The 57,671-nt window shown below is 41.5% G+C and carries 44 protein-coding genes and 1 pseudogene (2 of these 45 running past the window's edge); 33 read left to right on the top strand and 12 right to left on the bottom strand.

Going from position 1 to position 57,671, the window contains the following annotated elements; translation table 11 throughout:
• The 7 genes and pseudogenes from A5868_RS09165 to ilvA all read left to right on the top strand — a co-directional run.
• A protein-coding gene (locus A5868_RS09165; protein ID WP_010780585.1) for an ABC transporter ATP-binding protein crosses the window boundary here: on the top strand, nt 1–1,607 show its 3' portion. 136 nt of this gene lie to the left of the window's left edge; only the last 1,607 of its 1,743 coding nucleotides appear in the window; its start codon lies beyond the left edge, outside the window; it ends in the stop codon at nt 1,605–1,607.
• The gene (locus tag A5868_RS09160; protein WP_010780586.1) at nt 1,588–3,393 is read left to right on the top strand and encodes an ABC transporter ATP-binding protein; all 1,806 of its coding nucleotides are present in this window, start codon (nt 1,588–1,590) and stop codon (nt 3,391–3,393) included. Before A5868_RS09165 ends, A5868_RS09160 begins: the two co-directional genes overlap by 20 nt.
• Nucleotides 3,394–3,807: 414 nt before the next feature.
• Nucleotides 3,808–5,490: a dihydroxy-acid dehydratase gene (gene ilvD, locus A5868_RS09155; protein ID WP_010780587.1), complete on the top strand. Its 1,683-nt coding sequence runs from the start codon at nt 3,808–3,810 to the stop codon at nt 5,488–5,490.
• A 10-nt stretch (nt 5,491–5,500) separates the two neighbouring features.
• Nucleotides 5,501–7,198: pseudogene (gene ilvB, locus A5868_RS09150) on the top strand (biosynthetic-type acetolactate synthase large subunit); the annotation flags it as partial.
• A 10-nt stretch (nt 7,199–7,208) separates the two neighbouring features.
• Nucleotides 7,209–7,685 carry an acetolactate synthase small subunit gene (gene ilvN, locus A5868_RS09145; protein ID WP_010780589.1) on the top strand — a complete coding sequence of 159 codons (477 nt, stop codon included), beginning with the start codon at nt 7,209–7,211 and terminating at the stop codon, nt 7,683–7,685.
• Between the two features lie 59 nt (nt 7,686–7,744).
• On the top strand, nt 7,745–8,740 hold the full coding sequence (gene ilvC / locus A5868_RS09140; RefSeq protein WP_086303683.1) for a ketol-acid reductoisomerase: 996 nt from the start codon (nt 7,745–7,747) through the stop codon (nt 8,738–8,740).
• Nucleotides 8,741–8,754: 14 nt separating this feature from the next.
• Nucleotides 8,755–10,011 (top strand): threonine ammonia-lyase IlvA, encoded by a 1,257-nt coding sequence (gene ilvA / locus A5868_RS09135; protein ID WP_010780591.1) that lies wholly within the window; start codon nt 8,755–8,757, stop codon nt 10,009–10,011.
• A gap of 49 nt (nt 10,012–10,060) precedes the next feature.
• Here ilvA and A5868_RS09130 read toward each other — a convergent pair whose 3' ends face one another.
• From A5868_RS09130 to A5868_RS09120, 3 genes are read right to left on the bottom strand one after another with little or no spacing between them, the layout of a single operon-like run.
• The gene (locus tag A5868_RS09130) at nt 10,061–10,822 is read right to left on the bottom strand and encodes an ABC transporter permease (RefSeq protein ID WP_086303684.1); all 762 of its coding nucleotides are present in this window, start codon (nt 10,820–10,822) and stop codon (nt 10,061–10,063) included.
• A complete protein-coding gene (locus A5868_RS09125; protein WP_086303685.1) occupies nt 10,819–11,457 on the bottom strand; it encodes an ABC transporter ATP-binding protein in 639 nt (212 codons plus the stop codon). The genes A5868_RS09130 and A5868_RS09125 overlap by 4 nt, the downstream gene beginning before the upstream one ends.
• Before the next feature lie 4 nt (nt 11,458–11,461).
• Nucleotides 11,462–11,734: a hypothetical protein gene (locus A5868_RS09120; RefSeq protein WP_010780595.1), complete on the bottom strand. Its 273-nt coding sequence runs from the start codon at nt 11,732–11,734 to the stop codon at nt 11,462–11,464.
• A gap of 331 nt (nt 11,735–12,065) precedes the next feature.
• Here A5868_RS09120 and tuf point away from each other — a divergent pair, with 331 nt between their 5' ends.
• Together tuf and A5868_RS09110 are read left to right on the top strand one after the other, a co-directional pair.
• Complete coding sequence (tuf, locus tag A5868_RS09115; RefSeq protein WP_086303686.1) at nt 12,066–13,253, top strand: elongation factor Tu; 1,188 nt, start codon at nt 12,066–12,068, stop codon at nt 13,251–13,253.
• 114 nt (nt 13,254–13,367) lie between these two features.
• The gene (locus A5868_RS09110) at nt 13,368–14,411 is read left to right on the top strand and encodes a glycerol dehydrogenase (protein ID WP_086303687.1); all 1,044 of its coding nucleotides are present in this window, start codon (nt 13,368–13,370) and stop codon (nt 14,409–14,411) included.
• 20 nt (nt 14,412–14,431) lie between these two features.
• On the opposite strand, the gene A5868_RS09105 is transcribed toward A5868_RS09110, so the two are convergent.
• Together A5868_RS09105 and A5868_RS09100 are read right to left on the bottom strand one after the other, a co-directional pair.
• Nucleotides 14,432–15,181 (bottom strand): amino acid ABC transporter ATP-binding protein, encoded by a 750-nt coding sequence (locus tag A5868_RS09105; protein ID WP_010780598.1) that lies wholly within the window; start codon nt 15,179–15,181, stop codon nt 14,432–14,434.
• A complete protein-coding gene (locus A5868_RS09100; RefSeq protein WP_010780599.1) occupies nt 15,182–17,344 on the bottom strand; it encodes an amino acid ABC transporter substrate-binding protein/permease in 2,163 nt (720 codons plus the stop codon).
• A gap of 244 nt (nt 17,345–17,588) precedes the next feature.
• Here A5868_RS09100 and uvrB point away from each other — a divergent pair, with 244 nt between their 5' ends.
• From uvrB to whiA, 7 genes are all read left to right on the top strand, one after another.
• Complete coding sequence (uvrB, locus tag A5868_RS09095; protein ID WP_086303688.1) at nt 17,589–19,580, top strand: excinuclease ABC subunit UvrB; 1,992 nt, start codon at nt 17,589–17,591, stop codon at nt 19,578–19,580.
• 149 nt (nt 19,581–19,729) lie between these two features.
• Complete coding sequence (gene uvrA / locus A5868_RS09090; protein ID WP_086303689.1) at nt 19,730–22,555, top strand: excinuclease ABC subunit UvrA; 2,826 nt, start codon at nt 19,730–19,732, stop codon at nt 22,553–22,555.
• A gap of 97 nt (nt 22,556–22,652) precedes the next feature.
• Nucleotides 22,653–23,909 carry a carboxylate--amine ligase gene (locus A5868_RS09085; protein WP_086303690.1) on the top strand — a complete coding sequence of 419 codons (1,257 nt, stop codon included), beginning with the start codon at nt 22,653–22,655 and terminating at the stop codon, nt 23,907–23,909.
• 2 nt (nt 23,910–23,911) lie between these two features.
• The gene (locus A5868_RS09080; RefSeq protein ID WP_086303691.1) at nt 23,912–24,625 is read left to right on the top strand and encodes an amino acid racemase; all 714 of its coding nucleotides are present in this window, start codon (nt 23,912–23,914) and stop codon (nt 24,623–24,625) included.
• Nucleotides 24,626–24,849: 224 nt separating this feature from the next.
• Nucleotides 24,850–25,737 (top strand): RNase adapter RapZ, encoded by an 888-nt coding sequence (gene rapZ, locus A5868_RS09075; RefSeq protein WP_010780604.1) that lies wholly within the window; start codon nt 24,850–24,852, stop codon nt 25,735–25,737.
• Nucleotides 25,734–26,732: a gluconeogenesis factor YvcK family protein gene (locus A5868_RS09070; protein WP_010780605.1), complete on the top strand. Its 999-nt coding sequence runs from the start codon at nt 25,734–25,736 to the stop codon at nt 26,730–26,732. The genes rapZ and A5868_RS09070 overlap by 4 nt, the downstream gene beginning before the upstream one ends.
• Nucleotides 26,733–26,760: 28 nt before the next feature.
• Nucleotides 26,761–27,696 (top strand): DNA-binding protein WhiA, encoded by a 936-nt coding sequence (gene whiA / locus A5868_RS09065; RefSeq protein WP_010780606.1) that lies wholly within the window; start codon nt 26,761–26,763, stop codon nt 27,694–27,696.
• A 22-nt stretch (nt 27,697–27,718) separates the two neighbouring features.
• Here the strand turns inward: whiA and A5868_RS09060 are convergent, their stop codons facing one another.
• Nucleotides 27,719–28,234, bottom strand: coding sequence for a thioredoxin domain-containing protein (locus A5868_RS09060; RefSeq protein ID WP_086303692.1), 516 nt, complete (start codon nt 28,232–28,234; stop codon nt 27,719–27,721).
• Between the two features lie 228 nt (nt 28,235–28,462).
• Between A5868_RS09060 and nifJ the strand changes: the two genes are divergently transcribed.
• From nifJ to glmM, 4 genes are all read left to right on the top strand, one after another.
• Nucleotides 28,463–32,134 carry a pyruvate:ferredoxin (flavodoxin) oxidoreductase gene (gene nifJ, locus A5868_RS09055; RefSeq protein WP_086303693.1) on the top strand — a complete coding sequence of 1,224 codons (3,672 nt, stop codon included), beginning with the start codon at nt 28,463–28,465 and terminating at the stop codon, nt 32,132–32,134.
• Between the two features lie 110 nt (nt 32,135–32,244).
• Nucleotides 32,245–33,129, top strand: coding sequence for a diadenylate cyclase CdaA (gene cdaA, locus A5868_RS09050; RefSeq protein WP_086303694.1), 885 nt, complete (start codon nt 32,245–32,247; stop codon nt 33,127–33,129).
• Entirely contained in the window at nt 33,126–34,235 is a 1,110-nt protein-coding gene (locus tag A5868_RS09045) for a CdaR family protein (protein ID WP_086303695.1), read from the top strand. The genes cdaA and A5868_RS09045 overlap by 4 nt, the downstream gene beginning before the upstream one ends.
• A gap of 23 nt (nt 34,236–34,258) precedes the next feature.
• Nucleotides 34,259–35,614 (top strand): phosphoglucosamine mutase, encoded by a 1,356-nt coding sequence (glmM, locus tag A5868_RS09040; protein WP_086303696.1) that lies wholly within the window; start codon nt 34,259–34,261, stop codon nt 35,612–35,614.
• 91 nt (nt 35,615–35,705) lie between these two features.
• Here glmM and glmS read toward each other — a convergent pair whose 3' ends face one another.
• Nucleotides 35,706–37,514 (bottom strand): glutamine--fructose-6-phosphate transaminase (isomerizing), encoded by a 1,809-nt coding sequence (glmS, locus tag A5868_RS09035; protein ID WP_086303697.1) that lies wholly within the window; start codon nt 37,512–37,514, stop codon nt 35,706–35,708.
• Between the two features lie 510 nt (nt 37,515–38,024).
• On the opposite strand from glmS, the gene A5868_RS09030 reads away from it, so the two are divergent.
• From A5868_RS09030 to yihA, 8 genes are all read left to right on the top strand, one after another.
• A complete protein-coding gene (locus A5868_RS09030) occupies nt 38,025–38,312 on the top strand; it encodes a hypothetical protein (RefSeq protein ID WP_086303698.1) in 288 nt (95 codons plus the stop codon).
• A gap of 79 nt (nt 38,313–38,391) precedes the next feature.
• Nucleotides 38,392–39,420, top strand: a complete 1,029-nt coding sequence (gene sppA / locus A5868_RS09025) for a signal peptide peptidase SppA (RefSeq protein WP_086303699.1) — start codon at nt 38,392–38,394, stop codon at nt 39,418–39,420.
• A gap of 2 nt (nt 39,421–39,422) precedes the next feature.
• Nucleotides 39,423–39,962, top strand: coding sequence for an RDD family protein (locus tag A5868_RS09020; RefSeq protein WP_086303700.1), 540 nt, complete (start codon nt 39,423–39,425; stop codon nt 39,960–39,962).
• Nucleotides 39,963–39,964: 2 nt separating this feature from the next.
• Nucleotides 39,965–40,888 (top strand): tetratricopeptide repeat protein, encoded by a 924-nt coding sequence (locus A5868_RS09015; RefSeq protein WP_086303701.1) that lies wholly within the window; start codon nt 39,965–39,967, stop codon nt 40,886–40,888.
• A 103-nt stretch (nt 40,889–40,991) separates the two neighbouring features.
• On the top strand, nt 40,992–42,275 hold the full coding sequence (tig, locus tag A5868_RS09010; protein WP_010780619.1) for a trigger factor: 1,284 nt from the start codon (nt 40,992–40,994) through the stop codon (nt 42,273–42,275).
• Between the two features lie 239 nt (nt 42,276–42,514).
• Nucleotides 42,515–43,900, top strand: coding sequence for a GH25 family lysozyme (locus tag A5868_RS09005; protein WP_086303702.1), 1,386 nt, complete (start codon nt 42,515–42,517; stop codon nt 43,898–43,900).
• Between the two features lie 152 nt (nt 43,901–44,052).
• Nucleotides 44,053–45,300, top strand: coding sequence for an ATP-dependent Clp protease ATP-binding subunit ClpX (clpX, locus tag A5868_RS09000; protein WP_010780621.1), 1,248 nt, complete (start codon nt 44,053–44,055; stop codon nt 45,298–45,300).
• Between the two features lie 53 nt (nt 45,301–45,353).
• On the top strand, nt 45,354–45,950 hold the full coding sequence (gene yihA, locus A5868_RS08995; RefSeq protein WP_086303703.1) for a ribosome biogenesis GTP-binding protein YihA/YsxC: 597 nt from the start codon (nt 45,354–45,356) through the stop codon (nt 45,948–45,950).
• On the opposite strand, the gene A5868_RS19005 is transcribed toward yihA, so the two are convergent.
• Complete coding sequence (locus A5868_RS19005) at nt 45,947–46,099, bottom strand: SPJ_0845 family protein (protein ID WP_010780623.1); 153 nt, start codon at nt 46,097–46,099, stop codon at nt 45,947–45,949. The two genes, yihA and A5868_RS19005, sit on opposite strands and share 4 nt — an antisense overlap.
• A 133-nt stretch (nt 46,100–46,232) precedes the next feature.
• On the opposite strand from A5868_RS19005, the gene A5868_RS08985 reads away from it, so the two are divergent.
• Together A5868_RS08985 and A5868_RS08980 are read left to right on the top strand one after the other, a co-directional pair.
• The gene (locus A5868_RS08985; protein WP_086303704.1) at nt 46,233–47,561 is read left to right on the top strand and encodes a hypothetical protein; all 1,329 of its coding nucleotides are present in this window, start codon (nt 46,233–46,235) and stop codon (nt 47,559–47,561) included.
• A 101-nt stretch (nt 47,562–47,662) separates the two neighbouring features.
• Entirely contained in the window at nt 47,663–47,848 is a 186-nt protein-coding gene (locus A5868_RS08980) for a hypothetical protein (protein WP_010780625.1), read from the top strand.
• Between the two features lie 50 nt (nt 47,849–47,898).
• Here A5868_RS08980 and A5868_RS08975 read toward each other — a convergent pair whose 3' ends face one another.
• From A5868_RS08975 to A5868_RS08965, 3 genes are read right to left on the bottom strand one after another with little or no spacing between them, the layout of a single operon-like run.
• Complete coding sequence (locus A5868_RS08975; RefSeq protein ID WP_086303705.1) at nt 47,899–49,824, bottom strand: PTS fructose transporter subunit IIABC; 1,926 nt, start codon at nt 49,822–49,824, stop codon at nt 47,899–47,901.
• A gap of 56 nt (nt 49,825–49,880) precedes the next feature.
• The gene (gene pfkB, locus A5868_RS08970; RefSeq protein ID WP_086303706.1) at nt 49,881–50,795 is read right to left on the bottom strand and encodes a 1-phosphofructokinase; all 915 of its coding nucleotides are present in this window, start codon (nt 50,793–50,795) and stop codon (nt 49,881–49,883) included.
• The gene (locus A5868_RS08965) at nt 50,792–51,544 is read right to left on the bottom strand and encodes a DeoR/GlpR family DNA-binding transcription regulator (RefSeq protein ID WP_086303707.1); all 753 of its coding nucleotides are present in this window, start codon (nt 51,542–51,544) and stop codon (nt 50,792–50,794) included. The genes pfkB and A5868_RS08965 overlap by 4 nt, the downstream gene beginning before the upstream one ends.
• A gap of 156 nt (nt 51,545–51,700) precedes the next feature.
• Between A5868_RS08965 and A5868_RS08960 the strand changes: the two genes are divergently transcribed.
• Complete coding sequence (locus tag A5868_RS08960) at nt 51,701–53,161, top strand: alpha-amylase (RefSeq protein ID WP_086303708.1); 1,461 nt, start codon at nt 51,701–51,703, stop codon at nt 53,159–53,161.
• 133 nt (nt 53,162–53,294) lie between these two features.
• Here the strand turns inward: A5868_RS08960 and A5868_RS08955 are convergent, their stop codons facing one another.
• Nucleotides 53,295–54,869: a ClC family H(+)/Cl(-) exchange transporter gene (locus A5868_RS08955; RefSeq protein ID WP_086303709.1), complete on the bottom strand. Its 1,575-nt coding sequence runs from the start codon at nt 54,867–54,869 to the stop codon at nt 53,295–53,297.
• A 198-nt stretch (nt 54,870–55,067) separates the two neighbouring features.
• On the opposite strand from A5868_RS08955, the gene pcrA reads away from it, so the two are divergent.
• Both pcrA and ligA read left to right on the top strand, forming a co-directional pair.
• Nucleotides 55,068–57,323 (top strand): DNA helicase PcrA, encoded by a 2,256-nt coding sequence (gene pcrA, locus A5868_RS08950; RefSeq protein WP_086303710.1) that lies wholly within the window; start codon nt 55,068–55,070, stop codon nt 57,321–57,323.
• A gap of 39 nt (nt 57,324–57,362) precedes the next feature.
• Nucleotides 57,363–57,671: the 5' portion of an NAD-dependent DNA ligase LigA gene (ligA, locus tag A5868_RS08945; protein WP_086304428.1), read on the top strand. 1,710 nt of this gene lie beyond the right edge of the window; the window shows 309 of its 2,019 coding nt (coding positions 1–309); its start codon is at nt 57,363–57,365; the stop codon falls past the right edge of the window.

The following is a 57,671-nucleotide window of genomic DNA, read 5'->3' as shown; positions in this document are numbered from 1 at the left end:
CGCAAGATCAAGGAGCGATTTGGCGAAATGGCGGATTGATGCTGGGGATCGCTGTGTTGACGGGGATCGTGTCGATTATCGCAAGTTATTATTCAGCGATTTTGGCTGGACGCTTCGGCTATTTTCTGCGGAAGCAGCTAGTCAGCAAAACACAGCAGTTGTCCATGGCTGAAATGGATGAATTCGGGACCCCCACGTTACTTGCTCGAACAACCAGTGACATTACAAATATTCAACAAATTTTAATGATGGTCTTCCAAATGATTATTCCTGCGCCGTTGATCTGCTTGGCGTCGATTGTTTTGACAGGAATGATCTCGTGGCGCTTTGTCTGGATACCGATCGCATCGATCGTTTTATTTTCGATCGTTTCGTTTATCGTTATCAAGAAGGCTGTTCCTCTTGCAGATGTGATGCAGCAGCGGATGGACAAGATGATGCAGATTCTAAGAGAATTTTATACAGGTGTGCGAGTGATTCGCGCATTCAATAAAACGGATTTTGAAAAAGAACGTACAGACAAAACATTCTTTAACTATTCTGATGTTATGATCCGTGTCAATAAATTATTTGCTGTTTTGAATCCGACAGTGAACTTAGTCATGGGCTTAGGAATGACTGCTGTCTTAGCATTTGGCGGATTATTAGTTGTTCAAGGAAATGTACCGATCGGCAGTCTGACTGCGATCAGTGAGTATACGATCTTGAGCTTATGGTTCTTGACGATGGCAGCGATGGTGATCGTAATGATCCCGAAGGCGTTGGCTTCTTTGGAGCGTATCGGTGAAGTTTTGGATAAAGAAGAAGAAATCGTCGATGGTCCGAAGACCTCGTTTGCTAGAGTAACGGATACGCCGATTGCTGTTTTCGATCACGTTGATTTCACGTATAGCGGTGCGGAAGAAGCCGTCTTATCCGACATCACGTTTGACATTCCAAAAGGGGTGACGGCGATTGTCGGGGGAACAGGATCAGGTAAAAGTACGATTGCAAAAGCCCTTTTACGTCTACGAGATACGACCAAGGGTGAGATTCGTTTCTTGGATGAACCGATTCAAGGGGTGACACAAGAAGCCCTCAGAGATCGAATCAGCTATGTCCCGCAGAAAGCATTTTTATTTAGCGGCACGGTCAGGGACAATTTCCTCTTTGGAAATCCTGAGGCAACTGAAAAAGAAATGCAGGCGGCTGCAAAAGCTGCTCAGGCAGAAGACTTTATTCATCAGTTAGATGGACAATATGATGCGTTTGTCGCTCAAAAGGGGAATAATTTCTCTGGGGGACAAAAGCAACGGTTGAGTATTGCCAGAGCCTTGATCAAGCCAGCAGATCTTTATTTCTTTGACGATAGTTTCTCAGCACTGGATTATCAAACAGACGCGAAATTACGGAAGGCCTTGAAAACGTATTTGTCCGAGGCGGCGATCGTGATCGTTGCGCAGCGTCTTTCAACGATTAAAGATGCGGATCAGATCATTGTTTTAGAAGAAGGACGAATCGTGGGGAAAGGCACCCATGAAGAGCTGCTGACAACCTGCGGCGTGTATCAAGAATTTGCCAAATCTCAAGGAATGGAGGAGAAAAAGCATGAGCATCAAGCAAGTTGAGGAAAAAGAAGTGGTAACTGAAACACCAAAAGAGCTTAAAAAGACCAGCATTCGTCTGTTGAAGCTCTTGATGGAACAAAAAGGTCGATTTGTCATAATTGTTTCTTCGGCAGTTTTTTTCGCGGCTTTGATGGCGATCACTCCGCTGATTTTAGGTCAGGGATTGGATGCGATCATCTCCTTGATCCAAACAGGTCAGGTAACAGTCGAGAGCTTATTTAATGCACTGGTCCGTCCAGTGGCACTGCTCTTTTTGTCATGGCTAGGCGTCTCCTTGTTTTCATTGCTGCAAGAATACACTATGGCAAGTGTGGCTGAAACGTTAACACTGCGACTGAGAAAGCTGTTAACGGAAAAGCTTAACCGCTTGCCGATGAATTTCTTTGATCAGTATAAAACGGGGGATGTGTTGACACGAGCGACACTTGATTTAGACAAAGTATCTGAGGTTCTGCAAGTAGGGTTGATGCAAATGATCTCCGCTGTCCTGTCGATCGTGATTGGTTTAGGCTTGATGATTTATTTAAGCCCGCTGCTTACCTTGGGGATAGTGATCATTCTACTGATCAGTCTCTTTTTGACAAACCGTCTGGCTCATAAAAACCAAGAATATTTTTCAGAGAATCAAGTTGCTTTAGGAGCGGTGGGAACGAAAGCCGAAGAGGATTACTCAGGAAACTTGCTGATCAAGTCTTACAATCGACAAAAAGAAACGATGGAAGATTTGGATGCATTGAACGAAGCGCAATTCCAAGCCTTCAAAAAAGCACAGTTCGTCAGCTTCGCGATCAATCCTTTGATTCGGCTGATCAACCAGCTAGGCTTTGTGACGAGTGCGGTCGTTGGCGGTATCATGGTGATCAACGGCCAATTATCGATTGGTTTGGTCCAGGCCTATTTACAATACGTCAATCAGGTCTCAGAACCAATCACGCAGGTTTCTTATGTGATCAACAGTTTGCAAAGTGCATTTGCTGCACTGGAGCGAATCTTTGAGATTTTAGATCAAGAGGAAGAAAAGGAAGACGCGATCCACATTCCTGTTCCAGAAACGCTGCGGGGTGAAGTAAACTTCAAGCATGTTTCCTTTGGGTATTCTTCGGACCGTTTGCTCATGGAAGATGTGAATTTCAAAGTGAAGCCGAAGCAGATGGTCGCTATCGTAGGACCGACCGGCGCTGGAAAAACAACGATGATCAACTTGTTGATGCGTTTTTACGAATTAACCGGCGGTCAGATCGAAGTTGATGGAAAAGACGTCAGTCATTTTTCACGAGCGGCCATTCGACAAAAATTCGGAATGGTGCTGCAGGATACTTGGCTGTTTGAAGGAACTGTGGCAAATAATATTGCATACGGCAATCCTGATGCCACCAGACAAGAGGTGGTCCAGGCGGCGAAAGATGCTCAATGCCACCATTTTATTCGTACGTTGCCTAACGGGTATGACACCATCATTTCTTCAGACGGCAGTCAGATTTCCCAAGGACAGCAACAGCTGCTGACGATTGCACGGGCCATTTTAGCCGATCCGCAATTACTGATTCTGGACGAAGCGACATCAAGTGTCGATACACGGACAGAAGGGATGATTCAGCAGGCTATGGATCAGTTAACGGCAGAGCGAACAAGCTTCGTCATTGCCCACCGTTTATCGACCATCAAAAACGCGGATTTGATTTTAGTCATGAAAGACGGGGCGATCATTGAACAAGGCAGTCATCGCAGTTTAATGGAAAAAGGCGATTTTTATGCCGCTCTTTATGATAGTCAATTCGCCGCTTAAGCTCGACACCTCGTGTCGGGCTTTTCGTTTGTAAAGTCAAAGGAACAATGACTTTTCATTTGTAAACTTTAAATGGGTTTGGCTTTACAAATGAAAAGTATCCAGGTTAAAACCCTAAAACAATTTAATTAGAAAATATTCTGAAAATTCATTGACTTTTAATCTTATGAACTGTATAGTATAAAAAAATGATTAAGATATTATTAGAAAAACGAGGAGCCGATTTTTATGCGCAAGAGTAAATACAATAATTTCGATGGCATCGTCTTATTAATTATTGAGTTGAGGACTTAGAACGCGGGAGAGTATGAACCGTTCGTTTGAGTCCTGTTTGCGTTACAAATGGGATTCTTGCAAGAGCATCCCATTTTATTGATGGGATGCTCTTTTTTTGATGGCAGGGGAGATGTGACTATGAGAAGTGATCAGATTAAAAAAGGAATTGATGCAGCACCGGCTAGAAGCTTATTGTATGCGACTGGCCAAGTAAAGAATATTCACGATATGGATAAACCGTTTATTGCGATTTGTAATTCATACATCGATATCGTTCCTGGACATGTTCACCTGCGCGAACTGGCAGATGTGGCAAAAGAAGCGATTCGTGAAGCCGGCGGGATTCCCTTCGAATTCAATACGATCGGTGTCGATGACGGCATCGCGATGGGACATATTGGGATGCGTTACTCCCTACCGAGTCGCGAATTGATCGCTGATGCAGCAGAGACAGTGATCAATGCTCATTGGTTTGACGGCGTGTTTTATATTCCGAATTGTGACAAGATTACGCCGGGAATGATTATGGCCGCTGTCCGGACGGACGTCCCTTCGATCTTTTGTTCTGGCGGGCCAATGAAGGCGGGAATCGATCCATTGGGACACCAAACAACGTTATCCTCGATGTTTGAAGCGGTAGGAACGTTCAAAGAAGGTAAAATGACCAAAGAGGATTTCCTATTCATGGAACAAAATGCCTGCCCGACCTGCGGTTCCTGTGCTGGGATGTTTACGGCGAACTCCATGAACTGTCTATTGGAAATATTGGGTCTTGCATTACCTGGAAATGGTACGATCTTGGCGGTTTCAGATGAACGCCGGGAGCTGGTAAGAGAATCTGCCAAGCACTTGATGAATCTTGTGAAGAAACAGATTAAGCCAAGAGACATCGTCACGAAAGAAGCGATTGACGACGCCTTCGCATTGGATATGGCGATGGGCGGTTCAACGAATACTGTTCTTCATACCTTAGCTATCGCCAATGAAGCCGAGATTGATTACGATCAGTCTGATATTAATGAGATTGCCAAAAGAGTTCCTTATCTTTCAAAAATTGCGCCGTCCTCCAGCTATTCGATGCACGACGTTCATGAAGCCGGCGGGGTTCCAGCGATCATCAACGAACTGGTCTCTATCGACGGAGCGATCCATTCAGACAGGATCACCGTTACCGGCAAAACGTTACGTGAGAATGTCGCTTCAGCGAAAATCAAGAACGAAGAAGTGATTCATCCGAAGACGGCACCTTATAGTGCGGTTGGCGGCCTGTCGATCTTATACGGGAATATCGCACCTGAAGGCAGCGTGATCAAAGTGGGCGGGGTAGACCCGAGTATCACTGTCTTTAAAGGAACAGCGATCTGCTTTAGTTCTCATGATGAAGCAGTGGCTGCCATCGATGATCACACTGTCACAAAAGGACATGTCGTTGTTATCCGATACGAAGGACCAAAAGGCGGTCCGGGAATGCCCGAAATGTTGGCACCAACATCTAGTATCGTCGGCCGCGGATTAGGAAAAGACGTTGCGCTGATCACAGACGGACGTTTTTCTGGAGCAACGCGGGGCATCGCTGTCGGACATATTTCACCAGAGGCAGCAGCCGGCGGACCCATCGCTCTGGTTCAAGATGGAGATGAGATTACGATTGATTTGACAGATCGTACATTGAACGTCGCTGTTTCAGAAGAAGAATTAGCAAAACGAAGAGAGCAATTAGTAAAATTCCAACCAAAAGTCAAAAAAGGCTGGTTGGCTCGTTACTCAGCGATGGTGACTTCCGCGCACACTGGCGGAGTCATGAAACTACCAGAGGAATAGGGGGATCGTGATGGAAGAAATGAAGCAAAAAGCAGACGCGGAAGAGCTGTATAGCGGCGCAGATCTATTGATCAAGTGTTTGGAAAATCAAGGAGTCGAATTGATTTTCGGGTATCCTGGCGGGTCCGTTTTACCGCTGTATGACTCCCTTTATGATGAATCGATTCCGAATATTCTTACACGGCACGAGCAAGGTGCCGTGCACGCCGCAGAGGGGTACGCGAAGGCGACAGGCAAACCTGGAGTAGTTATTGTAACCAGCGGACCTGGTGCGACCAATGTAGTCACGGGGATCGCAGACGCGATGATCGATTCGGTTCCTTTGGTCGTTATTACAGGTCAAGTAACCACACCCGGCATTGGAAAGGATGCCTTCCAAGAAGCGGATATGTTGGGGATCACCGTTCCCATTACCAAAAATAATTATCAGGTTCGAGACATTGAAGAGCTTCCCCGGATCATCAATGAAGCCTTTCATATTGCGACGACAGGAAGAAAAGGACCAGTGCTGATTGATTTGCCGAAAGACATTACGACATTGAAAGCCAATCCAGCCATTAATAAGGTCGTTCATTTAGAGAGTTACCAGCCGACGACAACACCCTCTATTTTACAAATCGAACGGCTGATGACGTTATTGAAACGAGCAAAAAAACCGCTGCTTCTTGTTGGGGGAGGTGTCGTTGCGGCAGATGGCGGCAACGAATTGCGACAATTGGTAGAAAAATACCGGCTGCCGACAGTAAGCACCTTGTTAGGGCTAGGCCTACTGCCGCATGATCATCCTAATTTTCTAGGTATGGGCGGCATGCATGGAACATATGCCGCAAATATGGCTATGATGGAATGCGATTTACTGATCAACATTGGCAGCCGGTTTGACGATCGTCTGGCCTGTTCATCTGAAGCATTCGCGCCTCATGCCAAAATTGCCCATATAGATGTTGATCCAGTAGAAATCGGAAAGATCATCAAAACAGATATCCCGATCGTCGGTGATGCAAAGATCGCGCTAAGTCAAATGCTGTCGACAGAGAGTGACGCGCCAGAATGCGAAGAGTGGCGGATGCTGTGTAAGGCACGGCAAGAAAAATACCCATTGAAATACACCTGGGATGAGAAAGTCATCAAGCCGCAAGAAGTCATCGAGATTGTTGGACGGATCACCGAAGGGCAAGCTTATGTGGCGACTGATGTAGGTCAGCATCAAATGTGGGTAGCGCAATTTTATCCATTCAAGTTTCCAAAACAATTAATCACCAGTGGCGGGTTAGGGACCATGGGGTATGGAATCCCAGCTGGCATTGGGACGAAATTTGGCAAACCAGAGGAATCAGTGGTCGTCTTTGTCGGAGATGGCGGCTTTCAAATGACCAATCAGGAATTCGCCATTTTGAATCAAAATAACTTGGATATTAAATTCATTTTGATGAACAACCAATCCCTAGGAATGGTTCGTCAGTGGCAAGAAAAATTCTTTAATGAACGCCGTTCGCAATCTGTTTTTCAAGAGCAACCGGATTTCATGAAGATGGCGGAAGCCTACGGGATAGGCAGTAAAAAAATTACTGATCCACATACGTTGGAAAAAGAATTGCAAGCAGCGTTTGCGACACCTGGCCCTATGCTGATCGAGGTGATGATTTGCACGAAAGAGCACGTATTGCCTATGATTCCGGCGGGTATGCCAAATGATCAGATGTTGGGGGGTAGATTAGATGAGACGAATGATCACAGCGATGGTTCACGATCAGGCGGGAGTACTGAGTCGCATCACCAGCGTGCTAAACCGCAGACAGGTAAATATGGATAGTGTCTCTGTCGGTCGAACGGAAAGAGACGGAGAGTCGCGCATGACGATCATTATCCAAGCGGACACTTTAGCAGACGTGGAACAAGTAACGAAGCAGCTAAATAAGCAAATCGATGTTGTGAAAGTCTCTGATGTAACGGATGAGCCTCATTTAGAAAGAGAATTGGCATTGGTCAAAGTCAGTGCGCCGGCTGCGATCCGTTCAGAGATTCAAGCGATGATCGATCCGTTTCGCGCAGATGTCGTGGATGTAGGATTAAAAACGATTGTCGTACAGGTCGCAGGCTCGACGGAAAAGGTCAATGCCTGTATCGATGTACTTCGACCGTATGGTATCAAGCAGTTAGCCCGAACAGGAGTAACTGGATTTAGCAGAGGTTAAACGCAAAATAAATTTCTTGTTTTGCTATTAATATAGTTTAATAAATTGGAGGAAAAATGATGGTTAAAGTTTATTATGATGATGCAGTAGCGAAGGATGCTTTAGAAGGAAAAACAATTGCTGTAGTGGGTTATGGGTCACAAGGACACGCTCATGCACAAAATCTACGTGACACGGGTCACCAAGTCGTGATCGGTGTGCGAGAAGGAAAATCCGCTGAGGCTGCTCGTGAAGATGGGTTTGATGTATTGTCAGTAGCTGACGCAGCTAAAAAAGCCGAAGTAGTCATGATTTTAGCTCCAGATGAGATCCAAGGTGCGCTCTATGAGAATGAAATCGCACCAAACTTAGAAGAAGGCGACGCGTTAGTTTTCGCCCATGGATTCAATATTCATTTTGATGTAATCAATCCGCCGAAAAACGTGGATGTCTTCTTAGTGGCACCTAAAGGCCCTGGGCATTTAGTTCGTCGGACGTTTACCGAAGGATTTGCCGTACCTGCCTTATTCGCGGTTTATCAAGACGCAACAGGAACTGCTCAAGAATTAGCGCTGTCTTATGCTAAAGGAATCGGTGCGACACGAGTAGGTGTCTTGGAAACAACCTTTAAAGAAGAAACTGAAACCGATCTGTTTGGTGAACAAGCCGTGTTATGTGGCGGGTTAACCAGTATGATCGAAGCAGGATTTGAAACCTTAGTAGAAGCGGGCTATCACCCTGAATTGGCATACTTCGAAGTCTGTCACGAAATGAAGCTAATCGTTGATTTGATCTATGAAGGCGGCTTTGGAAAAATGCGGAATTCTATCTCCAATACTGCGGAATACGGGGATTATGTTTCAGGACCTCGCGTTATTACGGATCAAGCAAAAGCAGGAATGAAGGAAGTCCTAACAGATATCCAAAATGGAAAATTTGCGCAAGGCTTTATTGATGATAACAAAAACGGCTTCCCAGAGTTTAAGAAGATGCGTAAAGAAAGTGCGGGTCATCAAATTGAAGAAGTAGGTGGCGAATTACGAAAAATGATGCCATTTGTCAGCCGTAAAGATTAGTGGGAGGTGCAGTGATGGATTTGATCAAAGACACCGAGGTTCGCAGTGCTTATCAATTACTGAAAAATTCGGTCAATCATACACCATTGCAATACGATCGTTACTTATCTGAAAAGTATCAGGCAACCGTTTTACTCAAGCGAGAAGATCTGCAAAAAGTTCGTTCGTTTAAATTACGCGGGGCCTATTACGCCATAAAAAAACTTCCAGAAGCGGAACTAAAAAAGGGTGTTGTTTGTGCAAGCGCGGGGAATCACGCACAGGGAGTGGCGTATACATGCCATGAATTAAGAACGAAAGCCGCGATTTTTATGCCGACTACGACACCACAGCAAAAAGTCTCGCAAGTAAATTTTTTTGGTGGCGAATTCGCAGATATTCATTTAGTTGGAGATACCTTTGATGCTTCTGCTTCTGCAGCAAGAGCGTATTGCGAAGAAAATGGCATGACCTTCATTGATCCCTTCAACGACAGGAACATCATTGCCGGTCAAGGAACACTGGCTTTAGAGATGATGACCGATGCAGAAAGTGAAGGCTATAAACCAGATTATGTCATTGCAGCAATCGGCGGCGGCGGCTTGATCAGCGGCGTATCATCGTATGTGAAAAATACATCTCCGATGACAAAAGTAATTGGTGTGGAGCCAAAAGGGGCTGCATCGATGCAGGCAGCTTTTGAAAAAGAGCAACCAGTGAAATTGGCAGAGATTGACAAATTCGTTGACGGTGCAGCCGTTCAATGTGTAGGTGAAATAACGTACCTCCACAGCAAAGAATATGTAGATGAGCTGATGTCGGTGGATGAGGGATTGATTTGCTCTACGATTCTTGATCTGTACGGCAAGCAGGCCATTGTAGTTGAACCCGCGGGTGCGTTGAGTGTTGCTGCTTTGGATTTAATGAAAGAAAAAATCAAAGGAAAAACAGTGATCTGTGTCATCAGCGGTGGAAACAACGACATTAATCGAATGGCAGAGATCGAGGAACGTTCGCTGATTTATCAGGGATTAAAACATTACTTTGTCGTGAATTTTCCGCAACGTCCGGGCGCACTCAAGGAGTTTGTGTCCGAGGTATTGGGTGAAGGAGACGACATCACTCGATTTGAATACACGAAAAAAAGCAATCGCGGGACCGGCCCAGTAGTGATCGGCGTGTTGTTGAAGAAGCCTGAGACACTGCCAAGCTTATTGAAGCGATTAAATGAATTTGATTCTACCTATATCGAGTTAAGTCAAAACAAAACACTGTACAATTTGCTCGTATAGATAAATGACCTCCAGAAGATCCCTTTTGGAGGTCGTTTTGTGTTCATTTTTAGGAAATCAACTGGTAATCGTCATTAAAGTAATCTTTATAAGCAAAATACCCGGCAATGATCGCTCCCAAACTTGTAGCAGAGAGCAGCATGAAGGTCACCATGATCTGATATTTGATGGCAAGGACGGGATCAAGGCCCGCAAATATCAAACCGGACATCATTCCCGGCAGACTCACAAGTCCTACCGTTTTAGCAGAATCGATCGTCGGCTGCATGGCCGTTTTGATACTTTGCTGCAAAATAGGCTTAGAGGCCAAGTTGATTGAAGCGCCTAAAGCTAATTTTTCTAATGTTTGTTGCCTCAAATCATGGAATTGGGTATTCAACGTGCGGTAACACAGACCAATCGCTACCATGGAATTGCTCGCAATCATTCCTGTAATAGGCACAATCTGCGAGGGAACAAATTTGATCGCTCCAGAAAAAATCAAGACACCCAGCGTCACATAGGTACTGATAAAAATAGCGGCAAAAGAATGGCGGTATTTCTTACGTGAACCAGGATTTCTCTTATGCGCATTCCAAGCCGCATTAAACACGATAAACAGGCTCATCGCCACTGTTAAGAAACCATTGTTTACTTGGAAAATGTATTTTAGCAAATAGCCTACTAGGATCAACTGAAGGATCGCCCGTATAATACTAAGAAAAATATCTTTAGATAGATGAAGCTTTTCTTTTGAGCTAATAAAGACAGCAATCAAAACCAAGGCAAAAGCGAGTACGAAGGAGAGGTCATTCACAGCTAAAGAATTCATTTTTTTAATCTCCCTTCTTGGAGGATCAGCAGTTCTTTTGCTGCCTGAATTTCGGATTCATCATGCGTCACCTGCATAATGGAGCAGCCTTGTTGCTGCAATTGCTGGACGAGTCGATGGATGATCCCTTTTGTCGATTCATCTAAACCGGTCGTCACTTCGTCGAGCAATAAAATTTTTGGTAAAAATAAAATGTTCCGAATCATCGCGACACGTTGGCGTTCACCGCCAGATAATTCAGTGATCTTTTTTGAGATATAGTTTGAGGGGAGATCAACTAAATTGAGGGTAGTTGCCATCTTCTCCTTATCTGGAAAAAGAGATCGGACGAAATAAGGGAAAGCTAAATTGTCTTCAACAGTATCACCGAACAAAGCAGGCTGTTGGAAGCAATAAGAAACTTGTTGACGATAGTCAGTATAGTCATAGGAACGTTGCTGCTTACCGCTGAAGAGCAGCTCCCCGTTCGTTGGCGATACTAACGAAGCGATCACGCGTAATAGGGTGCTCTTGCCACTTCCAGAGGGACCAGTGATCGTCAAAAAAGCACCTTCTTCTAAATTGAAGGAAAGGTGATCCAAAATGGTATTCTGTCCCGCTTGATAACTGACATCATGTAACTCTAAAAGTGCCATCTGATTATTGTTCCTCTCCAGCAGTATAAGGAATCACGACAAAAAGATCCGGCCGTTCATCGACTACTAATTGCTTCAAGGCGAATGCTGGGTGCCTAATGATCTGGCTCTCTTGATCAAACCGTTCAATAAAATAGTCTTTAATTTGATCATCGGTCCATTGTCTGGCAGGAAAGTGCCAATAGTGATCCTTCTCCTTAACAAACACAAAACCAACACTCCAAGCTTCCTTTACTTCATCTGGAATTTGAGCCAACAACGCTTGAAAATTTTCCATAACTTCTTACCTCCATAGTGACTTATCAGGATTCTTTTGTAAATGTACTCTATTATTAAACCAATAATCCATTTTTCTGTACACTCTTTGGTTTTTATTATAGCCTATAATCTCTCATCTAAAGCAAAGTATTTAGCAACAGAAACGATGAGAAGACCGAGTTATTCCTGTCCTCTTCATGACGAGAAACATATCATTTGGAGTTTGACCAATTCTGATGTATTATACTCTCGGATGGTTACTTACAAAAAGTAAAAGTGTAAATCTTTTTCATTTCATTCAAAATGATTTACACTGTATCCGTAAGAATTTTTTAGGAGGTTTGTTTATTATGGCAAAAGAACATTATGATAGAAGTAAACCACACGTTAATATTGGTACCATTGGTCACGTCGACCACGGTAAAACAACATTAACTGCAGCAATCACAACGGTATTAGGTAAGAAAGGTCTCGCAAACCCTCAAGACTACGCTAGTATCGATGCTGCACCCGAAGAACGTGAACGCGGAATCACTATCAATACCGCTCACGTAGAATACGAAACTGAAAAACGCCACTATGCCCATATCGACGCTCCAGGACACGCGGACTATGTTAAAAACATGATCACCGGTGCTGCTCAAATGGACGGTGCGATCTTAGTAGTATCAGCTACTGATGGCCCTATGCCTCAAACACGCGAACACATTCTATTATCACGTCAAGTAGGTGTAAAATACTTGATCGTCTTCTTGAACAAAGTAGACTTGGTTGATGACGACGAATTGATCGATTTAGTAGAGATGGAAGTTCGGGAATTGCTTACAGAATATGGTTTCCCAGGCGACGATATTCCTGTTCTTAAAGGTTCTGCTTTGAAAGCATTAGAAGGCGATCCTGAACAAGAACAAGTCATCCTTGACTTAATGGATACTGTTGACGAATATATTCCAACACCAGAACGTGATACTGACAAACCATTCTTGTTACCAGTCGAAGATGTGTTCTCAATCACAGGACGCGGAACTGTAGCTTCTGGTCGTATCGACCGTGGTGAAGTCAAAGTCGGTGATGAAATTGAAATCATCGGGATCAAACCTGAAGTTCAAAAAGCAATCGTAACAGGTCTTGAAATGTTCCGTAAAACATTGGATTACGGGGAAGCCGGCGATAACGTTGGTGTGCTTTTACGTGGGATTACTCGTGATGAAATCGAACGTGGTCAAGTGTTAGCTAAACCAGGTTCAATTACACCGCATACAAAATTCAGCGCAGAAGTATATGTATTGTCGAAAGAAGAAGGCGGACGTCATACACCATTCTTCAACAACTACCGTCCTCAATTCTACTTCCGTACGACGGACGTTACAGGTAATATCATGTTGCCAGAAGGCACTGAAATGGTTATGCCTGGCGATAACGTAACAATCGACGTTGATTTGATCCACCCAATCGCTGTAGAAAAAGGAACAACTTTCTCTATTCGTGAAGGCGGACGTACTGTTGGTTCAGGTATCGTTACTGAAATCGAAAAATAATTTAGACTTACTAAGCACGCAGCGTAAAAAGCTGCGTGCTTTTTTTATCATGCTGGGAAGTTTTCTTGCACCGATTTCAGCAAGTTGCTATGATAAATCAAAAAGGAGACCGCTATGGAAAAATTTTTTGCGAGTCCGATGGCTTATCGACAGGGAAAGAATGTTCTTTGGGCCCATATAGAGGATATTTTGTCTTTTGGAGAAAGAGGATTACTAGTAACGGATGCGTTTGTCTATCAAATGGTCGGAGAAGGGCTGATGAAGGAGCTGGTAAAGCAAGGGGGACAACTCACTGTCTGGTTAGTAGAAGAGGAACAGCCGACTCTGAGTTTTGATTATGTCATCGCTTTGGGTGGCGGAAGAGCGATCGATTTAGGAAAAGCATTGGCTTTTAATACGAAGAGCCGCTGCATTGTTGTCCCCACCTCAGCAGCAACCGATGCCCCTACTTCTCGAATTTCGGTGGAGTATCGAGAGGGATATTTTGAAAACTATGCCTATTATACTAAAAGCCCCGATTTGGTCCTGGTTGATACGGAGATCTTGATCCACAGTCCGGTCCACTTTTTAGCCGCGGGAATCGCAGACGGATTGTCAACGTCAATTGAAGCAAGAACAGTACGAGAAAATAATGGGAAGAATACCTTAGGAGCGGCACCTACCTTAGCAGCAGGAGCCATTGCGGAGAAGTGTCGCGAAGTGTTGTTGGAGCATGGGGAGGCAGCGTTAGAGGCCAATAAAAGACAAGAAATCACTCAATCCTTTGAAGCAGTAGTCGAGGCAAATATATTATTAAGCGGTATTGGGTTTGAATCAGGCGGATTGAGTATCGCCCATGCCTTGCACAATGCGATGGTCAGTTTGTGGGGGAGAGCGATAAAAGGCAGCCACGGACAAATCATCGCGTTGACAACGTTGCAGCAATTGCGAATCGAGGGACGCGAAGAGGAGCTTGCGCAATATCAAGCGTTATTCGAAAAGCTCGGGTTGCCGATCACCTATGAAGTGTTGGGCATTTTTCCCTCCGCGAATGAACTGAAAACAATCACCGATCTTGCATTTTCGCCAGAGGACGGGATTGTTCGCAGCGGATCACAAGCAACAAAAGAGGAAGTATATAGAGCGCTAATGATATTTAGAAAAACCCGTGAAATCTAACATGATTTCACGGGCCTTTTTTAAATATTCAAGACTTTGTTCAAGAAGTCTTGTGTTCTTGGGTTGTGGGGATTATTGAAGACTTGTTCTGGTGTCCCATCTTCTAAGATTTTTCCACCATCGGTAAAGATGACACGGTCAGCCACTTCTTTAGCAAAACCCATTTCATGGGTTACGATGACCATGGTCATACCTTGCAGTGCCAAGTCCTTCATAACCTTCAAAACATCGCCAACCATTTCTGGGTCAAGAGCGGAAGTCGGTTCATCAAACAGCATCACATCAGGATTCATCGCCAACGCACGAGCAATAGCCACACGTTGCTTTTGACCACCCGAAAGGCTATCTGGATAATCATCTTTCTTCTCAGCTAAACCTACTTGCTTCAGCAATTCAACACCGCGTTTTTGTGCTGCGTCTTTTGATTCACCCTTTAGATCAAGGGGAGCCAACGTAATGTTTTCCAAAACAGTCAGGTGAGGGAACAAGTTGAAATGCTGGAATACCATACCGATATGCTGACGCACCAAGTTGATATCTGTATGTTTGTCCGTCAGGTCTTGTCCGTCAATGATGATCTCGCCAGATGTCGGTTCTTCCAAATGGTTCATACAGCGTAAAAAGGTACTTTTCCCGGAACCAGATGGACCGATGATACATACGACTTCACCTTCACTGATAGTGATATTTAAGTCATTTAAAACAGTGTTGTCGCCGAATTTTTTAACTAAATGATTTACAACGATTTTATTGCCTGCATTCTTTTCCATCTATTTCACCTTCTTATCTAAACGATTCGCTAACTTAGTCAAGATCGTGATCAAGATTAAGTACATGATTGCAATGATCAAGTAAACGTAAGAGCTTTGTGTTGTACGTGCAACGATGATCTTACCGGTTTGCAGCAATTCTACCACGCCGATTGCTGAAATGATCGTCGTATCTTTCAAACTGATAACAAACTGATTGATGAAAGAAGGGATCATGATTTTTACAGCTTGCGGTAAAATAATTTTTTGCATTGTCCGATTGTACGACAAACCTAAACTACGTGAAGCTTCCATTTGACCGACCGGAACGGCATTGATACCGCCACGTACGATTTCCGCGATATATGCACTAGCATTTAAGGTTAAGGTGATGATCCCGGCTGCGAAGTCAGGAATTTTGATTCCTGTGATCCCTGGTAAGCCGAAGAAAATAAAGAAGGCCAGTACCATCATTGGAATACCACGGATAATATCGATATAAACACCCGCTAGCAAACGCAACCCACGTACAGGGGATACACGGAACAACCCAAAGATCACTCCTAAAACTAAGGCTAAAGCAAACGATACTAATGCTAATACGATTGTTTTCCATAAACCTTCTAACAACGATTTATAATTGTTTTTCAACAATCCGGTAATCGTGGATTCGTCCACCGCGTCTTTCTTTTCTTCCTGACCGGAGCCGATGTATTTATTGACGATTTCATCGTATTCACCGGTACGTTTCATTTCTTTCAATGCTTCAGTAAACATTTCGCGAAGTTCAGGATTTTCACCTTTCTTCACGGCAAAGCCATATTCTCCGCCGACTTCACGTTTAATTGGTGTTTTTAACGCTTGGCCTTGCTTCACAGCGTAGCCGATTACTGGATAATCGTCCATCATGGCGTCGATTGATCCAACTTTCAAAGCATCATACAACTGATCAGCGGCATCGAAGCTCTTGATCGTGTAGCCATACTCATCCTTATGTGCTTCTAAGAAATCAGCACTCTCAGTGCCCACTTTTGCGCCTACAGTTTTTCCTTTTAGATCTTTGTAGGCTTTAATATCGTTATCGTCTTTCGCAACGGCTAATTGAATGCCGCTTTGGAAGTAGGGGTCAGAAAAATCATAATTGGCTTTTCGTTCGTCCGTAATAGTCATTCCAGCGATCATACCATCTGCTTGACCAGATTCTAAGGCTTGCATCGCAGAAGAGAAGCCAATGAATTTCATATCTAATTTGAAGCCTTGAAGATCTGCGGCACGTTTCAACAAGTCGACATCGATTCCCTTGTACTCACCATCGCTGTCCTTATATTCAAAAGGAGCAAAGGCGGAATCACTGGCAATAACATAAACATCCTTTTTAGGTTCGATTTTCTTCATGTCACCAGATGCGGCTTTATCACCTGAACCGGTAGAGATGTATTTGCTGACGATTTTATCGTACTCGCCATTCGCTTTTAAGTCTTTTAAGCCTTTATTGAATTTTTCCAACAATTCTTTATTTTCACCTTTTTTAACGGCGAAACCGTAGGAACTGCCTTTTTCTGGATCACCAATTAATTTAAAGGGCTGGCCATTCGTTACAGCGTAGCCGAGAACAGGGTAGTCATCGAAGATAGCTTCCACATTCCCGTTAGTCAATGCATTATACATAGCGTCTGCGGCTTCGTACTGCTTGACCTCATAACCGTATTTATCTTTATTGTTATTTAAAAATGTGGCACTTTCTGTCCCAATTTTCGCAGCAACTGTTTTTCCTTTTAAGTCATCGTACCCTTTGATATCTTTGTTATCGTTTTTAACAGCCATTTGAATACCGCTGTCGAAATAAGGATCTGAAAAATCAAATGTTTTTTTGCGCTCATCCGTGATGCTCATTCCGGCAATCATACCGTCCAATTGATCAGACTGTACTCCTTGGATTGAACTGTCGAAGCCCAATGGACGCAGATCCACTTTAAAATTTTGATCTTTCGCAATTTGATTCAGTAAATCAACGTCGATCCCCACGTATTCACCATCTGAGTTTTGAAATTCAAACGGGGCGAAGGTTAAATCCGTCCCGATTTTATATGTTTTTTCCGCAGCATGTGTCTTGCTGGCAAAGCCAAGTGTGAATAGACTTGCCATTAAGAAAACAACAAATGGAATTAATTTGGTTTTTCTCATAATTATCCTCCTAATTACTTATCGTTTGTTTATTATATGTTAGTTTAAGGATAAAATACAAGTAGGTTCATTGTGAGATAGAAAAAAAGCGAAATATTCATAACATGGTATGTTAAAAAAGCTAACATGATGCTTTTTAAGAACTTCTTATGGTAAGAACAATAAATGGCGAAAATATGTTCGGTATGCTATAATTTTTGATGGAAAATAATTGCTTATTTAAATCAAAAAAGGGGGATTTTGTATGATTGAAAGAATGATGGACAATACGTTCGACCTTCATTCAAAATATCAGCCTGCTGGCGATCAGCCTGAGGCCATTTCACAATTAGCTGAAGGAGTCGTTGGCGGTAAAAAGGCACAAATCCTTTTAGGTGCTACCGGTACAGGGAAGACGTATACGATATCGAATGTTATAAAGGATGTAAATAAGCCCACTTTGATAATTGCCCACAATAAAACATTGGCTGGACAATTATACGGGGAATTTAAAGAATTCTTTCCTAACAACGCGGTGGAGTATTTCGTGAGTTACTATGATTATTATCAACCCGAGGCTTACGTGCCTTCTAGTGATACGTATATAGAAAAGGATTCAAGTATTAATGATGAGATCGATAAGCTGCGACATTCGGCAACAAGTTCATTGCTTGAAAGAAATGATGTCATCGTCGTCGCTTCCGTCTCATGTATCTTTGGTTTAGGTTCACCGAAGGAATACTTAGAGCAAGTAGTTTCATTACGCGTGGGGATGGAAATGGACCGAAATCAATTGCTGCGCAATTTGATTGATATTCAATTCGAGAGAAATGATATTGATTTTCAACGTGGTCGCTTTCGTGTTCGTGGGGATGTCGTGGAGATCTTCCCAGCATCACGTGACGAGCGCGCTTTACGTGTCGAATTTTTTGGAGACGAAATTGAGCGAATTCGAGAAGTTGACGCTTTGACGGGGGAAATCACAGGCGAAACAGAACATGTCGCCATTTTCCCCGCGACCCACTTTTTAACCAATGAAGGTCACATGGAAGTGGCAATCAGCAATATTCAAAAAGAGCTAGCTGAACGTTTAGAGGTTCTTCGCAACGAGAATAAACTGTTGGAAGCACAACGCTTGGAACAACGCACTAATTATGACATTGAGATGTTGCGGGAAATGGGGTATACCTCAGGGATCGAAAACTACTCACGTCATATGGATGGGCGTAAAGAAGGCGAGCCGCCCTATACCTTGATCGACTTCTTTCCAGAAGACTTCCTATTAGTAGTCGATGAATCCCATGTTACGATGCCTCAGGTCCGTGGAATGTACAACGGAGACCGTGCGCGTAAGCAGATGCTTGTAGATTATGGGTTTCGATTGCCTTCAGCCTTGGACAACCGTCCATTGCGCTTAGAGGAATTTGAAGAACGGGTGAACCAGATCGTTTATGTTTCAGCCACTCCAGGGCCTTATGAACACGAGCAGACGGATACAGTAGTAGAACAAATCATTCGTCCAACAGGTTTATTAGACCCAGTCATTGAAGTAAGACCGATCATGGGTCAAATTGATGACTTAGTTGGAGAAATCAACGAACGTTCAGAACGGAATGAACGAGTCTTTGTTACGACTTTGACAAAGAAAATGTCTGAAGATTTGACAGACTACTTCAAAGAGTTGGGGATTAAAGTCAAATACCTTCACAGCGATATAAAGACTTTGGAACGGACTGAAATTATACGGGACCTTCGTTTAGGAAAATTCGATGTGCTTGTCGGTATCAATCTTTTACGTGAAGGGCTTGATGTTCCTGAAGTTTCATTGGTTGCGATATTAGATGCCGACAAAGAAGGCTTCTTACGTAGTGAGCGGTCATTAGTACAAACGATCGGACGTGCTGCCCGTAATTCAGAAGGCAGAGTAATTATGTATGCCGATAAGATCACGGATTCAATGCAGCGGGCGATGGATGAGACATCCCGTCGTCGTGGAATTCAGCAGCAATATAACGAGGAACACGACATTGAGCCGAAGACGATCATTAAAGAGATTCGTGATTTGATCTCAATTAGTAAAGTCGCTGAGGAAACGGAAAAATACGATGCGACATCCTTTGAGGAACTATCAAAATCGGAACGTAAAGAACTGATTGCGAAGATGGAAGATGAAATGCGTGAAGCCGCCAAAACACTTGATTTTGAAACGGCTGCGACTTTACGTGATACGATTTTAGAACTCAAAGCAGCAGAATAGACAAAATTGATTCGTAAGAGTATTCTAATTCCACTTTTTGCACCGGTATTCAAGCGGTCGTAAAAAGTGGAATAGTAATATTAATAAATGAGAACATCCTCTTTTTGTTCAGAAGAAGTGGATGCAGTAAATTGAAATAGGAGAAATAAATGGCGAATGATAAGATAGTAATTCATGGAGCGCGTGCTCATAATTTAAAAAATGTTGATGTGACGATTCCTCGTGACAAAATGGTGGTTGTTACTGGTTTGTCTGGTTCTGGAAAAAGCTCACTGGCCTTTGATACGTTATACGCAGAAGGTCAGCGTCGCTATGTAGAAAGCTTATCTGCTTATGCACGTCAATTTTTGGGTCAAATGGATAAGCCTGATGTTGACAGCATTGACGGTCTAAGTCCCGCAATCTCTATTGACCAAAAAACCACAAGTAAAAATCCGCGGTCAACTGTTGGTACAGTAACTGAGATCAATGATTATCTACGTCTGCTTTATGCACGTGTGGGTCATCCTATTTGTCCAAATGATCATATTGAGATTACTTCACAATCCGTTGAACAAATGGTAGACAAGGTTTTAGAATTGCCGGAACGTACGAAAATTCAAATTTTAGCACCTGTTGTCGCTAAGAAAAAAGGGCAGCATAAAAAAGTATTTGAAATGATTCAACGGGAAGGGTACGTTCGGATGCGTGTCGATGGTGAGTTGTATGATGTTTCCGATGCACCCGAATTAACGAAAAATAAAAAGCATGACATTGAAATCATTATCGACCGAATCGTTGTCAAGGAAGGCATTCGCTCACGCTTGTTTGATTCCTTTGAAGCCGCTTTGCGGTTAGCAGAAGGCTACGCTGTGGTTGATGTTATTGGTGAAAAGGAAATGCTCTTCAGTGAACATTATGCTTGTCCTTATTGTGGCTTTACGGTTGGCGAACTTGAACCTCGACTGTTCTCATTTAACGCGCCATTTGGGGCTTGTCCTGATTGTGACGGACTAGGTGTGAAACTAGAAGTGGATATGGATCTTGTTATTCCAGATCCAAGCAAGACCTTGCGAGAAGGGGCGTTGATTCCGTGGAACCCAATCAGCTCACAGTACTATCCTCAAATGCTAGAGCAAGCTTGCCTAAGCTTCGGGATTGATATGGATACTGCCTTTGAAGATTTGCCCAAAGAGCACCAAGAGATTATTTTGAATGGTTCAAATGGCGAGAACTTTCATTTTCATTATGAAAATGATTTCGGCGGTGTACGGGATGTTGAAGTTCCTTTTGAAGGTATCATCAATAACATCAATCGTCGTTACGCGGAGACAAATAGTGATTTCACTCGTGATCAAATGCGTTTATATATGACAGAATTGACTTGCCAGACGTGTCACGGGTATCGTTTGAACCCTCAAGCTTTGTCTGTGCAAATCAATGGCGAGAATATCGGTCAAGTGAGCGAAGACTCGATCAATGGCGCACTGGACTTTTTTGAAACAGTTGCTTTAAGCGAACAAGAAAAGGTAATCGCTAAACCAATTTTAAAAGAAATCGGAGATCGTCTGAGCTTCCTGCGAAATGTGGGTCTGGATTATCTGACATTAAGTCGGGCTTCTGGGACTTTATCTGGTGGTGAAGCACAACGTATCCGTTTAGCTACTCAAATTGGTTCAAATTTATCTGGCGTTCTTTACATTTTAGATGAACCTTCCATCGGCCTGCATCAACGAGACAATGATCGATTGATTGATTCGCTGAAGAAGATGCGTGATCTAGGAAACACGTTGATCGTAGTCGAGCATGACGAAGATACGATGCGTGCAGCTGATTATCTAATTGATGTCGGTCCGGGCGCTGGCGATCAAGGTGGTGAAATTGTCGCTGCTGGTACTCCTCAAGAAGTTGAGAACAATCCAAACTCTTTGACGGGACAGTATTTATCTGGAAAACGGGAAATCGCTGTTCCAAAAGAACGACGTAAGGGCAACGGCAAAAAGATCAAGGTCACCGGAGCGACAGAGAATAATTTGAAGAACATCGATGTAGAGTTCCCACTAGGAAAATTTGTTGCAGTGACAGGGGTTTCCGGTTCAGGAAAATCAACGTTAGTCAACCAAATTCTCAAAAAGGCACTTGCTCAAAAATTGAATCGCAACTCTAATAAACCAGGAAAATACAAGAAAATCACTGGCTATAAAACGATTGAGAAGTTGGTAGATATTGATCAAAGCCCGATTGGACGAACGCCACGGAGTAATCCAGCGACCTATACAAGTGTATTTGATGATATTCGCGATTTGTTTGCACAAACAAATGAAGCGAAAATCCGCGGCTACAAAAAAGGACGTTTCAGCTTTAATGTCAAAGGCGGACGCTGTGAAGCTTGTCGTGGCGATGGGATCATCAAAATTGAAATGCACTTTTTACCAGACGTTTACGTGCCATGTGAAGTTTGTCATGGGAAACGCTATAACTCTGAAACGTTAGAAGTACATTATAAAGGAAAGAACATTGCCGATATCTTAGAAATGACGGTAGAAGATGCAGTCGAATTCTTTAAACATATTCCTAAAATCCATCGCAAACTACAAACAATCGTCGATGTTGGTTTGGGTTATGTCACTATGGGGCAACCGGCAACCACATTATCTGGCGGGGAAGCGCAACGGATGAAACTAGCTAGTGAGTTGCATAAGAATTCTAACGGGAAAAATTTCTATATTTTAGATGAACCCACAACTGGATTGCACACAGATGATATTGCACGTCTGTTAAAAGTTTTGGAACGATTTGTAGATGCTGGAAATACCGTTCTTGTTATTGAACATAACTTGGATGTGATCAAGTCAGCGGATTATGTGATCGATCTTGGGCCAGAAGGCGGCGATGGCGGAGGGACTGTTTTAGCTACAGGAACTCCAGAAGAAATCGCGGAAGTAGAAGAAAGTTATACCGGATATTACTTAAAGCGCGTCTTAAAAAATAAATAACTGATAAAGCGTGATGCAAGCAAAGGATTCTCCTTTGCTTGCATTTTTCTTTATGGTATGATTATCGTTGATTTAGAATGAGAAGGTGTAAGAGAATATGAATGAAAAACAAAAATTTGTTCCAATTTTGTTAGGAAGCGACATCAACGTTTATGGTATGTCACGTTCTTTTCATGAAGCCTATGGAATTGTTTCTGAGGCTTATGCCGGCTTGCAACTGGCGCCGACAAAATATAGTAAAATTGTAAATGTACACGTTGTACCAGGATTTGATAAAGATCCTGTATTTATTGAACGAATGCGTGAGTTAGGGAAAAATACGTATAACGACCCAAATACGAAATATTTACTGATTGCTTGTGGTGATGGGTATGCAGAGTTAGTTTCACAGCATAAAGAAGAACTTTCTGAGTGGTTTATCTGCCCTTATATTGATTTCGATTTGTTGCAACGTTTAATCAGTAAAGTGAGCTTTTATGAAATCTGCGAAAAATACGAGTTGCCTTATCCAAACACATTTATAATCACTGGAGATATGCTTGAGGCTGGAAAATTAAAACAAGATTTGCCGTTTGACTTTCCTGTCGCATTGAAGCCTGCGAATAGTGTGGAATGGCTGTCTGTGGACTTCGAAGGTCGTAAAAAAGCGTTTATTTTAGACACTCGAGATGAGTTTGATACTATCATAGAGCGTATTTATGAGGCGGGTTATACTAGTGAAATGATTGCTCAAGACTTTATTCCGGGTGATGACAGTCATATGCGTGTGTTAAATGCCTATGTTGATAAAGATCATCAAGTGCGCATGATGTGTTTAGGGCACCCTCTTTTAGAAGACCCTTCACCGGAAGCAATTGGGAATTATGTAGCAATCATGCCTGAATATAATGAAAAAATTTATCAGACGATTAAAGAGTTTTTAGAAAAAATCAATTACACTGGTTTTGCGAATTTCGATATGAAGTATGACCCGCGTGATGGCGATTACAAATTATTTGAAATTAATTTGCGTCAAGGACGCAGCAGTTTCTTTGTGACACTAAACGGATTTAATTTGGCGCAATATGTCACAGAGGATCGCGTATTTGAGAAACCATTTAATGAGACGATTTATGGTAAAGCTGATCCAGCAACTTCTATGTTATGGATGGGTGTACCAAAAGGTGTATTTGAAAAGTTTGCAAGGAATAATGCAGATAAAGAAAAGGCCTTAGAACTAATCAAAAAAGATCAATGGGGGACGACCGTCTTTTACAAAAAGGATATGTCTTTGATGCGATGGATTTTAATGAAGTATATGTTCAGTAAATATAAAGGACGGTTTGATTTATTCTTTAAAGAGAAAGAAGGATAAAGATGGAAAATTTTTTCAGTATTCTTGGCGGCATGGGAACAATGGCGACAGAAAGTTTTATTCGGATTTTAAATCAAAGGACTCAAGCCCACAATGACCAAGAGTATTTAAATTATGTGATGTTCAATCATGCGACCGTTCCGGATCGAACAGCGTATATTTTGGATCATAAGCAAGACAATCCTTTGCCATATTTATTAGACGATATAAAGAAGCAGAATGTATTAAAGCCTGACTTCATAGTTCTGACATGTAATACCGCCCATTATTTCTTTGATGAGCTGCAGGGAGCAACAGAAATTCCATTATTGCACATGCCCCGTGAAGCAGTAACAGAGGTGGAAAAGCATCATCAACCTGGTGAAAAGATTGCTGTTCTAGCCACCGAAGGAACTATAACGGCGAAGGTATATCAGAATGAGCTAGAAGCGAAGGGGTTTGAAGTTCTCGTTCCTGATAAAGAACTTCAAGGAAAAGTGAATCACTTGATTTATCAAGATGTGAAAGAAAATGATTTTATCAACAGTGAGCTTTACTTGGAAATTCTTTCAGATGTGTTTGAAAAATATGGTTGTCAAAATGCAGTCTTAGGGTGTACGGAACTTTCTTTAGTTCAAGAGCTGACAGAAGATGTCCCTTATTCCGTGATTGATGCACAATCGATATTAGCAGACCGAACAATTGAATTAGCATTAAAAAACAGATCTTCTATCTAGAAGATCTGTTTTTTTATCATGTTCAACTCTCTTATGAAAAGGTAAAGAATGACAAATAAGTAGCAAAGACACGCCTGGAATGTTATAATTTTTAAGAGGCAAAAGAGAATTGCCTTTTTTTAACGCTTAAATCAAACTTCGAAGTATTCAGTTTTTGTAAGAAGAAACGAGGGACTAAAAATTTTTATACAAGTATCTTAATTAGTGAGAGAGGAGTGACACAAATGACTGAAAGCTTACATTTGGTTGTCATTACAGGGATGAGTGGCGCAGGGAAAACAGTTGCCATTCAAAGTTTTGAGGATATGGGGTATTTCTGCGTGGATAATATGCCGCCAGGTTTGATCCCCAAATTCTGGGAGTTGATTCGAGAATCTGGAAAAGTTACAAAAATTGCTTTGGTAGTCGATTTAAGATCGCGCTCATTTTTCGAAGATATTCAAAATATGCTGATAGAAATTGAAAATACTGGATTCATTGATACAAGTATCTTGTTCTTGGATTGCTCAGATGAGGAGCTTGTTTCTCGCTATAAAGAAACACGACGTGCGCATCCTCTTGCGATGGATGGAATGGTTTCGGAAGGCATTCGTAAAGAAAGAGCCATCTTGGAGGACTTAAAGACGCGAGCGACGTTAATGATCGATACGACCGATTTGACTCCAAGACAATTACGAGAAAAAATCAATCAATCGTTTAAGCAGCAGGACGACGTTGGGTTTCACGTTGAAGTGGTTTCTTTTGGATTCAAATACGGACTGCCGATTGATGCCGATATAGTTATGGATGTTCGCTTTTTGCCGAATCCGCATTATATACCTGAGTTGCGTCCGCAAACAGGATTGGATAAGCCCGTTTATGACTATGTAATGTCCTTTCCTGAAACAGAGAGTTTTTACACAAACTTTGTCCGATTGGTCATGGATATCTTGCCAGGGTATATTAAAGAAGGAAAAAGTTCGTTAACAATTGCGATTGGGTGCACAGGTGGTCAGCATCGCTCCGTTGCATTGACAGAACGTGTTGGTAAAGCCATCAAGGATGCGAATTATAAGGTGAACATTACGCATCGCGACAAGGACAAGCGGAAAGAGACGGTGAATCGTTCATGAAAATGAAAACGTACCGTATCCGTAAACCAAAAATTGTTGTGATTGGCGGAGGCACAGGTCTTCCCGTTATTTTAAAAAGTTTGCGCAACCAAAGCGCGGACATTACAGCTGTAGTAACGGTTGCGGATGATGGAGGCAGCAGCGGTGAATTGCGCGACTCGATCGACATGGCTCCTCCAGGAGATTTAAGAAATGTATTGGCGGCGTTATCGGATATGCCGAAATTGTATGAAGACCTGTTTCAATATCGGTTTCATGAAGATGACAAATTTTTAGCAAACCATACAATTGGAAATCTATTGATCGCTGCTTTATCTGAAATGCGAAATAGTACCTATGAAGCAATCCAGTTACTTTCCATGATGATGCACGTGGATGGGCATATTTATCCCTCATCTGAAACGCCATTGGTCTTGCATGCTGATTTTGATGACGGGACGAGTGCAGTTGGGGAATCTAAAATTGCTCTTGACCGAAAGACGATCGAAAAAGTATACGTGACTGAAAAAAATGGTGAAAAGGCTGTTCATGCCGCACGCAAAGTTGTCCACGCGATCCATGAAGCCGATATGGTGGTCTTAGGTCCAGGTTCACTATTCACAAGCATCTTGCCCAATCTTGTCATTGAGGAGTTAGGTGAGGCTGTACGTACGACAAAAGCCGAGGTTGTTTATATCTGTAATATTATGACTCAAAAAGGCGAGACGGAACATTTTAGTGATGCAGATCATATTCGCGTACTGCATAAGCATCTCCAAAGTAACTTTATCAATACCGTTTTAGTCAATACTGAAAAGGTTCCTGAAGATTACATGGACCCTGAGATTTATGATGAATATTTAGTACAAGTTACTCATGATTTCAACGGCTTAAGAGAAGAAGGCTGTCGTGTTGTTTCCACTGACTTTTTGAAATTAAGAGACGGCGGTGTGTTCCACGACGGAGATAAAGTAGTGGATGAATTGTTCCGAATCGTTTTCGGAGCAAAGATTTAAAATAGAAAAGAAATAAGGAGGGCTCGTCATGTCTTTTGCAGCTGATGTAAAAAAAGAATTAACGAGTCTGACAGTCCAAAGAAATCTCGCGCAAGCGGAGCTGGCTGCGTTGATCCGCATGAACGGCTCGCTCAGCTTGAGCAATCATCAGTTTGTTTTAAATGTTCAAACGGAGAATGCGGCGATTGCTCGTCGGATATTTACGTTATTGAAAGAACATTATGATGTGCGTAGTGAGTTGCTGGTACGTCGGAAAATGAAGTTAAAGAAAAACAATGTCTATATCGTTAGACTAAAGCAAGAAACGCAGAAAATATTGTTGGATCTCGATATTATGGACGGGTTAATGTTTCAATCGCATATTGCCGATGAGATAAAGCAGTCGGACGAGAAAACGCGAGCCTATTTAAGAGGAGCCTTTTTAGCATCTGGCTCGGTGAATAATCCTGAAACAAGTCGGTACCATTTAGAAATTTCTTCCATTTACGAAGAACATAATCAAGATATATGTGATTTGCTAAATCAATTTGATTTGAATGCACGAACGCTCGAGCGGCGAAATGGATATATCACCTATCTAAAAGGCGCTGAGAAAATTGCCGACTTTTTAACATTGATAGGTGCAACGAATTCAATGCTCAAATTTGAAGACGTACGTATTGTGCGGGATATGCGAAATTCTGTGAACCGTCTCGTCAACTGTGAGACGGCTAATATGAATAAAACCATCGATGCGGCATCAAAACAGATCGAGAATATCCATTTTATTGAAACGACAGTCGGACTACAATCGTTACCCGAAAAGTTACAAGAAATCGCCGAATTAAGAATTCAAAACCCAGAAATCAGTTTAAAAGAGTTAGGCGAGATGATTCCCTCAGGAGCAATTTCTAAATCGGGAATCAATCACCGAATTCGTAAAATCAATGATTTCGCTGATAATTTGCGAAAAAAAACCGTTTGATTCTATTCAAACGGTTTTTTTCTTATTCAGCAATATAAGCTAGTAATGTTTTTTCATCAATCGATTCGTCAAAGATGTGTTCCTCTAAAACGATGGTTGGTACAAATTTGATGTTGGCTTGCTCAGCTTCGTTGCGAATCTCAATTTGCAAGTTTTGATTGGCTTGTTGAGTAAAATGCAAGGTTTCCTCAGCGTATTTGGCAACTGCTTCAAGCCCTAAATTCCCCCATGTTGCTTGAGTTTCAAATACTTGTTGAAGCTGTATTAAAGTCTTTTTAGGATCTGCACTAATATACTCGTGCATGATGTTCCCAGGTTGCAAACTAGTCTTATCTTTATCTAATAATTTGATTACTCGTTGAACCTTTTCTTCAGCTACTGCTGTATTCAGCGTATCATAGGATTCTTCAAACCACTGCTTACAATAGGGACACCGCAGATTAATAAATTCGATTAATCGTTTTGGCGCTGAATCTGAACCTATTTTGATGCCATTAAAATCATTCACTAAGTTTCCTTTTATAACAGAAATATCCATGTAAACAACACGTCCTTTCCTTTATTAGTGTACAAAATTTTAATGAGAAAACAAACTCTTTTCATACAAATAAGTAAAAAAGGTCCAACTCTTTATTGAAAATAAAAGTAGTTAGTTTATAATGAATCCGTTGTTATAAAGAGTATAAGAATGCCGATCCTTAATTATTGTAAAGAAATCGGAAATTTTTTATTCAAAAAGAAAGTTGTTTTATAAAGGAGGAGAATTATGCGTAAGAAAAAAACGATGGATGGAAACACAGCTGCTGCTTATATTTCCTATGCATTTACAGAGTTAGCCGCAATTTATCCAATCACTCCTAGCTCGACAATGGCTGAACTTGTGGATCAATGGGCTTCACAAGGGAAGAAGAATATATTTGGTCAACCAGTGTCAATCACTGAGATGCAATCGGAAGCAGGGGCTGCTGGTGTCGTCCATGGGGCGTTAAAAACAGGCGCATTGACAACGACGTATACCGCTTCACAGGGATTGTTGCTAATGATTCCGAATATGTATAAGATTGCTGGCGAATTGCTACCGGGTGTTTTTCATGTTGCTAGCCGTGCAGTAACTACAAATGCACTAAATATCTTTGGGGATCACGGCGATGTAATGGCTGCTCGTCAAACGGGTTTTGCTATGTTGCAAGAGAGCAGCGTCCAAGAAGTAATGGACCTGTCTGCTGTAGCTCACTTGGCTGCAATCGAAGGCAGCCTGCCATTTATGAACTTCTTTGACGGGTTCCGTACAAGTCATGAAATTCAAAAAATTGAAGTATTAGATTACGAAGAATTGGCACCCTTGATTGATCAAGAAAAATTGAAAGCATTCCGCAGGCGCAGTATGAATCCCAATCATCCAACGATCAGCGGGACAAACCAAAATCCGGATGTCCATTTTCAACAACGGGAAACGGTTAATCAATACTATGACGAATTACCTGCAATTGTTCAAAAATATATGTTTGAGATCAATAAACTACGTGGAACCAGCTATGATTTAGTTACCTATTATGGTGCAGAAGATGCTGAAGAAGTGATCGTAGCAATGGGCTCTGTCGCTCAAACGATCGAACAAACAGTAGACTACTTGAATGCAAACGGCCGTAAAGTAGGGTTTTTGAACATTCATTTGTATCGTCCATTCCCAACGGAAAACTTTTTAGAAAAATTGCCTGATACGGTGAAGTCGATCGCTGTTTTAGACCGCTCCAAAGAGCCGGGTGCAGATGGAGAACCACTTTTGTTGGATGTCCAAGGGGTGATGTATGAAGCGGATGTTCGTCCTAAGATTATTGGCGGTCGTTTTGGACTGGGTTCAAAGGATGTAACACCTGATCAAATAATCGCTGTGTATGATGAGCTGTTAAAAGATAAAAAAGAAGCGAAAAAAAGATTTACGATCGGTATTGTTGATGATGTCACTCATATGTCGCTGGCGACAAAAGGCCTTATCGATTTGACCAATCCAACCACTTTCCAAGCAAAATTCTGGGGATTTGGATCGGATGGAACAGTAGGTGCAAACAAGTCAGCGATTAAGATTATTGGAGATCACACGGATAAATATGCACAAGGGTACTTTAGCTATGACTCTAAAAAATCTGGTGGATTAACAGTTTCACATTTACGCTTTGGAGATACACCGATCCGGTCGACCTATCTAGTGGAAAGTGCGGATTTTATTGCCTGTCATACGCCTGCTTATATTCATACGTATGATCTATTAAAAGGGTTAAAACCAGGCGGCACCTTCTTAATGAATACGATGTGGAACGATAAACAGATTGATACGTTGCTTCCGGCGAAAATGAAACGCTACATCGCTGAAAACGACATTAAGTTTTATACTATCAACGCAGCAAAACTTGCGATGGATGTCGGGCTCGGATCGCGCATCAACACAGTTATGCAGACGGCATTTTTCAGTTTGACAGGCATTATTCCTTTTGATGAAGTATTAGGTATTTTGAAGGATGAGGCAGATAAGAGTTACCGTCGCAAATCGTTGGAGATTGTAGAAAAAAATATCGCAGCGATTGACCAAACGATTGAATTGCTGCATCAAGTGGATGTTCCGCAAACATGGAAAATACTTGAAGTTCCAAATCCTGTGCGCAAGTCTCCTGTTTCTCAATATGTGGAACAAATCGTAGAACCAATCAATTCTCAACAGGGAAATGATCTAACTGTTAACGATTTAGTAGCCAATGGCATGACGGATGGTACTATACCGATGGGGACAACCAAATTTGAGAAACGCGGGGTTGCCTTAGAGGTACCTCATTGGATCAGTGACCGTTGTACAATGTGCAACGAATGTTCATTTGTTTGTCCACATGCGGCGATTCGGCCATTTTTAGCAGATGATGACGAAATGGAAGAAGCGCCAGAAGGCTACATTGTTCGTGAAATGCGCGGTGCTGATGGCTTGAAATATCGCATCCAAGTATCTGTTGAAGATTGTACAGGCTGCGGCCTTTGCGTTGAAGCGTGTCCGGCAAAAGGGAAAGCATTAGTGATGAAACCATATGAAGAGGAAAAAGAGCAGGCGATCAACTGGGCGTTCTCTATGACGTTAAAACAAAAAGCCAATCCAGCGAAAACAAATTCTGTTTTAGGCTCTCAATTTAACCAACCGCTGCTTGAATTCTCAGGCGCCTGTGCAGGCTGTGGGGAAACCCCTTATGTTAAATTGATGACACAAATGTTTGGCGATCGAATGATGATCGCAAACGCAACAGGTTGTTCTTCTATATGGGGGGCTGCTGCTCCCGTAAGTCCATATACAACTAATGAGCAAGGTCAAGGCCCTGCATGGTCTAATTCCTTGTTTGAAGACAACGCTGAGTATGGATACGGAATGTTTTTAGCAAATCAGACACGACGGAAAGAATTAGCTGACAAAATGAATGAGGTACTAGACACGGTTTCCGTTGATTTACGAGAGTTGATGGAAGACTGGATGGACCACATGTTTGAATCGGAAGGAACGCAGCAGCGTGCGACGAAATTAACAGCAGCACTTGAAGCGGAGGACTTATCCGATCCTAAACTAGCAGATATCTACGAAAATCGAGATCTTTTTGTCAAAATCAGCCAATGGATGTTCGGTGGAGATGGCTGGGCGTATGATATTGGCTTTGGTGGGATCGACCATATTTTGGCAAGTGGTGCTGACGTGAACATCTTAGTAATGGATAATGAAGTCTATTCCAACACAGGTGGACAAACGTCCAAGGCAACGCCAGCTTCAGCTATTGCGAAGTTTTCTGCTGGTGGGAAATACCAATCAAAAAAAGACTTAGGTATGATGGCGATGACTTACGGCAATGTGTATGTGGCTCAAATTGCTTCTGGTGCAAACCAAATGCAAACCATCAAAGCGTTAGAGGAAGCTGAAAAATTCCCTGGACCATCATTGATCATTGCTTATACGCCATGTATTAATCATGGTTTGCGTGGTGGAATGAGTAAAACACTGCAAGAAGCAAAAGAAGCAGTCAATTCAGGTTATTGGTCATTGTATCGTTACAATCCGTTACAACGTGAAAAAGGAAAAAATCCTATGACGTTGGATTATAAAAAACCAAATTTTGACGAGATGATTGGTTTCATGAAACAACAAACGCGATTCTCTGCTTTGGAAAGAATTCAACCAGACGATGCGCAACGTCTATACCATAAGACCGTTACTGATGCACAGACACGTTTTTATAACTATGCTCGTTTAGCAGGGCAAGAGGAAAAAATTCGTGCAAAATTAGAAGGATCAACTGTGGAGGTTGAGCAAGCAGCAGTCGCTGCAAAGCCAAAGCGTGAACGGAAAGTTGACCCAGAGGCGGAAGCTCGGCGTGCAGCCCGAAGAGCAGCTCGTGCAGAAAAACGGAATAAGTAAAATTAAAGAGTCTCAGGTTGCTGAGGCTCTTTTTCCTGCTTTATTTTATGCTAGACCTTTACCACTGTGGTATAATTGTAGAGAATTTTGGATAGAAAGAGAGGTTATCTATGCCTAGTCGTCTAATAGAATTATTCAGACCGGAATATTGGCTTAGCTTTTTTTCTGAGAATCTTTCAACATGGGATATCATCGTCAACCTTTTAGATATATTTGTAGTTTGGTTTTTGATTTATCGTTTGTTTGAACTTGTTCGCGGAACGAAGGTCGTCCAATTAATTAAAGGTGTGGCGATTTTTATCGGTATCCGAATCGTGGCTGAGTTTATAGGCTTGCATACATTGTCATGGTTGATGAATCAGATCATCACTTATGGTGTGATTGCAGCGATTGTTATTTTTCAGCCAGAAGTCAGACGAGGCTTGGAACATTTAGGTCGGAGTTCCTTCTTTAAAACAACAAAAAAAGAGGAACGCGATGACGAACGAATGATCTTGGCTTTTGACAAGGCGATTCAATACATGTCAAAAAGAAAAATCGGCGCGCTTGTAACGATTCAACGATTTACAGGATTAGAAGAATACATAGAAACAGGTATTCCTTTAGATGCTGATATTACCGGAGAGCTATTGATCAATATCTTTATACCGAACACCCCATTGCATGATGGTGCCGTTATCGTAAAAAATGGGAAGCTTGCAGTTGCTTCAGCCTATTTGCCGCTTTCTGATAGTATGTTGATACCAAAAGAATTTGGGACTCGTCACAGAGCCGCAGTTGGGATCAGCGAGGTCAGCGATGCCTTGACATTTATCGTCTCTGAAGAAACCGGCGGCGTCAGTATCACTTTAAACAATGATTTCTTACATGATTTATCACAAGAAGAATACTTAGCGGTGATGCGTAGAGAATTATTACCTGACGAAAAAAATGCTGGTAAAAAGAGCCTTTTACAAACCTTTTTAGAGGGTTTGACTAAAGGAGGCCAAAAATGAGAATCCGATTCAAAAAAAGCAATGTGCCTTATATGCTGATTTCCTTAGTGTTCAGCTTGATTTTGTTTTTTAATGTAAACAGTCAAAATTTCAGTCGTTTGATCTCTTCTGAAACAAGCTATGAGGAATCCATTCAAAATGTACCAATTACAGTGCTTTATGATTCAAACGAGTATTTTGTTCACGGTTTTTCTTCTAATGTGTCCGTAAAATTGAGTGGAGCAAACCGCATTCAATTGAACAAGGAAATGGATCCCGACACGCGAGATTTCAGCGTGGTCGCGGATTTAAAAAATTTAACCTCTGGGACACATGAAGTTCGCTTAAAAACGAGAAATCTTTCAAGCTCACTTTTTGCAACCATTGAACCGGAAACAATATCGATTACAGTCGAGAAAAAAGTAAAAAAACAATTTGATATATCGCCTATTTTAAGCAGCAATACCAGCAATAACGGATTAAAAGTAGGAGAAATGACGACACAGCCGCAAAAAGTGGAGATTACTACTGGTGAAGATACAATGAAAGAAATTGATCGTGTCGTAGCTTCTGTTGACAGCAATAAGTTGACTGCAAGTCAAGATAGCTTTCAAGCACCGGTTCAAGCATTGAATGCGAGTGGAGAAGCGTTGCCTATTCAATCAGATCCGCAGAATGTGACAGTCAATTTTGAAATTCAAACCCCAAGTAAAGAGGTTTCGCTTTATCCTATTCAAGAAGGTGATCTGCCTTCAGCGGTAGAAAGTGTAAAGATTGATTTGAATCGCACGAAGGCTACAATTACTGGCGCTCAGTCTGTAATTGATCAAATAGACAGTATCGGTATTCCAGTCGATGTAAGTCAGCTTCAAGGAACAGTGAAGAAGTTTATCGATATACCAGTATCTGGTGAATATCAAGTAAATCCTAAGACAGTAAGTGCGCAGGTGACACCTGCCTTTAAAAAATCACAAGAATCAGAAACAAGCAGTGCAAATCATCCTAGTTCGTCGACAGAAACGAGCACTCATCCGGCTGGTTCCAGCAAGTCTTCAACGACTTCGGAAACAACTAGTACTCAAAGTGACAGCGTTCAAGAAGAGTCGACCAATCAATCTACAAACTAGATGAAGAAGGGAAATATAATTAAATGGGTAAATATTTTGGAACAGATGGCGTACGCGGAATTGCGAATAAGGAACTAACACCTGAACTAGCGTTTAAATTGGGCCGTTGCGGCGGGTATGTATTGAGCCAGCATCATGAAAGCGAAGAGCGCCCTCGCGTGTTGGTAGGGCGAGACACTCGGATTTCTGGAGAATTGTTGGAAACAGCCTTAATTTCAGGGCTGTTGTCAATAGGGATCGAAGTTTTCCAATTAGGCGTTATTTCAACTCCAGGTGTCGCTTATTTAACAAGATTACAAAAAGCGTCAGCGGGAGTCATGATTTCGGCTTCACACAATCCTGCTGAAGATAATGGAATTAAGTTCTTCGGTGGAGATGGCTTCAAGCTAGTTGATGAACAAGAGGCTGAAATTGAAGCGTTGATTGATGCTGAAGAGGATACGCTGCCTCGTCCTTCTGCTGAGGGATTAGGAACACTCGATGAATTCCATGAAGGACTTTTGAAGTATTCACAATTTCTAGTTCAAACGATTTCTGGTGATCTTTCTGGATTGACCGTTTGTGTCGATGCAGCAAATGGGGCCACTTCAACAAGTGTGAATCGCTTATTTGCTGATTTAGAAACAGACTTTTATACTATGGGGACTTCTCCAAACGGCTTGAACATTAATGCGGGTGTAGGATCAACGCATCCAGAAACACTAGCGAAAATGGTCGTTGAGAAGGGCGCCGATGCTGGTTTAGCATTCGATGGTGATGGCGACCGAGTGATCGCAGTCGATGAATTAGGGAATATTATCGACGGCGATCGTATCATGTTTATCTGTGCGAAATATTTAGCAGGGCGCAAACGATTGAAAAAGGATACTGTCGTAACCACGGTTATGAGTAATCTTGGCTTCCATAAAGCAATCGAAGAGATTGGATTAGAAGATGTTATCACACAAGTTGGCGATCGTTACGTTGTCGAAGAGATGCGTAAAAATGATTATAACCTTGGGGGCGAACAATCAGGACACGTGTTGTTCTTAGATTACAATACGACTGGCGATGGCATGCTGACAGGAGTTCAATTGTTAAACATCATGAAGCAAACAGGGAAGAAACTTTCTGAATTAGCTTCAGAAGTAACGATTTATCCGCAAAAACTTGTTAATATTCGTGTGAGTGACAAGTATGGTGCGATGGACGTTCCTGCAATCAAGCAAGCTATTGAAGAAGCGGAAGCAGAAATGAACGGCGATGGCCGTATCTTAGTCCGCCCATCAGGAACGGAGCCTTTATTGCGAGTAATGGCTGAAGCACCTACAGACGAGAAAGTCGATTATTATGTAGAAAAAATTGCGGCAGTTGTACGTGAAGAGATTGGATTAGATTAAAACGAAAGCACTCGGTCGTGTTTAGACCGAGTGCTTTTTTTGTGTTTTTAAATATAAAAAAAGGTTGAGAGAATTCTCAACCTTTATAAAGCTATTCTACTGTTACTGATTTTGCCAAATTACGAGGCTTGTCAACATCATACCCGCGCAATAAGGTTGCATAGTAAGCAATCAGTTGTCCAGGAATCACAGAAACAAGAGGACGTAAGAATTGATGTACAACAGGTAAGATGATTTGATCGCCATCCTTGCTCAATTCTTCTGATACAATCACTAAGGTGTGTGCTCCGCGACTTTCAACTTCACGAAGATTTCCGCGCGTATGTGGTGCGGTCACTGCTTCAGTAATGATACCTATCACTGGAGTTCCTTCTTCTACAAGGGCGATAGTCCCGTGTTTCAATTCACCGGCAGCAAAGCCTTCTGCTTGGATATATGAAATTTCTTTCAATTTCAAAGCAACTTCCATTGAAACGTAATAATCTTCTGCACGTCCAATATAAAAGGCATTGCGAGTAGTTGCTAAATACGCCTCGGCAATCTCTTCGATCATTGCTTTTTCTGCGATCATGACATCCATAGCATTCGCAGCGATTCCCAATTCTTTTGTCAAATCAAATTCTTTTGCAGCAGAAATGCCTTTCGCTTCGCCAACTGCTTTCGCTAAAACAGTCAAAGCAGCGATTTGTGCAGTGTAAGCTTTAGTTGACGCAACAGCGATTTCTGGTCCCGCATGTAAAAGCATAGTGTAACTTGCTTCACGAGATAGGGTGGAGCCCGCTACATTCGTTACTGTAAGGGAAGGGTAGCCTAAGTCATTTGTCTTAACTAGCACTTGTCGACTATCCGCAGTTTCGCCACTTTGTGTCAGGTAAATGAAAAATGGTTTTTCTGAGAGCAAAGGCATGTTATACCCAAATTCGCTGGATAAATGGATTTCCACTGGAATGTTGGCTAAACCTTCAATGATTTGCTTGCTGGCCCAGCCAGCATTATTACTTGTGCCGCATGCAACGATATAAATTCGATCGCTTGCTAGTAAACTTTGCAGTAGTTCGTCTTCGATAACGACGGTTCCTGTTTCATCTGTGTATTCACTGATGATCCGACGCATCGTAGCAGGTTGTTCATCAATCTCTTTCAACATATAGTAAGGGTATGTGCCCTTTTCCATATCTGAAAGATCAATTTTTGCTTCGTAAGGGGCACGTTGAATTTCGTTGCCGTTCTCATCTTCAATCTCAACATGGTCTTTTGTGACAATAACCATTTCGCCATCATTGATTTCAACAAACTGATTTGTTTGTTCTAACATGGCCATCGCATCACTGCAGACAACGTTGAATCCGTCACCCAAACCGATGAGCAGAGGGCTCTTGTTTTTTGCCACATAGATTGTTTCACGGTCTTCTTTATCAATTAATCCAAACGCGTAAGAACCATGGATTTCTTTTAAGGCTAAACGTAAAGCTTCTTTAGTAGAAACCCCTTGATTTGCAAAGTGTTCAATTAAATGAACAACGATCTCAGTATCTGTTTCACCATAAAAAACATCGTCTGCTAAATATTTCTGCTTTAATTCGTCATAGTTTTCGATCACGCCATTATGGACCAATATGAATCGTTTGCTCTGTGACGTGTGGGGATGCGCATTTTCTTCGCTAGGCTCACCGTGTGTTGCCCAACGCGTATGACCAATCCCGATCGTTCCATGAACACCTTCATTGATTTTTTCTGCAAGTTCTTTGATTCGTCCTTGGGACTTTACTAAGAAGTCCTCCTTCTGATCTGCAACAAAAATGCCTGCTGAGTCATATCCACGATATTCCAATTTCTCCAAGCCGTTCACTAAAATATCTGTTGCTTGCTCATTTCCTACAATCCCTACAATTCCACACATAATGCTTTCCTACTTTCCTGTCATTATATGTTTCCGAGCTGTCTGATCACTTTTTTGTTCTTTTATCAAGTTTTTGTAATGATCTGTAGAGCACAGCTGCCCTGAAGCCACCCGCCGAATAATTCGATAAGCTTCTTCCTCGTCACCTTTAAAAAGGTCTGGCGCTATCTTATTGCTGTCTCTTATACACATCTAGATGTGTATAAGAGACAGATCTTATTGGTCTAACCAAGATTTTTTTGTTTTAATACCGGAAACAATGACTAATATAATATAAACAAAGAGGATAGTCAAATATTTTTTTATTTATATGTAATTGGTATATATGTAATTTGTGAAAAGTGAGAGCATACAGTAAATTTGCTTCTGCATTTCATCTCTCTTGATAATAAGGTAAAATAGAGAAGTATCATTCAAAAGCGCCGTTTTTTAGTTTGTTTGATATGTTTGCCAAGAAAGGCAGTCTCTTGTGAGTACCATTCTCACGGAACAATCGAGGAGGAAAGCAGAATGAATCAACCAAACAATTTAACAGTCGGTGAATTACGCAAGTTTTTAACAGAACTCGATAAAAATAAGGAAATCACTGATGAAACAAAAATTTTCTTAGATACTGGCTGGGATAGTATTCAAGAAATTAATCCGGACGCGTTAAGTATAGAAGACGCACAGGCATTTAAAATCGAGGACCCTTTAACGAAGGAGCTGTTCGGCGGCTATGCATTGCTGGAAAAAGCAGAGAAAATGAAAGGCGAAGGTCCTACCGAAAAGGTATTGATCATCAGAAATCTCTACTGATAGTTCAATGGTAGATCTTATCAAGTACGTTTCAAAGTACAAACTATAGAAAGTAGTATTATTATCGAGGAGGAAAAAGATGAATAAAAGACGTTGGATTGCAGTGGGTATAGCGGTAGTGTTAGTAATTTTCTCGGCACTATCTTCAACAATCAATAAAAAAGAAGCAAACAAGGAAGAGCTTAGCCAAGTAAATGAATTGTTGTATGGTACAGGAGAGCCTCAAGAAAAAGTAGAAGAGGCTGGATCAAGCAAGGACAAGATTGCTAAATTAGTAGTAGAAGGAGCAATCATTAATGACGGTACCAGCGGTTTGTTTTCAACTGGAGGCTACAATCATGCTTCTTTTATGCAACAATTAACTAAAATAAAAAATGATTCTGATGTAAAGGCGATCTTATTGGAGGTTAATTCTCCAGGCGGGGCCGTATATGAGACCGCAGAGATCACTCGAGCACTGAAGGAAATCCAAGAAGACAGAAAGATTCCAATTTATACTTCCATGGAGAGTCAGGCCGCTAGTGGAGGATATTACATCTCTGCTAATTCGGATCGCATTTTCGCTGCCGAAGATACAATGACCGGATCGATTGGGGTCATCATGTCTAGCATGAATTATTCAGGATTAATGGAAAAACTGGGTATCACTGATGCTACGATCAAGAGTGGTGCTCTAAAAGATATCGGTTCTACGTCACGACCTCAAACAAAAGAAGACAAAGAAGTACTCCAAGCATTTGTAGACAGCATGTATGGTCGCTTCGTCAAGGTAGTGGCAACGGGCCGCGGCATGGACGAGAAAAAAGTGAGAGAATTAGCCGATGGCAGAATTTACGATGGGGCTCAAGCAGTTGAAAATGGATTGGTGGATGCGATTGGTTACCCAGACGAAGCGCTGGCTGCTTTACGAAAAGATAAAAAGCTGGAAGATGCAAAGGTAATTTCGTATACCGATGGCAGCACGAATTTCATGAATACATGGTTAGGAAGCAGCCTAGCCGACCTTCAAGGGATTAAACCTTCACAAGAAGAAGTGATTGCCAATATCGTTGAGAGTATTGGTACGCCACAAGCGCCTAAAGCGATGTATCTCTATGGAGGTGAGTAGAGATGACTGAAGAGACAACACAAAGACCTGCGGTAGGTCCAGTAACACAGTTGCTTGAGAAGAAAAGACAAAGCCCTCAGTTTCATGACTATCCAAATTATTTTTATGCAGGTTTCTGGATTCGTTTTTTTGCCTATCTTGTAGATCTGATCTGTATTTCAGCCATTACAGGAATTGTCACACGCATACCAATCGCTGTATTCGGCTTAACCAAGAGTAATGAATTGCTTAGCGCTTATGGACTAACTGCAGTGATCCTCTATTTGGCTTATTTCATTTTGCTGACGAAGTTAAACCATGGGCAAACCATTGGGAAAATGATTTTTGGCATTCGTGTGATCTGCTTTATAGAAGAGCAGCTGTCGTGGAAAACTGTTTTAGTCCGTGAAGGAGCATGCCGATTTATTCTGCGAGGCTCGTTTTTTATGCTAGGTTATCTTGTCACGATTTTTACACCTACGAAACAGCACATCGGTGATTATTTTTCAGACACAAGTGTAGTAACATTAAATTTATTAACAGCTAGAGAGGATTTTAAGTAAGGATGAATCCGATAGATTTTCCAAACAATGATCACTATTATTTATCACTTGCGGAAGAAGCATTTTCAGCAGGTAATTATTCTAAAGCATTAGACAACTATAAGCGTGCGTATCAAGAAAACCCTTCACCAAAGCTGAATCGGTTAATCGCAAGTTTAGCTTTGGAGCAAGGAAACTTCTCCGAGGCGTTAGAATATGCGCAAGAGGAGTCAGACAGTTATCTTGAGACGCCGGAAACAATTGATTTATTTTTGCAGATTCAATTATATGCTCAGAATTTTTTCTCAGCGAGAGAATTCTTTTGGCGAGTGCAAAAAGGAGATCGTTTAACGAAAGAACAAAAGAATCTTTGGTTGATGCGAATCGATGACCAAGAGAGCTTTTATCAGCGTCAACAGCAGGCTCTCATGAAAGAATTAGAAAGAGAACTGAGCGAATTGCCTTCATTGATACCGATGGAGCAGTTGGTTTTAGTCAGAAAAGCGAAAGAACTTCCAGAGGAGCGTTTAAAAGTCGTTGCGGAGGCTTTTATGATCGACTCCGAAGTCGCACCTTTAGTACGCAGTTACTTATTTGAGAGTTTGGCTCGGGTCGGCGTGACTGAAAAAGTCCGCTACTTGACGATCTTAGATGAAATAATCGAGCTGTCTCCAGCAGACTCAGAGTTTGACGAGACTCTGCAATATCGGATCGAAGAAAAGCTAACTGAAAAATTAGAAGATGAAGATCCTGTCCTCTTGTCCAATCTCTTAGAGCAAGTCAAGTTGGAAATGGCCTTTGTCTATCCGATGCAACGCTCGTTCATGAAACCTGAGGCTTGGGCAGCGAGTTATTTATCAGAGTATTCCGTTCAATCAGAACCATTGGATGAAGGGATTGAATCTATTCGCCATAAGATTAAACAACGGATGTTCGATTATCATTAAAAACTGCCGAGAGTAAAAGCTTTATATTTACATTTCACAATCAGTAGTGTAATATTTAATGGTATGCAAAATGCAAGTATATTAGTATTCGGAGGGAACAAAAGTGACTGCAAATTTTGAAAAAACAGGCGCCAACGATGGTGTGTTAACTTTCTCAATTGAACAAACTGAGATTCAAAAAGGATTAACAAATGCATTCAACAAAGTAAAGAAAAATCTTAACGTACCTGGCTTCCGTAAAGGGAAAGTTTCTCGCCAAGTATTTAACCGTATGTACGGTGAAGAAGCGTTATATGAAGATGCTTTGAACGACGTATTACCAGTTGCTTATGAAGCAGCTGTAAAAGAAGCGGGAATTGATCCAGTTTCTCAACCAAAAATCGATGTAGACAGCATGGAAAAAGGCGAAACTTGGGTGATCAAAGCAGAAGTAACTGTAAAACCTGAAGTGAAGCTAGGCGACTACAAAGAATTAGAAGTTCCTAAACAAGAAGTAGAAGTATCAGATGCAGATGTAGATGCACGCTTGAAATCAGAACAAGAATCTCAAGCTGAATTAGTCATCAAAGAAGACGAAGCTGCTGAAAACGAAGATACTGCAGTAATTGACTTTGAAGGTTTCGTTGATGGCGAAGCGTTTGAAGGCGGCAAGGGTGAAAACTATTCACTTGAATTAGGTTCTGGTTCATTCATCCCAGGCTTTGAAGAACAATTAGTTGGTCACAAAGCAGGTGAAAACCTAGACGTAACAGTTACTTTCCCAGAAGACTACCAAGCAGAAGATCTTGCTGGTAAAGAAGCTGTATTCAAAGTAACTATCCATGAAGTAAAAGCAAAAGAATTACCTGAATTAGATGATGACTTCGCAAAAGACGTGGATGAAGAAGTAAATTCTTTAGATGAGTTAAAAACGAAGTACCGTGATGAATTGACAAAACAAAAAGAAGAAGCTGCGAAAGAAGCAAAAGACGAAGCTGCAATTAAGCAAGCCGTTGAAAATGCTGAAATCGTTGAACTTCCACATGTAATGGTGCACGACGAAGTTCACCGTTCAATGGATGAATTCTTAAACAATATGCAACGTCAAGGAATCTCTCCAGAAATGTATTATCAATTAACTGGTTCTACTGAAGAAGATCTTCATACACAATTTGAAGGTGAAGCTGAGAACCGCGTGAAAACAAATCTAGTGATGGAAGCAATCGTTGAAGCTGAAAAAATTGAAGCTTCTGAAGAAGACATCGCGAAAGAAATCAAAGATTTGGCTGAAATGTACCAAATGCCTGAAGACCAAATCAAACGTGTATTAACAGAAGATATGTTAGAACACGATATCAAAATGAAAAAAGCTGTAGAATTAGTAACAGGTACAGCAGTAGAAAAATAATCAACGAATGATTTTAAGCATGTAGCGCGTTTTGCGCTACATGCTTTTTTGTGTCTAAAGGCTGTAGATTGGGAGCCCATCAAGGGACAAAATTAGTTTTCTCTTTTTTATCGATAATTATAACGAATAACTTCAAAAAATCTCTTAAATTTGGTAAAATTGAATTATTAATGACTTTGGTTAATTGGTAATTTTATACTTTTCAAACTATTTGTGCTTTATACCTTAAGGAGGAGAAAATGAAGAAAAAAATTCTTGGATTAGGTTTTTTAACTATTTTGTGCTTAAATTTCTCAGTATCAGTCTTGGCTGAGGAAAATAAAATAGAGAGTAGTACTCAAACTACAGAAACAGTTCCTGTGGTTGATTCAAGCTCTGAGAACACACAAGAGAGAGACTCGGCGTCAACAGAATCGACAGAAAGTAGTTTGGAGCAAGACGCGGCAACCGAACAAACAGAAGAGGAGACAGCAGCTCCTGAGAGACAGATAGATACGCCGGAAGGAACGATGAACTTACCGACTGGACGCTCAGATCTTTATCCGTCGATTCAGCTATTTGCTTCATTGCCTTCAGTTTCAGCGACGAATACCAATACACCGAGTAAAAGCTTCGTAGATATTTCCTCCCATAACGGAAATATTTCTGTAGCGAATTTCCAAAAAATGATGAGTTATGGTGTTACCGGTGTGGTTGTAAAATTGACAGAAGCTACAAGTTACACAAATCCAAATGCACAATCTCAAATTAATAACGCCATGGCAGCTGGAATGAAAGTTTCGGCATACCATTACAGCTGGTTCACGAGTGATGCTCAGGCAGTAGCAGAAGCAAATTATTTTGCTGCGGCAGCGAAGAGATTTGGCTTGAGTGGCGGAACAGTCATGGTTAACGATATTGAAGAGCCTAAGATTTTAGGCAAAGGAAATCATACGAATAATTCACGAGCATTTGAAAATCGATTGAAATCACTAGGATATGGAAATGTTCGTCATTATGTTGGTTTGAATTGGTTGAATACGGGGAAAATCAATGCTGGAGTAATTGGAAATAAAAATATCTGGGTTGCTGCCTATCCGTATAATCTTTCGACAACGAATTTCTATACGCAATATGGTGCTTGGCAGTGGTCCTCTCAATTATCCTTCCCAGGCGTGAACGGGAATTTTGATATCAATGCTGATTACACCTCTACATTTAGTAATCCAACACCCAAGCCGCCAGCAAATAGTATCCAAATGTACCGTGTCTATAATCCTAATAGCGGAGAACATTTCTATACACAGAATGTTGCTGAAAAAAACAACTTGGTTTCTAAGGGCTGGAGATATGAAGGGATAGGTTGGAACGGACCGACCTCAGGCAATCCGGTGTACCGTTTATATAACCCGAATGCTGGAGACCATCATTACACACTTCATGCCTATGAGAAAGATAACTTAATCAAAAAAGGCTGGCGCTACGAAGGGATTTCTTGGTATTCCGGCGGGCCGAATGCCTTGCATCGCTTGTACAACCCAAATGCTAAAGCAGGCTCGCATCACTACACGTTGAATACAAACGAAAAAAATAACTTAGTGAAGCATGGCTGGAGATATGAAGGATTAGCTTGGTACGCAAAATAGATCAAAAGTTCTCGATTTTTCGAGAACTTTTTTCTTTAGAATTCCTTTCTAATTTCTTTTGGATTCTTTGTGTTTTCAACGCTTTATGTTATTATAGATAAAGACTGCAATCGTGGAAACACTTGTAGAGAAAGAAGCAAGAGGTGAAAGCCATGTATGAGAGCACAGGCGCAGGTGAAACAGTCCGCTGTTCATTTTGCGGAAAGACCCAAGAAGAAGTAAAAAAAGTTGTCGCGGGTCCAGGAGTATACATTTGTAATGAATGTATCGACCTTTGTAAAGAGATTATAGATGAAGAATTCCATGAAGAAGCGATTCGTGAATTTATTGATGTGCCAAAACCAAAAGAACTATTAGATGTGTTAAATCAATATGTGATCGGTCAAGATCGTGCGAAAAAGGCATTATCTGTTGCTGTGTATAATCATTACAAGCGGGTAAATACTGAAAACGACGGCATTGATGAAGTTGAATTGCAAAAGAGTAATATTTGTTTGATTGGGCCTACAGGGTCAGGTAAAACATTCTTAGCTCAAACATTGGCAAGAACCTTAAATGTGCCATTTGCTATTGCGGATGCAACGAGTTTGACTGAAGCCGGCTATGTCGGTGAAGATGTTGAAAATATTCTATTGAAGCTGTTGCAAGCTGCAGATTACAATGTTGAACGTGCTGAAAAAGGAATCATCTACATTGATGAAATCGATAAAATCACACGTAAAAGTGAAAATGTTTCGATTACTCGCGATGTTTCCGGCGAAGGTGTTCAACAAGCGCTCCTTAAAATTCTTGAAGGAACGGTTGCTAGTGTTCCGCCTCAAGGAGGACGTAAGCACCCTCATCAAGAATTTATCCAAATCGATACGACAAATATTCTATTTATCGTTGGCGGTGCCTTTGATGGTATTGAAACAATCGTCAAAAACCGTTTAGGCGAAAAAACGATTGGATTTGGTAAAAACAATAAAAAGATCAATGAAGAAGAAAGCATGATGCAAAAGATCATTCCTGAAGATCTTTTGAAATTCGGGCTGATCCCTGAATTCATTGGGCGTTTGCCAGTGACTACAGCGTTGGAAAAACTGACTACTGAAGATTTGGTTCGTATTTTGACTGAACCAAAAAATGCATTGGTCAAACAATACCAAAAGCTGCTTTCTTATGACGACACAGAATTAGACTTCGACGCGGATGCTTTAAGTGCTATTGCGGATAAAGCTATCTCTCGTAACACGGGAGCACGTGGATTGCGTTCTATCATTGAAGATGTCATGATGGATGTTATGTTCGATATTCCTTCAGATGAATCCATTGAAAAAGTTGTTGTGACAAAAGACTCTGTTGAAGGAACAGGAAAACCTATCATTGAGTACCACAACGACAAGAAAAAAGCAGGTTAGTAAGTGAGGGTTCACAAAGTCATTTGTGAACCCTTTTTGAAAGGCGTGAAAGAATGAAAGTCCATAATGCAGAGATCGTTATTAGTGCGGTCTCACCAAAACAATACCCTGAGACGGAACTGCCGGAGATCGCTTTGGCAGGTCGTTCAAATGTTGGGAAATCTTCTTTTATCAATACATTAATTGATCGTAAGAATTTAGCACGGACTTCCGGTAAACCCGGAAAGACCCAAACGTTAAATTTCTATCTGATTGAAGATGCGCTACATTTTGTAGACGTGCCTGGTTACGGATACGCAAAAGTTTCTAAAACGGAACGTGCAAAATGGGGAGAAATGATAGAGACCTATATTACCAGCCGTAAGCAATTACGCGCGGTGGTTTCTTTGGTAGATGTTCGTCATGATCCTAGTAAAGAAGACGTACAGATGTATGAATTTTTGAAGTACTATAATATCCCAGTAATCGTGGTTGCTACTAAAGCGGACAAAATCCCTCGTGGAAAGTGGAACAAGCACACGAGTGAAATCAAAAAGAAATTGGACTTTGATCCCGATGATACATTCATTCTTTTCTCTTCCGAAACAAAAAAAGGAAAAGAAGAGGCATGGCAAGCGATTGAAGCAGCAATTGAAAAGGACCAGGCTTAAGCCTGATCCTTTTTTTTATCATTCTGTTCAGTTTTTGGTTTTAAGAACTTTTGAATATCTTCATCTTTTTGCACATCTTTAGTAGGATCTACGACAAATGATTCAAACAACTTGTCTAAATCATCGGTTTTTTCAAATTTTAAGCCCATTTGAACACCTCCATTTTAGTTTTAACACAATCCATTATAGTATACAATTTTTTTCTCCTTAGTAATCAATTTCATAGGGTTTTTTAAATCTTTAAGATATACTTATAATAGAGAGATGAGAAAGGGGAAAGCAATGGAAAACAATCAGAAGATTTATAGTGTCAGTCAGCTTTATGATTTGAAGCAAGCCGATATCCAATCGAAAACCAATGATTGGTTAACGATGAGTCGCCTATTGCTGGAACCAGACATGATGATTATTAACGGGAAAGAGCAGGCGTTTGACTCGATTCAATTGAAACAAAAGATTGATGGTTTTGGTGAAAAAGAGGATTCCTGGCTTCAATTGAAAAATGCGGAAGAAGAAACCACGATCCATGTATTGGGAGATACGTTGTTTGAGAAGGCTATTCTTAAAGAAAAAAATTTCTATTTTTGGGAAACTGTTTATTTGGATTACTTAAAGACGCGATTGATAGAACATGGCTTCTTTTCATACATTCGGTCGTATGAAGAATATTTGTACCACAATACGAGTGATTTGTCTAAACGTCGATCATTTGAAACCGCTGAAGAGACGAACCTTCTGCCTAAAATGAAAGGGCTTAATGGAGATGTGGTCATAGATTGCAATGCATTTCCTGGATATGATGTCTTTTATAAAGGTGTATGCTTAACCGCGTGCTGGTGGCTGTTCCTAGGGGCGCCCTATAAAAAACTATTTGCAAAACAATTATTATTAGAGATCCAGCAGGTGGAACGAGTGGAGGCGCTTGGTGAGGGAGTTTTCTTCGAGCTATATAAAGATCCTTTCCAATGGAAGGAAGAAGCGAATCTAAGATTTCAGCAGCTATTTCGGGCGCAGTTGGGGATCTCGCAATTGTCTTATACGAACGGCGTCGGATTGTTGAAGCAGCCGTATATCGAGTTTGCTTTTGAGGATACTGTCGTTCAAACGGTGCAATACCAAAATGAGCAGTTTCAGCCAACCGAGAAAAGCGAGGCATCCTACTTTGTGACTCGTACCTATAATTTTTTAACCAATCAATACCGCGTCAATCGCATGAAGGGTGGATTGAATGCACTGGCATATTTTCCTTGGATCGACGATGAAAGTGAACGAATGATGAATTATCATATTCTCTACCCGGAGCTGACCTTGGACAAAGGATTGGCCGCGTTTGAATACTACATTCGTGATTCCATCGAATTTGAAATTCAAGATATGCGTTATAAAGATTACACCGCTGTTTTACAATTATTTATCCCTAAAAAAGCTTTTCTGGATTTTCCTTTAGAGGAATTAAAATCGGTATTGAAAGATATGACGATTCATCAGGTTAGCCGAAAAAATGATTCTTTGACTTTTTCTTTAGAGAAAGAGGCGAAGCACTTAACCGTTTCGTTTATTGATCAAAAGAAAGTTTCTGCGAAGAATCAATTAGACATTCTCGAGATTTAAACGAGCAGTGTTTAAAAAGTATTCATAGTTGTAGGAGAAGTTCTTGTTAGGATAGATAGTTTGAAAGTCATTCTTTAGTATGAAAAAAGGAGAGGTTAGTTATGGATCTGAGATACGTCAAAATTATGAGTAGTTGTTTACTGATTGTCGGAATGATTTTTGCTTTGCCCCTTTCGTCACTAGAGATTCCTTTAGCCATTTTAGTTTTCTTTATTGGAATGATCCTTTTTACGATCAAACCCAAACCGCAACCTGTTCGCGTTCATAGAAAAGATCGTTGGATGTAATGAACATAAAAACCCCGCACTCTCATTGAGAATGCGGGGTTTTTGTATTTTTATTGTGCGACAGGTTTTTTAACTAAACCATAGATAACGCCTGAAACGATTGCGCCGATGGCAATGAACAGAAGGTATAACAATGGGTGGCTTAACAATAGAACCACGAAGATCCCACCATGAGGAGCAAGTAGTTTGATGCCGACAGCACCAACTAATCCGCCAGCTAAAGCAGATCCGACAACGAAACTTGGAATCACGCGAATTGGATCGGCAGCAGCAAAGGGAATGGCTCCTTCTGTAACGAAGGAAAGACCCATAACGATATTTGTTAGACCAGCATCCACTTGGCTCTTTTCAAATTTGTTTTTGAATAAGCGAGTGGCAACGAAAATAGCTAGAGGTGGAACCATCCCGCCAGCCATAACAGCGGCCATAACGATCGAACCGCCTTGTGCGACAGTAGAAGCTAGTGTTGCAGTACCGAATACATAAGCTGCTTTGTTGATAGGTCCGCCTAGATCGACAGCCATCATTCCGCCAAGTAGAGCACCTAACAAGATTGCATTTGAACCGCTAAGACCAGTTAAGAAACCATTTAAGCCATCATTGATTGCTTTCATTGGAATATTGACTAATAACATCAAGAAACCAGTAATCATCAAGCCAAAGAATGGGTAGAAGAGAATGGCTTTGATTCCTTCAAGTGACTTAGGCAAGTTCTTGAAGATTTTTTTCAAGAAAATAATGACATAACCAGCGACGAAACCACCGATCAATGCACCTAAGAACCCAGCACCACCAGCATTTGCTAAAGCACCAGCAGCAAAACCAGCGATGAGACCAGGACGATCAGCAATACTTGATGCGATAAATCCAGCAAGTACAGGAAGCATAAAGCCGAATGCTGCGCCGCCGATTTGGTTGAACCAGCTAGCTGCTTGGTTGTAATTCCCCAGGTTAGCAAGTTCTGATTGCGGAACACCCATAAATTGGTCGATCATGAATGACAACGCGATCATGATCCCGCCGCCGATAACGAATGGCAACATATGAGAAACACCGTTCATTAAATCTTTATAGATGCGTTGTCCGACAGTACCGTTATCACTTTTTTCTTCATTCGATGCGCTTTCTTCGCCGCTTCCACGGTAGATAGGCGCTTTGCCGCTTAATGCTAAATTGATCAATTCTTCCGGCTTACGAATCCCATCACTTACGGGACGATTCACCAATTCTTTTCCATTAAAACGATTCATTTCAACTTTTTTATCGGCTGCAACGATGACACCATCTGCTCGGGCGATTTCTTCATCCGTTAAACGATGTTTGATCCCTTCGGAGCCGTTTGTTTCAACTTTGATGTCTACGCCCATTTCTTTTGCTTTCTTTTTCAAAGCATCTTCAGCCATGTACGTATGTGCGATTCCGGTAGGGCAGGCTGTTACTGCGACGATGTACCGGCGATTGGTGTCTTTGATTTCTTCTTCTGCCGCCGCTTGCGCTTCGGCTTTTTCTTCCGCTTCTTTTGCTTTTTCTGCTTCTTCAAAAGTCGCTTGTACTTGATCTGGTGTTTCAGCAGATTTTAATTTAGCAACAAAGTCTGGATCGATCAAAAGTCTTGATAAGGCAGCCAATGCTTGCAAGTGCGTATCGTTCGCACCTTCTGGAGCGGCGATCATGAAGAACAGGTAAGTGGGTTGACCATCTAATGATTCATAATCAACACCATTTTTACTTTTTGCGAATAAAACAGTCGCTTCTTTTACAGCGCTATTTTTAGCATGGGGCATCGCGATCCCATCGCCTAAACCAGTTGAGGTTTGCGCTTCACGGTTTAAGATACCTTCTTTGTAAACAGCAATATCTGAGATTCGGCCAGCGTCGTACATTTTTTGAACCATTTCATCAATTGCAGCTTTTTTTGTAGTTGCTTGCAAGTCCATGATCATGGCATCTTTGATCAACAAATCTTTAATATCCATTATAATTCCTCCAAATTCTAAATTGATACATATTTTTCAACAGAAGGGAGATCCTATTACTTAACTTTAGTGATCTCTACTTCTGGTAATAATTCTTGAATAAATTCTGCAGTGGCTAGGTCATCTGAAAAGGTAGTTGCACTACCGCAAGCAACGCCCCATTTAAATGCTTCAACAGGATCTTGGCTCTTCGTATAGTTGCCGACGAAACCGGCGATCATGGAATCTCCTGCGCCAACAGAATTTTTAACGGAGCGTTTCAAAACGTTAGAACGATAAATTCCGTCTTTAGTAAAGAGCAACGCACCATCACCAGCCATAGAAACTAGCGCATGCTGCGCGCCTTCATCCAATAATCGTTGGCCGAATGGGTAGATATCCTCAACGGAGCTAAAGGTTGTTTGGTAAAGGTCGGCTAATTCATGGTTATTTGGTTTTACCAATAGAGGTCCTTTTTCTAACGCATCCATCAAGTCGGCCCCGGTGGTATCAATGACAAAAGAGGCGCCTTGAGACTTAATGATCTCGATCAATTCTTGATAAAAGCCGGTTGGAACACTCGCAGGCTTGCTGCCAGATAAAACAACAATGTCTTCGGGGGATAAATGAGCCAATACTTTTTTTAGTTCATTCATTTCTTCCGCAGAAACTACTGGGCCTTGACCGTTAATCTCTGTCTCGTCTTTGGCTTTTAATTTGATGTTGATCCGTGTGTCATCGCTAACAGGTGTGAAGTTTGTTTGGATGGTTTCTCGTTCCATCCATTCTTCGATGAAGCGTCCGGTAAAGCCGCCAAGAAATCCTAGCGCGGTCGAATCATTATCAATACGCTTCAAGATTCGGGAAACGTTGATCCCTTTTCCGCCGGGTAGCTTAAAATCAGTTTTCATTCGATTGACATCGCCAATCGTAAGTTTATCAACGTGAACGATATAGTCGATAGATGGGTTAAGTGTCACTGTATAAATCATACAGAAACCTCCTTCAGGGTAGTTTGTTCTGTGATTTGATCATGAATAACCAAAGGACAGGTATCTGTGAGGATTGAAGCTGCAGACAATGGAGCGACACTGACAAAGCTCGTTTGATTGAATTTACTATGGTCAACTAAAACAAAAGCTTCTTCAGATTGTTGAATGGCTGTCCGTTTAAGGATCGCTTCTTCAGGATCGGGCGTAGAAAATCCGCTATCGAGATGAATGCCATTCATTCCCATGAAGGCCTTATTGAACCGGTATTGTTTCAACTGCTCTAAGGCTTGGGAACCAACAACGGCATCTGTTGTCAATTTTATCCGACCGCCTAAAACGATGGTTGCGATTTGCAATTCAACGAGCCGGGCAGCAAGACCAACGGAATTTGTGACGACAGTGATTGCTCGGTTTGTCAAATAGGAAATCATCTCAGAAGTCGTGGTGCCAGCATCCAAATAAATGACGTCACCTTCAACGATACATTCTGCTGCTAGTTGAGCAACAAGTTTTTTTTGTTGAACGTTTTTGGATGATTTTTCCAAAATCCCTAATTCTTGTTCCAAATGTTGAGGTCGCTTTGCGCCGCCATGAACGCGTTCCAAAGTTCCCAAATCTTCCAACTCTTGCAAATCACGTCGTATAGTTGATTCAGAAGCGTCTAAATACTGGATCAACTCTTGTGATTTCACTAATCCATCACGTTCAAGCCATTCGATTATTTTACGGTGTCGTTCTTCTGTAAGCATTTTCAATCCTCCTTCATATGAAATACTATCACAATTATTTTCTTTTTTCAACCATAAACAGCCATAAACAGTCAAAAACATTTAAAATGGGTATTTAGGGCGTCATATTTTGAAGGATCTTTCACTTTCGGTATGATAGATATGGAGGTGAAGGTTATGAGAAAACAAACAATTTTACAAGGATTTGAATGGTATCTTCCTGCGGATGGAAATCACTGGAAAACACTGGCTGAAAAAGCAGAAGAATTACGCAACTTTGGTATCAATGCGATCTGGATGCCCCCGGCCTACAAAGGCTCAGAGGGTGCTAATGATGTAGGGTATGGAACTTATGATCTTTATGACCTGGGCGAATTTGATCAAAAGGGAAGTATCGCCACGAAGTATGGAACAAAAGAAGACTATTTGAGCAGTATTGCTGCATTAAAAGAAGCTGGCTTAAAGACTTATGCGGACATTGTATTTGATCATTTTATGGGGGCCGACGAAACGGAGGTTGTTTCGGCAGTATCTTACCACTTTGATGATCGAACCAAGCCAAGCTCTGGAGAAGAAGAAATCGAAGCGTGGACAAAGTTCACATTTCCTGGCCGCAAGGGGAAATACAACGACTATCAGTGGAATTGGAAAAATTTTTCTGGTGTCGATTACGACGCACGGGAAAAGGATCATGCGATCTTTAATTTCGCCGATAAGGGCTGGGAGCCAAAAGTAGATGATGAAAACGGCAACTTCGATTATTTGATGGGGTGCAACCTCGACATGGAAAATCCTGAGACCGTTGAGCAGTTGGACAAATGGGGAAAATGGTACCAAGAACTAACAGATATGGATGGGTATCGTTTAGACGCGGTCAAGCATATTCGTTTTGATTTATTTGTTGATTGGCTATTGCACCGCCGAGGGGAAAAGGGAGAAGACCTTTTCGTGGTAGGGGAATATTGGTCGGATGAATTGGATAAATTGCAGGATTATCTAGATTCATCCGGGAATTTGATTTCCCTTTTTGATGTTCCGCTGCATTTTAATCTTTTTCAAGCATCGTCTACGATGGGAGAGTTTGATATGCGTCAGATTTTCTCAGGGACATTGATCGAGACGCGTCCAGACTGGGCGGTCACATTTGTTGATAACCATGATACTCAGCCCGGTCAAAGTTTAGAATCCTGGGTTGAAGGTTGGTTCAAACTTCAGGCGTACAGCTTGATTTTGTTGAGAAATGAAGGAACACCCGTAGTTTTCTGGGGAGACTTATATGGAACAGAAAAAACGGAAGCCGTTGGTAACGGATTGAACCGCCTAATTAAATTACGCGATACAGCGAATTTTGGAAACCAAGCGGATTATTTTGATGACTCGAATGTCATTGGCTGGACCTTGACAGGAGCGTTTGACGATGAGGATTCTGGTGCTGCGGTTATTATGACCAATGCGACAGGCGGAGAGAAAGAAATGACGATCAGTGCTATCCATGAAGGCAAGACCTTCGTAGACCTGTTAGGCAACAACGACGCACGGGTGACCTTGGATGAAAATGGACAAGGTGTATTCCCTGTCAATGATGGTCAAGTTTCTGTGTACATCAACGAAAACTTAGCCAAAAAGTTGCAGGATTGATACAAAAATAAGAAGATCCGTATTTACCTATAAAATACAAATGAATAGTCAAACGATAATTTACTTAACAAATGAAAAGTAAAAAGTCGTTTGGCTTTTCATTTGTTAAGAATTTTATGGATTTACTTTCGATTCAATCGCTGATTGCTTTGTCTTGTTTCTTGGCAATTGCTGCATCGGATCGCTCACGAATTTGTTTCTTGATTTTCTGGGTATATCCTTCATCCGTTAAAATCATAAGCAAGTCACCAACTTTCATCACGGTATCTCCATGAGTGAGGATTTCAGAAGAGCCTCGCCGAATCGAGATCAACAGCATTTCTTTCGGCCAGTTAAAATCTCTTACCATGGTGCCATCTAAGGTGCTTTCTGCCGTTACGGGAAATTCAATGATCGTCTTGTTTCCTGTGATGCTTGGAAGGTGCCCTTTTAACAGCCGCTCAAGTAACGATTCATAAATCGGATTTCCGCCCAACAAATCATTCACTACATATGCAGTAAGGGAACACACAGCTAAAGGCATCAGATGAGTGATGTTTCCAACCATTTCTGTCACTAAAATAATTGCCGTCAGCGGAGCTTTCCCAATCGCTGTAAAATACCCAGCCATTGCAAAGATCGCGAAGTCTCGAATAAATTGGGCATCTAGTCCGGCCCACTGATGAAGCATTGTTCCATAAATTCCGCCAATCAACGCGCCTAATGTCAAAATAGGAAGAAAAATACCCCCAGGAAGATTCGCACCATAGGACACCATTGAAAAAATGAAGCGCAATAAAAATAGAAAAATCAATAAATTCAATGAAAGATTGCGTTCGCCAAGTGCTAGAACAATTGGATTCCCGCCTCCCAAATAATGCGGAAAAAAGAAGGCGATAGGAACGATCAATAAGAAAGGAACGATCCCATAAAGGTATTCTGGAAGATGAGTATGTTTATACCAACGCGGCAGAGACAACAAAACTAGTTGATAGACATAACCTAAAAGTCCCAGGAGAACACCCAGTCCAATTAACCACCCATATTCCTTCAACGGCAAAGACGGGACATTTGCGATAAACAGGACAGGTCTTAATCCAAAAAAGTTCAATGAAATTAAATTCGCTGTTAAGGCGGCAGTCAGAGATGTGAGCCAAATCAAAGGAGAGAAATGATGGTGGACCTCTTCAATTACGAAAAGCAATCCAGCAATTGGCGCGTTAAAGGCCGCACCTAGTCCAGCCGCAGCGCCGCTAGATATGAAAATCTTTTTTTCAGAAGTAGAGGCCTGCGTAATTTCGCTAAACCCTTGCCCAACCATCGCACCCAGTTGGATCGAAGGCCCTTCTCGACCTAAAAAGAGGCCTGAACCTACAGATAAGATCCCTCCGATAAATTTTTTCCACAAGACCGAAAACCAGCGCAACGAAATTTCTCCTTGAAGCGTTCCTTCTACTTGGGGGATACCGCTGCCTTTAATATCGGGTTCTGATTTGATCAAAAGCCCAACGATACACGCGAAGCTCAGCATTACGAGAATCCATGGGATCAGCCATAAAGGTTTTTCTCGGAACCATAGATAAAAGGTCACTATATGAGCCATCATTTTCTCGATTACGAGACGAAAAAGGCTGACGATAATACCGGCAATCCCTCCGATAAGAATGCCTTTCAAGATAAAAATAACTTTCGTGCTATCTAAACGTTTGATTTCATGTTCTTTTTTCATGCTGTACCTTCTTAAGATGATTGTTTTTTTATGCCATAAAAAGTATAATTTCTGTTTACACCATTAATTAATTTAGCGCGATTTCACATGAAAAACAAGTATGAATGAATGAATCCGTTTTTTTAAATTGTTGCTAGTGTCGCGAAACTTTCCGAGATGCTATAATAAAAAAGATTGAATAGAGAAAGGACGTTTTGCATGCCAAACAAACTGGACTTGTTAGCAGGACTAAACCCTAAACAAAAAGACGCGGTTCTTCATACAGAAGGCCCGCTATTGATCATGGCGGGAGCAGGAAGTGGAAAGACACGGGTCTTGACGCATCGCATCGCTTATTTAATAGAAGAAAAAAACGTGAACCCTTGGAATATTTTGGCGATCACCTTTACAAATAAGGCAGCTCGAGAGATGAAAGAGCGGGTCAATGGTATTCTTGGCAAAGGCGGCGAAGATGTCTGGGTATCAACGTTTCACTCAATGTGCGTGCGCATTTTGCGACGTGACGTGGATGCGATCGGTTATGATCGGAATTTTACGATTTTAGATGGTTCAGACCAGCAAACCTTAATGAAAAGAATCTTAAAAGAATTAAATATTGATCCAAAAAAATATGATCCTCGATCCATACTAGGTGCAATCAGCAATGCCAAAAATGAGTTGTTGACACCTGAAACCTATGCAGAACGCCAAGGCTCATTTTTCGAGGAAATTGTTGCGCGTTGTTATGATGCGTATCAGAAAGCGTTGCGGAACAATCAAAGCATGGACTTTGACGATTTGATCATGAACACGATCCGATTGTTTGAAGACAACGCAGAAGTGTTGACGTACTATCAAAACAAATTTCATTATTTGCATGTGGACGAGTATCAAGATACCAACCATGCACAATATACGCTAGTAAATATGCTGGCTGCTCGTTTCCGAAATTTATGTGTCGTGGGAGACGCGGATCAAAGTATTTATGGCTGGCGCGGCGCGGACATGCAGAACATTTTAGACTTTGAAAAAGACTATAACGATGCGACAGTTATTTTATTGGAACAAAATTATCGGTCAACCAAAAGTATTCTGGATGCGGCCAACCAGGTGATTCAAAATAACAGCAATCGCCGTGACAAAAACTTGTGGACGGACAATCAAGCAGGAGAACAAATCACGTATTATCGTGCGGATAGCGAGAGAGATGAAGCACAATTTATCGTGAGTAAGATCAAAGAGGAAATCCAAGCCAACAACCGCAGCTATAACGATTTTGCTGTATTGTATCGGACAAATGCGCAATCCCGTGTAATCGAGGATACCCTCGTGAAATCAAATGTGCCCTATACCATGGTTGGAGGTCATAAATTCTATGATCGTAAAGAAATCAAGGATATCATCGCCTATTTGAATATCATCAATAATCCTCGAGACGGCGTCAGCTTTGAACGAGTGATCAATACACCAAAGCGTGGGATCGGTGCAGCTTCTGTTGAGAAATTACGTAATTTTGCAGCGATGCATGATTGGTCGATGGTAGAAGCCTCGCAAAATGTCGATTTAGCCAATATTTCTGGAAAAGCTGGTCGAATGATCGGTGAATTCGGTACGATGATTTCGCAGTTTCAAGAAATGATCGCCTATTTACCTGTGACAGATCTTGTGGATCAAGTTTTAGAACGAACTGGCTACTTGGATGAATTGAAAAACCAGCGAACGCTTGAAGCAGAATCCCGTTTAGAAAACTTAGAGGAATTCCGTACTGTAACGAAAGAATTTGATAAGCGGAATGAGACGCAAGAAGACGATGCAGCAAATGCACCAGAAGAAAAATTGGCGATTTTCTTAAACGATTTGGCGTTAGTCTCCGATTTAGACGATTACCAAGAGGATAGCGCACAAGTAACATTGATGACCTTACACGCGGCTAAAGGCTTGGAGTTTCCAATTGTCTTTCTAATTGGGATGGAAGAAAAAATCTTCCCATTGTCTCGGTCTTTAATGGAAGAATCTGAATTAGAAGAAGAGCGTCGATTGGCTTATGTCGGGATCACCCGTGCGGAAGAAAGCCTGTATCTGACCAATGCATTTTCTCGGACGCTTTATGGGAAGACGCAATACAATCAGCCTTCTCGTTTTGTGGCAGAGATTGATGACAGCTTGTTAAATGCTGTGGGGATGCAGCCGCAGCCTAAAGCGACCTTTAGTAATCCTTTCAGTACAGCTACCACTCCTATGAAGCCTAAGTATCAGCATGCTACCCGAGAACCCAAAATGGATAAAACTGCCTCTGGCGGGGAGAACGAAAGCTGGAACCCTGGCGACAAAGTTCAACACAAAAAATGGGGTGTCGGTACTGTGGTGAAGGTCAGTGGGAATGCAAAAGATGTGGAGTTAGATATCGCGTTTCCTCAACAAGGGGTCAAACGATTGCTTGCCGCTTTTGCACCAATTGAAAAAATACAAAAATAATGATAGAAACCAATTTTAGGAGGGATATTCTTGGAAGCTATGACTTTTCAAGCAGCGGAAAAACGTTCAGCCGAACTTCGAGATGAACTAAATCAGTATTCCTATGAATATTATGTACAAGATCAACCCTCAGTGGAGGATTTTGTTTACGATAAGAAATATCAAGAACTTGTTGAAATCGAGACTGAATATCCTGATCTTATTACCCCGGAATCCCCCACACAACGCGTGGGTGGGAAAATTTTAGAGGGATTTGAAAAAGTGGTGCACGATATTCCTCTATACAGTTTGAATGATGTTTTTAACAAGGAAGAATTGATCGCCTTTGATGAACGTGTAAAAAAAGCA

It is taken from the genome of Enterococcus sp. 12F9_DIV0723 (assembly GCF_002174375.1).
GTDB lineage: Bacteria > Bacillota > Bacilli > Lactobacillales > Enterococcaceae > Enterococcus_A > Enterococcus_A gilvus.
Note: the sequence above shows the minus strand (reverse complement) of the source record. Positions and strands in the feature narration are given on the sequence as shown.

Excerpts from the sequence above, each read along its gene's own strand:
- A5868_RS08965 (WP_086303707.1), bottom strand. The coding sequence starts at position 51,544 with ATGCTTACAGAAGAACGACACCGTAAAATAATCGAATGGCTTGAACGT.
- A5868_RS09080 (WP_086303691.1), top strand. The coding sequence starts at position 23,912 with ATGGAAAATTTTTTCAGTATTCTTGGCGGCATGGGAACAATGGCGACA.
- A5868_RS09105 (WP_010780598.1), bottom strand. The coding sequence starts at position 15,181 with ATGGAAAAGAATGCAGGCAATAAAATCGTTGTAAATCATTTAGTTAAA.
- A5868_RS09045 (WP_086303695.1), top strand. The coding sequence starts at position 33,126 with ATGAGAATCCGATTCAAAAAAAGCAATGTGCCTTATATGCTGATTTCC.
- glmM (WP_086303696.1), top strand. The coding sequence starts at position 34,259 with ATGGGTAAATATTTTGGAACAGATGGCGTACGCGGAATTGCGAATAAG.
- tuf (WP_086303686.1), top strand. The coding sequence starts at position 12,066 with ATGGCAAAAGAACATTATGATAGAAGTAAACCACACGTTAATATTGGT.
- A5868_RS09085 (WP_086303690.1), top strand. The coding sequence starts at position 22,653 with ATGAATGAAAAACAAAAATTTGTTCCAATTTTGTTAGGAAGCGACATC.
- glmS (WP_086303697.1), bottom strand. The coding sequence starts at position 37,514 with ATGTGTGGAATTGTAGGGATTGTAGGAAATGAGCAAGCAACAGATATT.
- whiA (WP_010780606.1), top strand. The coding sequence starts at position 26,761 with ATGTCTTTTGCAGCTGATGTAAAAAAAGAATTAACGAGTCTGACAGTC.
- uvrB (WP_086303688.1), top strand. The coding sequence starts at position 17,589 with ATGATTGAAAGAATGATGGACAATACGTTCGACCTTCATTCAAAATAT.
- A5868_RS09130 (WP_086303684.1), bottom strand. The coding sequence starts at position 10,822 with ATGAATTCTTTAGCTGTGAATGACCTCTCCTTCGTACTCGCTTTTGCC.
- A5868_RS09125 (WP_086303685.1), bottom strand. The coding sequence starts at position 11,457 with ATGGCACTTTTAGAGTTACATGATGTCAGTTATCAAGCGGGACAGAAT.
- ilvA (WP_010780591.1), top strand. The coding sequence starts at position 8,755 with ATGGATTTGATCAAAGACACCGAGGTTCGCAGTGCTTATCAATTACTG.
- A5868_RS09020 (WP_086303700.1), top strand. The coding sequence starts at position 39,423 with ATGACTGAAGAGACAACACAAAGACCTGCGGTAGGTCCAGTAACACAG.
- A5868_RS19005 (WP_010780623.1), bottom strand. The coding sequence starts at position 46,099 with ATGGGCTTAAAATTTGAAAAAACCGATGATTTAGACAAGTTGTTTGAA.
- A5868_RS08985 (WP_086303704.1), top strand. The coding sequence starts at position 46,233 with ATGGAAAACAATCAGAAGATTTATAGTGTCAGTCAGCTTTATGATTTG.
- ilvN (WP_010780589.1), top strand. The coding sequence starts at position 7,209 with ATGAGACGAATGATCACAGCGATGGTTCACGATCAGGCGGGAGTACTG.
- A5868_RS09005 (WP_086303702.1), top strand. The coding sequence starts at position 42,515 with ATGAAGAAAAAAATTCTTGGATTAGGTTTTTTAACTATTTTGTGCTTA.
- A5868_RS08960 (WP_086303708.1), top strand. The coding sequence starts at position 51,701 with ATGAGAAAACAAACAATTTTACAAGGATTTGAATGGTATCTTCCTGCG.
- ilvD (WP_010780587.1), top strand. The coding sequence starts at position 3,808 with ATGAGAAGTGATCAGATTAAAAAAGGAATTGATGCAGCACCGGCTAGA.
- pcrA (WP_086303710.1), top strand. The coding sequence starts at position 55,068 with ATGCCAAACAAACTGGACTTGTTAGCAGGACTAAACCCTAAACAAAAA.
- rapZ (WP_010780604.1), top strand. The coding sequence starts at position 24,850 with ATGACTGAAAGCTTACATTTGGTTGTCATTACAGGGATGAGTGGCGCA.
- A5868_RS09100 (WP_010780599.1), bottom strand. The coding sequence starts at position 17,344 with ATGAGAAAAACCAAATTAATTCCATTTGTTGTTTTCTTAATGGCAAGT.
- ilvC (WP_086303683.1), top strand. The coding sequence starts at position 7,745 with ATGGTTAAAGTTTATTATGATGATGCAGTAGCGAAGGATGCTTTAGAA.
- A5868_RS09120 (WP_010780595.1), bottom strand. The coding sequence starts at position 11,734 with ATGGAAAATTTTCAAGCGTTGTTGGCTCAAATTCCAGATGAAGTAAAG.
- uvrA (WP_086303689.1), top strand. The coding sequence starts at position 19,730 with ATGGCGAATGATAAGATAGTAATTCATGGAGCGCGTGCTCATAATTTA.
- A5868_RS09030 (WP_086303698.1), top strand. The coding sequence starts at position 38,025 with ATGAATCAACCAAACAATTTAACAGTCGGTGAATTACGCAAGTTTTTA.
- A5868_RS09015 (WP_086303701.1), top strand. The coding sequence starts at position 39,965 with ATGAATCCGATAGATTTTCCAAACAATGATCACTATTATTTATCACTT.
- A5868_RS09110 (WP_086303687.1), top strand. The coding sequence starts at position 13,368 with ATGGAAAAATTTTTTGCGAGTCCGATGGCTTATCGACAGGGAAAGAAT.
- A5868_RS09060 (WP_086303692.1), bottom strand. The coding sequence starts at position 28,234 with ATGGATATTTCTGTTATAAAAGGAAACTTAGTGAATGATTTTAATGGC.
- yihA (WP_086303703.1), top strand. The coding sequence starts at position 45,354 with ATGAAAGTCCATAATGCAGAGATCGTTATTAGTGCGGTCTCACCAAAA.
- pfkB (WP_086303706.1), bottom strand. The coding sequence starts at position 50,795 with ATGATTTATACAGTGACACTTAACCCATCTATCGACTATATCGTTCAC.
- clpX (WP_010780621.1), top strand. The coding sequence starts at position 44,053 with ATGTATGAGAGCACAGGCGCAGGTGAAACAGTCCGCTGTTCATTTTGC.
- nifJ (WP_086303693.1), top strand. The coding sequence starts at position 28,463 with ATGCGTAAGAAAAAAACGATGGATGGAAACACAGCTGCTGCTTATATT.
- cdaA (WP_086303694.1), top strand. The coding sequence starts at position 32,245 with ATGCCTAGTCGTCTAATAGAATTATTCAGACCGGAATATTGGCTTAGC.
- A5868_RS09160 (WP_010780586.1), top strand. The coding sequence starts at position 1,588 with ATGAGCATCAAGCAAGTTGAGGAAAAAGAAGTGGTAACTGAAACACCA.
- A5868_RS08955 (WP_086303709.1), bottom strand. The coding sequence starts at position 54,869 with ATGAAAAAAGAACATGAAATCAAACGTTTAGATAGCACGAAAGTTATT.
- A5868_RS08980 (WP_010780625.1), top strand. The coding sequence starts at position 47,663 with ATGGATCTGAGATACGTCAAAATTATGAGTAGTTGTTTACTGATTGTC.
- sppA (WP_086303699.1), top strand. The coding sequence starts at position 38,392 with ATGAATAAAAGACGTTGGATTGCAGTGGGTATAGCGGTAGTGTTAGTA.
- A5868_RS08975 (WP_086303705.1), bottom strand. The coding sequence starts at position 49,824 with ATGGATATTAAAGATTTGTTGATCAAAGATGCCATGATCATGGACTTG.
- A5868_RS09070 (WP_010780605.1), top strand. The coding sequence starts at position 25,734 with ATGAAAATGAAAACGTACCGTATCCGTAAACCAAAAATTGTTGTGATT.